This is a genomic window from Arthrobacter sp. P1_D12, from assembly GCF_056406175.1.
The window spans coordinates 1-55,514 of record NZ_JBFUAR010000008.1; the positions used below are offsets into that span (position 1 = coordinate 1).

Annotated in this window: 53 protein-coding genes and 1 pseudogene (1 of these 54 running past the window's edge); 32 read left to right on the plus strand and 22 right to left on the minus strand. The window is 67.0% G+C overall.

Features of this window, described 5'->3' with window-relative positions; all coding sequences use genetic code 11:
* From AC1DZV_RS07500 to AC1DZV_RS07525, 6 genes and pseudogenes are all read right to left on the minus strand, one after another.
* A pseudogene (locus AC1DZV_RS07500) lies at positions 1-317 on the minus strand (pyridoxal 5'-phosphate synthase lyase subunit PdxS); the annotation flags it as partial.
* Positions 318-525: 208 nt separating this feature from the next.
* Positions 526-1,164: a phosphatidylinositol phosphate synthase gene (pgsA, locus tag AC1DZV_RS07505; protein WP_243177342.1), complete on the minus strand. Its 639-nt coding sequence runs from the start codon at positions 1,162-1,164 to the stop codon at positions 526-528.
* The gene (locus AC1DZV_RS07510; protein WP_476849327.1) at positions 1,157-1,777 is read right to left on the minus strand and encodes an HIT family protein; all 621 of its coding nucleotides are present in this window, start codon (positions 1,775-1,777) and stop codon (positions 1,157-1,159) included. Before AC1DZV_RS07510 ends, pgsA begins: the two co-directional genes overlap by 8 nt.
* Before the next feature lie 19 nt (positions 1,778-1,796).
* Positions 1,797-3,806, minus strand: a complete 2,010-nt coding sequence (gene thrS / locus AC1DZV_RS07515; RefSeq protein ID WP_476953346.1) for a threonine--tRNA ligase — start codon at positions 3,804-3,806, stop codon at positions 1,797-1,799.
* A gap of 129 nt (positions 3,807-3,935) precedes the next feature.
* Complete coding sequence (locus AC1DZV_RS07520; RefSeq protein ID WP_476953347.1) at positions 3,936-7,448, minus strand: DNA polymerase III subunit alpha; 3,513 nt, start codon at positions 7,446-7,448, stop codon at positions 3,936-3,938.
* The gene (locus AC1DZV_RS07525) at positions 7,445-7,780 is read right to left on the minus strand and encodes a DUF6504 family protein (RefSeq protein ID WP_476953348.1); all 336 of its coding nucleotides are present in this window, start codon (positions 7,778-7,780) and stop codon (positions 7,445-7,447) included. The genes AC1DZV_RS07520 and AC1DZV_RS07525 overlap by 4 nt, the downstream gene beginning before the upstream one ends.
* Before the next feature lie 246 nt (positions 7,781-8,026).
* Here AC1DZV_RS07525 and AC1DZV_RS07530 point away from each other — a divergent pair, with 246 nt between their 5' ends.
* On the plus strand, positions 8,027-8,413 hold the full coding sequence (locus AC1DZV_RS07530) for a hypothetical protein (RefSeq protein WP_018773194.1): 387 nt from the start codon (positions 8,027-8,029) through the stop codon (positions 8,411-8,413).
* 7 nt (positions 8,414-8,420) lie between these two features.
* On the opposite strand, the gene AC1DZV_RS07535 is transcribed toward AC1DZV_RS07530, so the two are convergent.
* The gene (locus AC1DZV_RS07535; RefSeq protein WP_028277548.1) at positions 8,421-8,747 is read right to left on the minus strand and encodes a chorismate mutase; all 327 of its coding nucleotides are present in this window, start codon (positions 8,745-8,747) and stop codon (positions 8,421-8,423) included.
* Between the two features lie 14 nt (positions 8,748-8,761).
* On the opposite strand from AC1DZV_RS07535, the gene AC1DZV_RS07540 reads away from it, so the two are divergent.
* Complete coding sequence (locus AC1DZV_RS07540; protein ID WP_476949380.1) at positions 8,762-9,184, plus strand: VOC family protein; 423 nt, start codon at positions 8,762-8,764, stop codon at positions 9,182-9,184.
* Between the two features lie 70 nt (positions 9,185-9,254).
* Here the strand turns inward: AC1DZV_RS07540 and AC1DZV_RS07545 are convergent, their stop codons facing one another.
* The gene (locus AC1DZV_RS07545; protein ID WP_476953349.1) at positions 9,255-10,001 is read right to left on the minus strand and encodes an SOS response-associated peptidase; all 747 of its coding nucleotides are present in this window, start codon (positions 9,999-10,001) and stop codon (positions 9,255-9,257) included.
* Between the two features lie 287 nt (positions 10,002-10,288).
* On the opposite strand from AC1DZV_RS07545, the gene AC1DZV_RS07550 reads away from it, so the two are divergent.
* The 6 genes from AC1DZV_RS07550 to AC1DZV_RS07575 all read left to right on the plus strand — a co-directional run bounded on the left by AC1DZV_RS07550 (position 10,289) and on the right by AC1DZV_RS07575 (position 16,041).
* On the plus strand, positions 10,289-10,546 hold the full coding sequence (locus tag AC1DZV_RS07550; protein ID WP_011692168.1) for a mycoredoxin: 258 nt from the start codon (positions 10,289-10,291) through the stop codon (positions 10,544-10,546).
* A gap of 72 nt (positions 10,547-10,618) precedes the next feature.
* A complete protein-coding gene (locus tag AC1DZV_RS07555; protein ID WP_476849334.1) occupies positions 10,619-11,704 on the plus strand; it encodes an S-(hydroxymethyl)mycothiol dehydrogenase in 1,086 nt (361 codons plus the stop codon).
* Positions 11,701-12,363 carry an MBL fold metallo-hydrolase gene (locus tag AC1DZV_RS07560; RefSeq protein ID WP_476949378.1) on the plus strand — a complete coding sequence of 221 codons (663 nt, stop codon included), beginning with the start codon at positions 11,701-11,703 and terminating at the stop codon, positions 12,361-12,363. The genes AC1DZV_RS07555 and AC1DZV_RS07560 overlap by 4 nt, the downstream gene beginning before the upstream one ends.
* A gap of 39 nt (positions 12,364-12,402) precedes the next feature.
* On the plus strand, positions 12,403-12,858 hold the full coding sequence (locus tag AC1DZV_RS07565; RefSeq protein ID WP_476953410.1) for a DinB family protein: 456 nt from the start codon (positions 12,403-12,405) through the stop codon (positions 12,856-12,858).
* A 925-nt stretch (positions 12,859-13,783) separates the two neighbouring features.
* Positions 13,784-14,542 (plus strand): VOC family protein, encoded by a 759-nt coding sequence (locus AC1DZV_RS07570; protein WP_476953350.1) that lies wholly within the window; start codon positions 13,784-13,786, stop codon positions 14,540-14,542.
* Between the two features lie 56 nt (positions 14,543-14,598).
* Positions 14,599-16,041, plus strand: coding sequence for an AAA family ATPase (locus AC1DZV_RS07575; RefSeq protein WP_476953351.1), 1,443 nt, complete (start codon positions 14,599-14,601; stop codon positions 16,039-16,041).
* Between the two features lie 28 nt (positions 16,042-16,069).
* On the opposite strand, the gene AC1DZV_RS07580 is transcribed toward AC1DZV_RS07575, so the two are convergent.
* Positions 16,070-16,858, minus strand: a complete 789-nt coding sequence (locus AC1DZV_RS07580) for a GNAT family N-acetyltransferase (RefSeq protein ID WP_476953352.1) — start codon at positions 16,856-16,858, stop codon at positions 16,070-16,072.
* A gap of 173 nt (positions 16,859-17,031) precedes the next feature.
* Between AC1DZV_RS07580 and AC1DZV_RS07585 the strand changes: the two genes are divergently transcribed.
* Both AC1DZV_RS07585 and AC1DZV_RS07590 read left to right on the plus strand, forming a co-directional pair.
* Positions 17,032-18,663 carry an FAD-dependent oxidoreductase gene (locus tag AC1DZV_RS07585; protein WP_476953353.1) on the plus strand — a complete coding sequence of 544 codons (1,632 nt, stop codon included), beginning with the start codon at positions 17,032-17,034 and terminating at the stop codon, positions 18,661-18,663.
* Positions 18,664-18,717: 54 nt separating this feature from the next.
* On the plus strand, positions 18,718-20,058 hold the full coding sequence (locus AC1DZV_RS07590) for a cytochrome P450 (RefSeq protein ID WP_476953354.1): 1,341 nt from the start codon (positions 18,718-18,720) through the stop codon (positions 20,056-20,058).
* A 99-nt stretch (positions 20,059-20,157) separates the two neighbouring features.
* On the opposite strand, the gene AC1DZV_RS07595 is transcribed toward AC1DZV_RS07590, so the two are convergent.
* Entirely contained in the window at positions 20,158-20,469 is a 312-nt protein-coding gene (locus AC1DZV_RS07595) for a hypothetical protein (protein ID WP_476953355.1), read from the minus strand.
* A gap of 209 nt (positions 20,470-20,678) precedes the next feature.
* Entirely contained in the window at positions 20,679-23,234 is a 2,556-nt protein-coding gene (locus tag AC1DZV_RS07600; protein WP_476953356.1) for an AMP-binding protein, read from the minus strand.
* A 214-nt stretch (positions 23,235-23,448) separates the two neighbouring features.
* Here AC1DZV_RS07600 and efeO point away from each other — a divergent pair, with 214 nt between their 5' ends.
* From efeO to AC1DZV_RS07620, 4 genes are all read left to right on the plus strand, one after another.
* Positions 23,449-24,369, plus strand: coding sequence for an iron uptake system protein EfeO (gene efeO / locus AC1DZV_RS07605; RefSeq protein ID WP_476953357.1), 921 nt, complete (start codon positions 23,449-23,451; stop codon positions 24,367-24,369).
* Positions 24,366-25,778 (plus strand): iron uptake transporter deferrochelatase/peroxidase subunit, encoded by a 1,413-nt coding sequence (gene efeB / locus AC1DZV_RS07610; RefSeq protein ID WP_476953358.1) that lies wholly within the window; start codon positions 24,366-24,368, stop codon positions 25,776-25,778. The genes efeO and efeB overlap by 4 nt, the downstream gene beginning before the upstream one ends.
* A gap of 156 nt (positions 25,779-25,934) precedes the next feature.
* Positions 25,935-26,273: an ArsR/SmtB family transcription factor gene (locus AC1DZV_RS07615; protein WP_476953359.1), complete on the plus strand. Its 339-nt coding sequence runs from the start codon at positions 25,935-25,937 to the stop codon at positions 26,271-26,273.
* Positions 26,273-26,722 (plus strand): SRPBCC family protein, encoded by a 450-nt coding sequence (locus AC1DZV_RS07620; protein WP_476949367.1) that lies wholly within the window; start codon positions 26,273-26,275, stop codon positions 26,720-26,722. Before AC1DZV_RS07615 ends, AC1DZV_RS07620 begins: the two co-directional genes overlap by 1 nt.
* Positions 26,723-26,812: 90 nt before the next feature.
* On the opposite strand, the gene AC1DZV_RS07625 is transcribed toward AC1DZV_RS07620, so the two are convergent.
* Both AC1DZV_RS07625 and AC1DZV_RS07630 read right to left on the minus strand, forming a co-directional pair.
* Positions 26,813-27,352 (minus strand): N-acetyltransferase family protein, encoded by a 540-nt coding sequence (locus AC1DZV_RS07625; RefSeq protein ID WP_476953360.1) that lies wholly within the window; start codon positions 27,350-27,352, stop codon positions 26,813-26,815.
* Between the two features lie 23 nt (positions 27,353-27,375).
* The gene (locus AC1DZV_RS07630; RefSeq protein WP_476953361.1) at positions 27,376-27,636 is read right to left on the minus strand and encodes a hypothetical protein; all 261 of its coding nucleotides are present in this window, start codon (positions 27,634-27,636) and stop codon (positions 27,376-27,378) included.
* 181 nt (positions 27,637-27,817) lie between these two features.
* Here AC1DZV_RS07630 and AC1DZV_RS07635 point away from each other — a divergent pair, with 181 nt between their 5' ends.
* From AC1DZV_RS07635 to AC1DZV_RS07645, 3 genes are all read left to right on the plus strand, one after another.
* Positions 27,818-28,075, plus strand: a complete 258-nt coding sequence (locus AC1DZV_RS07635) for a hypothetical protein (protein ID WP_476949364.1) — start codon at positions 27,818-27,820, stop codon at positions 28,073-28,075.
* 256 nt (positions 28,076-28,331) lie between these two features.
* The gene (locus tag AC1DZV_RS07640) at positions 28,332-28,661 is read left to right on the plus strand and encodes a GNAT family N-acetyltransferase (RefSeq protein WP_476953411.1); all 330 of its coding nucleotides are present in this window, start codon (positions 28,332-28,334) and stop codon (positions 28,659-28,661) included.
* A gap of 173 nt (positions 28,662-28,834) precedes the next feature.
* Positions 28,835-29,380, plus strand: coding sequence for a hypothetical protein (locus tag AC1DZV_RS07645; protein WP_476953362.1), 546 nt, complete (start codon positions 28,835-28,837; stop codon positions 29,378-29,380).
* A gap of 5 nt (positions 29,381-29,385) precedes the next feature.
* Here the strand turns inward: AC1DZV_RS07645 and AC1DZV_RS07650 are convergent, their stop codons facing one another.
* On the minus strand, positions 29,386-30,705 hold the full coding sequence (locus AC1DZV_RS07650; protein ID WP_476953363.1) for a carboxylesterase family protein: 1,320 nt from the start codon (positions 30,703-30,705) through the stop codon (positions 29,386-29,388).
* 12 nt (positions 30,706-30,717) lie between these two features.
* The gene (locus tag AC1DZV_RS07655) at positions 30,718-31,425 is read right to left on the minus strand and encodes a FadR/GntR family transcriptional regulator (RefSeq protein WP_459384976.1); all 708 of its coding nucleotides are present in this window, start codon (positions 31,423-31,425) and stop codon (positions 30,718-30,720) included.
* A 123-nt stretch (positions 31,426-31,548) separates the two neighbouring features.
* Between AC1DZV_RS07655 and AC1DZV_RS07660 the strand changes: the two genes are divergently transcribed.
* The 3 genes from AC1DZV_RS07660 (at position 31,549) to AC1DZV_RS07670 (ending at position 35,901) form a co-directional block, all read left to right on the plus strand.
* Positions 31,549-32,958 carry an SLC13 family permease gene (locus AC1DZV_RS07660; protein WP_476953364.1) on the plus strand — a complete coding sequence of 470 codons (1,410 nt, stop codon included), beginning with the start codon at positions 31,549-31,551 and terminating at the stop codon, positions 32,956-32,958.
* An 82-nt stretch (positions 32,959-33,040) separates the two neighbouring features.
* Positions 33,041-34,306, plus strand: coding sequence for a CaiB/BaiF CoA transferase family protein (locus tag AC1DZV_RS07665; protein WP_476953365.1), 1,266 nt, complete (start codon positions 33,041-33,043; stop codon positions 34,304-34,306).
* Positions 34,300-35,901, plus strand: a complete 1,602-nt coding sequence (locus AC1DZV_RS07670) for a carboxyl transferase domain-containing protein (protein ID WP_476953366.1) — start codon at positions 34,300-34,302, stop codon at positions 35,899-35,901. The genes AC1DZV_RS07665 and AC1DZV_RS07670 overlap by 7 nt, the downstream gene beginning before the upstream one ends.
* On the opposite strand, the gene AC1DZV_RS07675 is transcribed toward AC1DZV_RS07670, so the two are convergent.
* Positions 35,874-36,620 (minus strand): lipoate--protein ligase family protein, encoded by a 747-nt coding sequence (locus tag AC1DZV_RS07675; protein WP_476949357.1) that lies wholly within the window; start codon positions 36,618-36,620, stop codon positions 35,874-35,876. The genes AC1DZV_RS07670 and AC1DZV_RS07675 overlap by 28 nt on opposite strands.
* 16 nt (positions 36,621-36,636) lie before the next feature.
* Between AC1DZV_RS07675 and AC1DZV_RS07680 the strand changes: the two genes are divergently transcribed.
* Complete coding sequence (locus AC1DZV_RS07680; protein WP_476949356.1) at positions 36,637-37,026, plus strand: DUF2177 family protein; 390 nt, start codon at positions 36,637-36,639, stop codon at positions 37,024-37,026.
* Here the strand turns inward: AC1DZV_RS07680 and AC1DZV_RS07685 are convergent.
* The gene (locus tag AC1DZV_RS07685) at positions 37,023-37,826 is read right to left on the minus strand and encodes a thioesterase family protein (RefSeq protein ID WP_476953367.1); all 804 of its coding nucleotides are present in this window, start codon (positions 37,824-37,826) and stop codon (positions 37,023-37,025) included. The genes AC1DZV_RS07680 and AC1DZV_RS07685 overlap by 4 nt on opposite strands.
* A gap of 194 nt (positions 37,827-38,020) precedes the next feature.
* Here AC1DZV_RS07685 and AC1DZV_RS07690 point away from each other — a divergent pair, with 194 nt between their 5' ends.
* Positions 38,021-38,731: an endonuclease/exonuclease/phosphatase family protein gene (locus tag AC1DZV_RS07690; RefSeq protein WP_043435430.1), complete on the plus strand. Its 711-nt coding sequence runs from the start codon at positions 38,021-38,023 to the stop codon at positions 38,729-38,731.
* A gap of 61 nt (positions 38,732-38,792) precedes the next feature.
* On the opposite strand, the gene AC1DZV_RS07695 is transcribed toward AC1DZV_RS07690, so the two are convergent.
* Positions 38,793-39,908 (minus strand): alkaline phosphatase family protein, encoded by a 1,116-nt coding sequence (locus tag AC1DZV_RS07695; protein WP_476949355.1) that lies wholly within the window; start codon positions 39,906-39,908, stop codon positions 38,793-38,795.
* A gap of 151 nt (positions 39,909-40,059) precedes the next feature.
* Between AC1DZV_RS07695 and AC1DZV_RS07700 the strand changes: the two genes are divergently transcribed.
* A complete protein-coding gene (locus AC1DZV_RS07700; RefSeq protein WP_476953368.1) occupies positions 40,060-41,100 on the plus strand; it encodes an isopenicillin N synthase family dioxygenase in 1,041 nt (346 codons plus the stop codon).
* A gap of 69 nt (positions 41,101-41,169) precedes the next feature.
* Here the strand turns inward: AC1DZV_RS07700 and AC1DZV_RS07705 are convergent, their stop codons facing one another.
* Positions 41,170-41,637 carry an SRPBCC family protein gene (locus AC1DZV_RS07705; RefSeq protein WP_476953369.1) on the minus strand — a complete coding sequence of 156 codons (468 nt, stop codon included), beginning with the start codon at positions 41,635-41,637 and terminating at the stop codon, positions 41,170-41,172.
* A 98-nt stretch (positions 41,638-41,735) separates the two neighbouring features.
* A complete protein-coding gene (locus AC1DZV_RS07710) occupies positions 41,736-41,888 on the minus strand; it encodes a hypothetical protein (RefSeq protein ID WP_476953370.1) in 153 nt (50 codons plus the stop codon).
* 177 nt (positions 41,889-42,065) lie between these two features.
* Here AC1DZV_RS07710 and AC1DZV_RS07715 point away from each other — a divergent pair, with 177 nt between their 5' ends.
* Positions 42,066-43,517: a DUF5129 domain-containing protein gene (locus tag AC1DZV_RS07715; protein WP_476953371.1), complete on the plus strand. Its 1,452-nt coding sequence runs from the start codon at positions 42,066-42,068 to the stop codon at positions 43,515-43,517.
* Between the two features lie 15 nt (positions 43,518-43,532).
* Here AC1DZV_RS07715 and AC1DZV_RS07720 read toward each other — a convergent pair whose 3' ends face one another.
* Positions 43,533-43,727 (minus strand): DUF1918 domain-containing protein, encoded by a 195-nt coding sequence (locus AC1DZV_RS07720; RefSeq protein WP_043435423.1) that lies wholly within the window; start codon positions 43,725-43,727, stop codon positions 43,533-43,535.
* A gap of 293 nt (positions 43,728-44,020) precedes the next feature.
* Here AC1DZV_RS07720 and AC1DZV_RS07725 point away from each other — a divergent pair, with 293 nt between their 5' ends.
* The 3 genes from AC1DZV_RS07725 to AC1DZV_RS07735 are packed head-to-tail and all read left to right on the plus strand — an operon-like array spanning position 44,021 to position 50,821.
* Positions 44,021-47,215, plus strand: coding sequence for an efflux RND transporter permease subunit (locus tag AC1DZV_RS07725; protein WP_476953372.1), 3,195 nt, complete (start codon positions 44,021-44,023; stop codon positions 47,213-47,215).
* A complete protein-coding gene (locus AC1DZV_RS07730; RefSeq protein ID WP_476953373.1) occupies positions 47,212-47,679 on the plus strand; it encodes a hypothetical protein in 468 nt (155 codons plus the stop codon). Before AC1DZV_RS07725 ends, AC1DZV_RS07730 begins: the two co-directional genes overlap by 4 nt.
* 1 nt (position 47,680) lies before the next feature.
* The gene (locus AC1DZV_RS07735) at positions 47,681-50,821 is read left to right on the plus strand and encodes an efflux RND transporter permease subunit (RefSeq protein ID WP_476953374.1); all 3,141 of its coding nucleotides are present in this window, start codon (positions 47,681-47,683) and stop codon (positions 50,819-50,821) included.
* 27 nt (positions 50,822-50,848) lie between these two features.
* Here AC1DZV_RS07735 and AC1DZV_RS07740 read toward each other — a convergent pair whose 3' ends face one another.
* Positions 50,849-51,934, minus strand: coding sequence for a serine hydrolase (locus AC1DZV_RS07740; protein ID WP_476953375.1), 1,086 nt, complete (start codon positions 51,932-51,934; stop codon positions 50,849-50,851).
* A gap of 150 nt (positions 51,935-52,084) precedes the next feature.
* On the opposite strand from AC1DZV_RS07740, the gene AC1DZV_RS07745 reads away from it, so the two are divergent.
* The 5 genes from AC1DZV_RS07745 to AC1DZV_RS07765 all read left to right on the plus strand — a co-directional run.
* A complete protein-coding gene (locus AC1DZV_RS07745) occupies positions 52,085-52,642 on the plus strand; it encodes a dihydrofolate reductase family protein (protein WP_476953376.1) in 558 nt (185 codons plus the stop codon).
* 137 nt (positions 52,643-52,779) lie between these two features.
* A complete protein-coding gene (locus tag AC1DZV_RS07750) occupies positions 52,780-53,589 on the plus strand; it encodes a phosphatase PAP2 family protein (RefSeq protein ID WP_476953377.1) in 810 nt (269 codons plus the stop codon).
* Between the two features lie 2 nt (positions 53,590-53,591).
* Positions 53,592-54,335 carry a DedA family protein gene (locus AC1DZV_RS07755; RefSeq protein WP_476953412.1) on the plus strand — a complete coding sequence of 248 codons (744 nt, stop codon included), beginning with the start codon at positions 53,592-53,594 and terminating at the stop codon, positions 54,333-54,335.
* 5 nt (positions 54,336-54,340) lie between these two features.
* On the plus strand, positions 54,341-55,018 hold the full coding sequence (locus AC1DZV_RS07760) for a response regulator transcription factor (protein ID WP_243177304.1): 678 nt from the start codon (positions 54,341-54,343) through the stop codon (positions 55,016-55,018).
* A protein-coding gene (locus tag AC1DZV_RS07765) for a sensor histidine kinase (protein ID WP_476949343.1) crosses the window boundary here: on the plus strand, positions 55,011-55,514 show its 5' portion. Its footprint extends 504 nt past the window's final position; the window shows 504 of its 1,008 coding nt (coding positions 1-504); its start codon is at positions 55,011-55,013; its stop codon lies off the right edge, out of view. Before AC1DZV_RS07760 ends, AC1DZV_RS07765 begins: the two co-directional genes overlap by 8 nt.

Sequence of the window (55,514 nt, forward strand, 5' to 3'; positions counted from 1 at the left end):
ATCCTGGCCTTGGCCATGACGGGCATCCTGGCCTTGGCCATGACGGGCACGGACACGGACGCGATGATCTTGTCGATCATGTCGGGATCGGACATGCGGGACACGCCGCCCTGGGCGCGGATATCGGCCGGAACGCGTTCCAGCGCCATCACGGCCACGGCACCGGCGTCTTCGGCGATGCGGGCCTGCTCGGCGTTGACGACGTCCATGATGACGCCGCCCTTGAGCATCTCAGCCATGCCGCGCTTGACGCGGCTGCTGCCCGTGACGTTCTTCGCGGACGCGCCGGCTTCGCTGCTTACATCAGGTGTAGACACAAAAACCCCTATGGGTAGATAGATGACCTCGCCGGGGCGCGGACGGCACGTTCATGCCGCGTCTCGCACACACCGGATTACCGGATCCATTGGCCGGTAAAGCTAATACTATCCCCCGGCCGGGGCGCGGCAGAATTCGGGTTACAGCAGTCGAATCTCGCGCGGGGACTGGGATTCGGCGCGGCCGCCGGGGTGCCGTGTGGCGCCGTCAGGCGGGACGTTCCGTGGCGGTACCTTCGGGTTCCGCCAGCGACTGGCGGTGCACCGTCACGATGCGCTGGATCACCGTCACCAGGCTCGCTGTCGCGAGCAGGCACAGCGTCACGAAGAGCACCACCGGGGTCAGGCCCAGTCCGGTGAGCCCCGTGACCACCAGCACGGACACGAGGCGCTCGGCGCGCTCGGCGATGCCCACGTTGGCGTGGAAGCCCAGGGCCTCGGCCTTGGCCCGCGCATAGGAGACCACCATGCCGAGCACCAGGCAGAGAATGGCGGCGACGGCGATGGCCGGGTTGGCGCCGCCGGTGAAGAACCAGACGGCGACGCCGGCGAACAGGGCGCCGTCGGCCACGCGGTCAAGGGTGGAGTCCAGGAAATTGCCCCACCGGCCGCCGCGCTGCTGCATCCGGGCCATGATGCCGTCAATAACGTCGGAGAAAATGAACGCCGTGATGAACACGGTCCCCCAGAAGAGCTGCCCGAGCGGGTAAAACACGAGAGCGCCGATCACGACGCCGAGCGTGCCGACCACGGTCACGGCGTCGGGAGAGACCCCGATCCTCAGCAGCCAGCGGGCAACCGGGGAAAACAGGGCGGTGAAGAAGCCCCGGGCGTGCCTGTTAAGCATCCTTCTCCCCGGCTGTGTCCTGCGGCGCGGGCATTTCCTGCGGCCATGCGTCGGCGACCTGCTGACGGACCTCACCGAGGGTCTGCGTGACCGCCTTGGTCTGGGCAATGATGGGGAAGAAATTTCCGTCACCGCCCCAGCGCGGCACCACGTGCTGGTGCAGGTGGCCGGCGATGCCCGCCCCGCCGGTGACGCCCTGGTTCATGCCCAGGTTGAAACCGGAAGGGTTGGCGACTTTGCGCAGCACCCGCATGGCCGTCTGGGTCAGTTCGGCAAATTCCGCCGTTTCCTCGACCGTGAGGTCCGTGTAGTCCGGGATGTGCCGGTAGGGGCAGACCAGCAGGTGGCCCGGGTTGTACGGAAAGAGGTTCAGCACCACGTAGCTCGTCCTTCCCCGGTAGACGATCAGGGAGTCCTCATCGCCCCGCTCGGGCGCGGCGCAGAACGGGCAGTCGTCCGGGTTCTTGAACTGGTGCTGGCCGCCCTTAATGTACGCCATCCGGTGCGGGGTCCACAGGCGCTGGAAAGCGTCCGGGACCCCGGCCAGGCTGAAGTCGTCCGTCACGGCGTGGTCGCCCGGATACTCCGGCCCGGCCCCTGTGGTTTCCTGCACGCGCTGCCCTTCCGTCTTCCTAGCTGGTCCGGTTTCGGACAGCGTCGACGATCCGCTGCACGGCCTCGGACACGGGCACGCCGTTGTTCTGGCTGCCGTCGCGGAAGCGGAAGGACACGGCACCGGCCTCGGCGTCGTCCCCGCCGGCGATCAGCACGAACGGGATCTTGTCCTTGCTGGCCGTGCGGATCTTCTTCGGGAAACGGTCCGAGGAGATGTCCACCTCGGCGCGGATACCGGCCGCTTTGAGCTGGTCCACGACGTCGAACATGTAGTCGTTGAATGCCTCCGCCACCGGGATTCCCACCACCTGGACCGGTGCCAGCCAGGCGGGGAAGGCACCGGCGTAGTGCTCGGTGAGCACGCCCATGAAGCGCTCCACCGAGCCGAACAAGGCGCGGTGGATCATCACGGGCCGCTGCCGGGTGCCGTCGGCGGCCTGGAACTCGAGTTCGAACCGCTCGGGCAGGTTGAAGTCCAGCTGGATGGTGGACATCTGCCAGGTCCGGCCGAGCGCATCCTTGGCCTGGACGGAAATCTTGGGGCCGTAGAATGCGGCTCCGCCCGGATCCGGGATGAGCTCGAGCCCGGAGGCTTCGGCCACCTCGGCGAGGGTGCGGGTGGCTTCGTCCCATGTGGCGTCGTCGCCGACAAACTTGTCCTCGTTCTTGGTGGAGAGCTCGAGGTAGAAGTCGTCCAGGCCGTAGTCCTTGAGCAGGCCCAGGACGAAGTTCAGCGTGCTGGTGAGCTCATCCTTCATCTGCTCGCGGGTGCAGTAGATGTGGGCGTCGTCCTGGGTCATGCCCCGGACGCGGGTCAGGCCGTGCACCACGCCGGACTTCTCGTAGCGGTAGACCGAGCCGAACTCGAAGAGCCGCAGCGGCAGTTCGCGGTAGGAGCGGCCGCGGGACCGGAAGATCAGGTTGTGCATGGGGCAGTTCATCGGCTTGAGGTAGTAGTCCTGGCCGGGCTTGCGCACGGTGCCGTCCTCGTTCAGTTCCGCGTCGATGTGCATCGCCGGGAACATGCCCTCGCGGTACCAGTCCAGGTGGCCGGAGACCTCGTAGAGGTGGCCCTTGGTGATGTGCGGGGTGTAGACGAAGTCGTAGCCGGCATCGACGTGGCGCTGGCGGGAGTAGTCCTCCATGGCCTTGCGGATAATGCCGCCCTTGGGGTGGAAGACCGGCAGACCGGAGCCGAGCTCGTCCGGGAAGGAGAACAGGTCCAGTTCCGCGCCGAGCTTGCGGTGGTCGCGGCGCTCGGCCTCGGCAATGCGCTCCTGGTAGGCCTTGAGCGCGTCCTTGGTGGGCCAGGCGGTGCCGTAGATGCGCTGCAGCTGCTGGTTGTTCTGGTTGCCCAGCCAGTAGGCGGCCGAGGAACGGGTCAGGGCAAAGGCGTTGGAGATCAGCTTGGTGTTCGGCAGGTGCGGGCCGCGGCACAGATCGCACCAGATGCTGTCGCCGCTCTTGCGGTCCACGTTGTCGTAAATGGTGATGTCGCCGGCGCCGACCTCAACGTTGACGCCTTCTCCGGCCTCGGCGGCGTCATTCTTCCTGCCCAGCAGTTCGAGCTTGTAGGGCTCGTCCTTCATCGCTTCGCGGGCCTCGTCCTCGGACACCACGCGGCGCACGAACTTCTGGTTCTGGTTGATGATCTTCTGCATCATCTTTTCGAGCTGGCGGAGGTCTTCCGGGGTGAACGGTTCCGCGACGTCGAAGTCGAAGTAGAAGCCGTCCGTGATGTAGGGGCCGATGCCGAGCTTGGCGTCGGGGCGCAGCTGCTGCACGGCCTGGGCCATGACGTGGGCCGTGGAGTGGCGCAGGACGTTGAGCCCGTCCGGGGAATCAATGGTGACGGCCTCGACATTGGCGTCCTCGGGAAGGGGCTGGTCCAGGTCCTTCAACTCGCCGTTAACGCGGGCCACAACGACGTCGCGGCGCTCAAAGAAGAGTTCCGCGCCGGTGGTCCCGGTAGTCACCTTGGTCTCTTCGCCGTCGACGAGAAGGGTGATCTGCTGGGCATCTGACACGGGTGTCTCCTATTCAAAGTTAAGGCTTCGTAGCTTGTGGCGTACGGGGACCACAGCCAGCCTCGTCCATGCTATCGGTTTCTCCAGAGGCCAACCAACGCGCCACGAGCGAGCCGCACCGCCGTCCGGTCAGCCGCCCAGCCCGGTGATGGCGAGGTTCCTGCTGATCCCGTCCAGGGGGCTGGGCAGGGGGCCGGACAGGTAAGGCTCCTGCCGGCCGGCGGCGCCGGGAGCCGATGCCGGGAACGGGAGGGTCTCCGGGCGGCTGAGGTCCCAGGCCATGGAGGCGCTGATGCTGATCCCCCGCGGCCCGGTCCGGCGGGTGGTGCCGCGGATCAGGAGCAGGCGGGTGCCGAACAGCAAGGGTCCGGACTGCTCCTGTGCCTCGTGGAAGAACACCGAATCCACGCAGCCCGTGCCGTCGTCGACGCTGATGAACACCACCCGCCGGCCACCCCTCATGGGCGGGGTCTGGGTGGCCACCCGGACCCCGGCAACCAGCACCTCCGTGCCATTGCGCAGTCCCAGCAGCTTGTCCGCGGTGGTGACGCCCAGCCGGTCCAGCAGCGGGCGGTGGCTGGTCATGAGGTGCTCGCTGACGTCCACGGCCATCAGGTCCAGTTCCGCCCGGACGTTGTCCACCATGCTGGGCGCGGGCAGTGCCGCCTTGAGGTTCGTCAGCTCCACGTCCCCCAGCGGCAACGCCAGCTGGCCCTCATTGACTTCCACGCCCTTCCGGAAGGGGCGGGCCTGGAGTTTCTGCAGGTGCTGGACCAGGTCCGCCCGGTTTGCGTCTCCCCCGGACGCCCGGTGCAGCGAATCGAAGGCGCCCAGCTGGGCCAGGCGCTGGATGCTGGGCCGGCTGAGCCGCGACCTCGCCCGCAGGTCCGCCAGCGAGTCGTAGGGCTGGCCGGCCACAATCCGTTTCAGCTCGGCGCCGGAGAGCCCGAAGATGCCGTTCAGGCTCAGCCGGATGCCCAGCCTGCCCCGGTCCGGCCCGGATTCCACCCGCTCCACCCGGTACTCGGCCTGGCTCCGGTTGATGTCGAGGGGAAGGATGGGGATCCCCAGCCGGCGGGCCTCGGCCACGAGCAGGCGTTTGGGGTACATTCCGGGGTCGTGTTCCCAGAGCCCGGCGAGGAACGCCTCCGGGTGGTGTGCCTTCAGCCAGGCAGACTGGTAGGTGGGCACGGCGAAGGCGGCTCCGTGGGCCTTGCAGAACCCGAAGCTGCCAAAGGCCTTGAGCGTGCCCCAGACCTTGTCCACCACCTCGGGACTGTAGTTCCGGGCACGCGCCTCCTTCCGGAAGAACTCCTCCACCCTGGCTTCAAGCACGTCATTGCCGAGGGCACGGCGGAATTCGTCGGCCCGCGCCAGCCCGCACCCGGTCATGACGTCGAAGGTCTTGAGGATTTGTTCGTGGAAGACCGTGACCCCGTGGGTCTCTTTCAGGACAGGCTTGAGGTCGGGATGCGGGTAGACCTCGGGGGCGAAGCCGTGCCGGTGCTCCAGGAAGGGCCGGACCATGTCGGATTTCATCGGCCCCGGGCGGAACAGCGAGATGTCAATGATGAGATCGTTGAATTCCCGGGGGGCCAACTTGCCGATCAGTTCGCGCTGGCCCGGGGATTCGATCTGGAAGCAGCCCAGGGTGTGGGTGCTCCTGATCAGCTCATAGGTGGGCTCGTCATCGAGCGGGACCGCGTTGAGGTCGATGTGCCCGTCCCCTGAGATGTAATCCGGGCCCGTCCCGTCCGGGCCGGCCGGATGCGCGCCGGCGGCCACCACCTCGGCCTTGGAGGGATGCAGACGGATCACTTCCCGGACGGCGAAGGCCATCGCGCTCTGCATCCGGACGCCAAGGACGTCGAGTTTCAGCATGCCCATGGGGTCCATGTCGTGCTTGTCGAACTGGCTCATGGGCAGGCCCAGGCCGCTGGGCTGCACGGGGGTGCGGTCCAGCAGGGTGGCGTCGCCGAGGATGACGCCGCAGGGGTGCATGGAGATGTGGCGGGGCAGCCGGTCCAGCCGCTCCGTGAGGTCCACCAGCAGGTCCAGCTGCTGGTTCTCGGAGAAGCCGCGTTGCTCCACCCGGTCCGCGAATTCCTTCAGCTCGGGTTTCTCCACAAGGGCTTCGCGGAAGTGCCGGGCCGAGAACCGCCACAGCTGCTTGGCGATTTCCCCGACCTCGCCGTCGTCCATGCCCAGGGCCAGGCCGGCGTCGCGCACGGCACCGCGAGCGCGGTAACCGTTCTGCATGCTCATCAGCGTGACGCGCTCGGCGCCGAAGCGCTCAAAGATCTTCCGGTAGACGTTGTGCCGTTCGGCGCTTTCGACGTCGATGTCGATGTCCGGCAGCGTGGCACGGTCGCGGGAGAGGAAGCGTTCAAAGATGAGGTCGTGCTGGAGCGGGTTCACCTGGCTGATGTCGATCAGGTAGTTGACCAGGCTGGAGGCGCCCGAACCGCGCGCGGCGGCCCGGACGCCCAGGGCCAGGATCATCCGGGAGACCTCTGCGACGGTCAGGAAGTACGAGGCGAAGCCCAGCGAGTCGATGATCCGGAGCTCGTGCTCCAGCCTGGTCCGCAGCTGCTGTTCCCGCTGCCCGGAAATGCCCGGGAAGCGGCGGCCGATGCCGGCCTCACACCGCAGGGTCAGTTCGGCGAGCGCGTCGCCGTCGATCCCGATCACGGATGCCTCCGGGACCACGGGCTGTTTCCAGCCCATGTCGGCTTCCGGATCCATGCGGCAGCGGTCCGCGAGCGCCTCTGTCTGGGCCAGGAGCCGTTTGAGGTCCGCTGTGCCGTAGCCGGCGGCGTGGATGATCTCCTTGCCCAGCTGCAGCATCCGGGCCGCCGATTTGAGCCAGCCCTGCCCGTTGGGCTGCAGCAGCGGGGCGGCGGAGAGCTCGGGGAGGGATTTCAGCGTCCGGGCCGAGTCCAGCACATCGGCGGTGGCCGCGCCGTCCTCAGCCACGTACCGCACGGCGTTGCTCAGCACGGCGGGCACCCCGTGTTCTGCGGCGAGTTTGAGCATGCGCACCGCGTGGGCGGTGCTCAGCGGTTCCCCGGGCGGGCTGAGCTGGGACACAACCTCTGCCGCCAGCGTTCCGGGGGGCATGGCGTCCAGCCAGCGTTTGAACAGGGTGCGGGGCCGCAGGTAGCGCCGGCCGCCCATGGCCCGGCCGACGTCGGAGTCCGGGCCGATCAGCACTGTCAGGACCGGCTTCAGGGTGTCCGGGTGCAGGGTGCGGGAGGCCAGTTCCGCACGGGTGACGGCCACCGGCACTATTCCCTGCGCCTTGCCCGTGGTGCGGGCGTGGGCGTCGGAGATCAGCCGGCACAGCGCCCGGTAGCCGGCACCGTTGTTGTGTCCGTGCGCCAGCACGAGGACGCGGCCACCGAGCTGGGTGCGATGGTCGCCGTCGTCGTCAAAGACCGCAAGGTCCACCCCGACGATTGCATCCAGCCCGGCTGCCATGCACGCCTTCAGGTGCTTGACGGTTCCGTACAAGCCGTCGCGGTCCGTGCAGGCCAGCGCGGTGGCACCGTCAGCGGCGGCCGCGGCGGCAAGTTCATCCGGCCAGGAGACGCCATAGTGGGCGCTGAACGCGGTGGAGACGTGCAGATGGGTGAAGGTCATGCTGATTCGGGCTTCCGGAGGGGGTGCAGGGCGTCGTGGATCTTCAGGAGCCGCCACCGGCCGCTGCCGACATGCCGGGTCAGGTCAAGGGTGAGCGAGGAATCCGCGGCGTGATCCCCGGCCGCACGCACCTGGACCCGCCAGATCTCATGATCCACCAGGCCCGGCCCGCTTCCCAGTGGCGCCCGGCGTTCCTCGGCCCACCACTGGCGGCGTTCGTACCAGCGGACGGGGTCAGCGCAGACCGTGTAGCGCCGGCCGGCCCAGTCGAGGCGCAGGGGCTGGCCGGAGGGCGTGCAGACGACATCCACGGACTCGCTGAAAATACCCACGTTGCCTCCCGACCCAGTCCGGGCTGGAGCCGGCCCAGTCCCCGCTTCGACTTCCTACGTCCATTCCGCTTCCGGCGCCTTCTGTGTCAACGCCCTCTACTTCAATGCCCTCTGTTTCAACGCCTTCTACTTCAACGCTCTGTATTTATTCGAACATATCTTCGAATAAATACAGTCTACGTCGCGGAGCCGACAAAACCCAGATCGGGGGTGGACGGACGATTGCACAGGTAGCAGGATTGAGCCATGAGCTCCCATATCGCACTCCTGAAGCACGTAAAGATCGCCGCCAAGAATTCAACCTTGGTGGCGACCTTCGATATAGACGGAAATATCCCGGGGCAAGGCGCCTACGTGGTGGGCCTGCTGGCGGCCGGGCCGGACTACTCCCATCAGCGCAGACTGGGCATTGAGTTCATGAACGGTGAGGCCGTGTCCTTCTACTACTTCAACCATGACGGCACGGAAGAGAACTTCGACCTCAAAGGCGTGGAACACTCAGGAAACACCATCACGGGAAACTTCCCCATCGCGACTGTGCTTGGCCTGCCCAAGGGCCATCTCATGACGGCCTTCAGCGATTGTGACGGCCGGGACTACCAGGCCAACGTGCCTGTCGAAGAAGCCCTCTAGGCACCTTCTAGGAGCTGGACTTGTACACTTCCAGCTCGAGCGTGATGAAGGCATCGATCATCGCCCGGTAGGTCTTCTCGACAAGCTCGACGTCGATGTCCTTCTTTTCCGCCGTGGCGCGGACGTGTTCGATGACCCGCTCCACACGCCCGGGCGCGCGGACCTCGGCGCTGTCCGCCTTGAGGGTCCCGGCGATCCGGATCAGCCGTTCCCGGCGCCCGATCAAGGACACGATCTGCTCGTCCACCTCGTCAACAGCCACCCGCACGGCGGCGAGCTGTTCGCGGTCGGCCTGGGCGGCCTTGTCGTCTGCGTGATTTGTGGGCATGTGCATGACAGTATCGAAAGATGCAGCCACGAGTCGACTTCATATCGCTAGGTGTCCGCAGTGTTGACGCCTCACGCCGCTTCTACGTCGATGGCCTCGGATGGCCGGTCCACCGGGAAGTCCCCGGGGAGGTGCTCTTCATCCAGGTCAACCACGGCCTCATCCTCTCGCTCTGGGACGCGGGTCAAATGCAGTCCGAGGCGGCCACCGATCCCCCTGCCGGCATTGCGTGCATCACGCTCAGCCACAACCTGGCCGGCACGGCGGACGTCGACCGGGTGATGGCCGAAGCCGGGACCGCGGGAGCCCGCATCGTTGCGGTACCGAAGACCCAGCCCTGGGGCGGCTACACCGGCTACTTCGCCGATCCCGACGGCTACCGCTGGGAGGTCGCGTTCAACCCCGACTGGTCGGTCGACGGCGGCGGCAAAGTCACGCTCTGACCTCAGGTGACCACTACCGCCCCGTGCCTTGGCAGCCGGCGGGCAGCCGCCAGACAGGGCAGCGCACCCGCTAGAACAGGTTCCCCACCGGCTGGATGAGTTCCGGTGAGTCATTCCTGACGTTCCCGACGGCGGTGCCGACGGCGTCGATCGTCCAGCCTTCCGCGACGTCGTGCGCCCCGGCCCGGACCAGATCCACGAGCCCGGCCGCATCATCGGCCTGGGGGTCCAGCCACGTCTGCATGGTCTCGCGGTTCATGGGCAGCGGAACCCTGTCATGCAGCGCGGTCAGCTCGGCCAGCATTCCCCCGGCGTAGCCCTCCGGCGGCGAGTCGGTGGTCATGATCGAGGTCGAGAGCATCCAGCGCTCCGGGTCGCCCTCTTCCTTGGACGGGTCCCGCCACCATTCATAGAGTCCCGCGAAGACAAGGGGGCGTCCGTCCTTGGGATGGACGTAGTAGGGCTGCTTGGTGCGGCCCTCACCCTTCCACTCGTAGTAGCCGTCAGCCGGGACGGCGCAGCGACGGGCGCGGGTCGCTTTCCGGAAGGCGGGCTTCTCCAGCACGGTCTCGCTGCGGGCATTGATCATCTTGGACCCGATGCCCGGGTCCTTGGCCCAGGACGGCACTAAACCCCAGCGCGCAATGTGCAGTTGGCGGACCGGTTCTCCCTCCACCAGCCGTTCGAGCAGAATCGGCACATCCGCCGTCGGGGCCACGTTCCACGACGGCGGAATCGCGATCTCATCTTCCAGCCCGGCATCGAATTCGGCCAGCAGGTCTCCGACGGCCCGGGCCATCACGTAGCGTCCACACATGGCACCAGCATGCCACCGCACCCATCCCATGTCATCCGCCCGGCCGCCGTCACGCACTCTTCGGGAAGACCATCCTGGGCCCGCCGAGGTCGCCGGAAACCTGCGAACTCGCCGGAACTTTCCGGCGACTTCGCATCTTTACCGCGAATTCGCGTCCGACGGCATAGGTGGCAGCGCTCTCTGCGGGAATAGCGGGCTGCGGGGTACGGTTGTTGGCAGTAACGTACGACTTCAGTGGGCGCCCGGCCCGACATGCCGGACCCAACCACTTACTTGAGGAGAACTTCGTGGACTTCACCCCCGAATCCGGCACCATCACCATGTTTTCGACCACGTGGTGCGGCTACTGCAACCGGCTGAAGAAGCAGCTGGACGCGCAGGGCATCGGGTACACCGAGATCAACATCGAGGAAGTCGAAGGCACGGCCGATCTCGTCGAGCAGCTCAACGGAGGCAACCGCACCGTCCCCACCGTGCTGTTCCCGGACGGCACCGCCGCCACCAACCCCTCCGCAGCTGAGGTCAAGAGCCGGCTCGCCGCCTAGGCCCTTCCTGCATCCAAGGACACCACCAAACCACGACGGCGCGGCCTCCCAAGGAGCAAAGGAGCTTGTTTCATGGTCCATAAAGTCAAAGCCGCAGTAGTCCGGTCCAAGAATGCCGACGTCACCCTGGAGACGATCCTGGTGCCGGACCCCGGCCCCGGCGAGGCCCTCGTGGACATCCTCACCTGCGGTGTCTGCCACACCGATCTGCACTACAAGCAGGGTGCCATCAACGACGACTTCCCCTTCCTGCTCGGCCATGAGGCCACCGGCGTTGTCAGTGCCGTGGGACCGGACGTCACCGAGGTCGCCCCCGGGGACCGCGTGGTGCTGAACTGGCGGGCCGTCTGCGGCGAGTGCCGCGCCTGCCGCCGGGGCCAGCCGCAGTACTGCTTCAATACCCACAACGCCACCCAGAAAATGACGCTGGAGGACGGCACCGAGCTGACGGCCGCGCTGGGCATCGGTGCCTTCGCTGAAAAGACCCTCGTAGCGGCCGGCCAGTGCACCAAGGTGGACGACGACGCCGATCCCGCGGCCGTCGGTTTGCTCGGCTGCGGCGTCATGGCAGGCATCGGCGCGGCGATCAACACCGGAAACGTCCAGCGCGGCGATTCGGTCGCCGTGATCGGCTGCGGCGGAGTCGGCACGGCGGCCGTCGCCGGCGCGGCGCTCGCCGGCGCCACCACCGTGATCGCCGTCGACATCGATGCCAAAAAGCTCCAGCGCGCCAAGGATCTCGGCGCCACCCACACGGTGGACTCCTCCGCCGTCGACCCCGTCGAAGCGATCCGCGAACTGACCGGCGGTTTCGGCGCCGATGTGGTGATCGACGCCGTCGGCCGCCCGGAAACGTATAAGCAGGCCTTCTACGCCCGGGACCTCGCCGGCACGGTGGTCCTGGTGGGTGTGCCGAGCCCCGAGATGACCCTGGAACTGCCGCTGCTGGATGTGTTCGGCCGCGGCGGCTCGCTGAAGTCCTCCTGGTACGGCGACTGCCTGCCTTCGCGCGACTTCCCCACGCTCATCAGCCTCTACCGGCAGGGCAAGCTGGACCTGGACGCCTTCGTGACGGAGCGGATCACGATTGACCAGATCGAGGAAGCCTTCACGAAGATGCACGCCGGCGCCGTGCTGCGCTCGGTGGTGGAGCTGTGAACGCCGGCCCAGTGAGCATCCGGATCGACCGGCTGGTGACCTCCGGGACGTTTTCCCTCGATGGCGGCACCTGGGATGTTGAGAACAACGTCTGGATCCTCGGGGACGACGCCGAATGCGTCATCATCGACCCGGCCCACGATCCCGCTGCCGTGGCCGCGGCCGTCTCGGGCAGGAAGGTCACGGCAATCCTGCTCACGCACGGCCACGATGACCACATCAGCGCCGTGGGCGAGGTCCGGACGCTCGTGAACGCGCCCGTGTACCTGCACCGGGACGACTGGATGTTGTGGGAGCGGGTGTTCCCCGGCACCGAGCCGGACCACGCCATTGCCGACGGCAACACGTTCGGCGTCGCAGGGGCAAGGCTCGTGGCACTGCACACCCCCGGCCACTCGCCCGGGTCCGTGTGCTTCCTTCTCGAAAGCGAAGGCACCGTGCTTAGCGAACAAACAGTGTTCAGCGGGGACACGCTGTTCCAGGGTGGCCCCGGGGCGACGGGCCGTTCCTTCAGCGATTTCCCGACCATCATCGAGTCCATCCGAACCCGGCTCCTGCCGCTTCCGGCCGACACGACGGTCCGGACCGGCCACGGGGATCCCACAACGATCGGCGCCGAAGCACCGCACCTTGAGGAATGGATCGCCCGCGGCCACTGACCGCGTCCGCGGAAAGGCCCGGTCCGCTGCTTCCGGACCCTGCGTACCCAGTTCGATGCATTCCTCGATGAGCATCGTGCGGACCTGCACGCCTGTCTGGACGGGCTCACCGAAGAGGAGTCCCGGGCCTCGCTGGTGCCGTCGCGGACCACCCTCCTCGGGCTGGTCAAGCACGCCGCCTTCGTGGAGAAGGTCTGGTTTGACGAGGCCATCACGTGCCGGCCCCGGGCGGAGATCGGCATTCCGGCCACCCCCGACGAATCGTTCATCCTGGCGGATGACGACACCATCGCGGGCCTCCAGGCAGCCTACCTCCAGGCCTGCGAGGACTCACGCCGTCGGGCCGCTTCGCTCGGCCTTGACGACCTTGTCAGAGGAAACCGGCGCGGCCCGCTGCCGCTGCGGTGGGTCTACCTGCACATGCTCAGGGAACTCGCCCAGCACTGCGGCCACGCGGATATTCTGCGCGAGCAGATCCTCGCTGCGCGCACTTGACGGAACGGCCGCCCGGATCAAGGTTCTAAACCAGAAGAGCGGCATTGAACAATGGATGCTGGTGAGCGCGGATGCGGCCACCCCCGATTGGTTTTAACAGGGCCGCATCCGCGCTGGTCTAGGGAAGCCCGGGTTCAGGCTCTGGTCCCGCGTGCCGGCGGCGTAATCGCGCCCCGATCAGCTCAGACACCACAGCGGGGGCGCGCAAGGAACCAGGCCGGCCGGATGTCGTGCCCCATCTAAAGCCGAACGCCGTGAACGGGATTACGGCACTTCCGGGGACAACGACTCTGGTGGCCATGAGATAAGAACTCCCGCAACGAAGTTTGCAGCCTCTGCCTGACCAAATTCAGAATAGCAATTGCATTTGCCGTACAAAAGGAAAAGAGAGTAACAATTAATATGCGGCTTTTCCGGTCGGTGTCCCCCGTGGTCCGCCGCTCACCGTCTCCAGGGCCCACGGTTTTTGTCAGAACCACCCGTCCAGACAGATGTGGCATGCGGACGAGGTCAACCGGCCGTTGCGCTGGCCGTCATTTCGTGGACGGGGCGTATTCCGGGTAGTAGCGCTGGATCTCTTGAACGGTCTTGCCGGCCCTCACCATTCGCTCAACGGACATCATGCTCCGGACTTCCTCGTCCGAGGACCGGGTGCTGTTCCACGGTCCGATCGTTCGGTAGCAGAAGTCATTCGGATCGTTCAGCCTGGCGGGTTTTCATTCCTTTATTCATGGTTCCGCAATTGGCCAGAAATATGTTGGCGAGCCTACCGCACGGGTGCCAGGTTTCCCGAGCGACGGTGATTTCCCCTCGGTCGTGGAGGTTCGGCAGTTTGCCTCGCCGGAATCGCAGTTGGGTCTTGCTCCACTCCGCGGTCTTGGGAAACAATGTTCGCGGCGTAACGGGCCCCGGAGAAAGGGTTTCAATGACAGCGCGGGATACCTCCTCAGTCGGTGCTCCGTGCTGGGTCGACACCTGGCAGCCCGACCCCAAGGAGGCCAAGGACTTCTACGGTCCGCTCTTCGGCTGGACTTTCGACGACCCCGTTCCGATGCCGCCCGGGCTCGACGGCTTCTACTACGCTGCGCGCCTCCGCGGTCAACTGGTTGCCGGAATCGGACAGGCGCCGCCGCAATCGCCGCCGGGGTGGATCACCCACGTGCGTGTCGTAAACGTCGGGGAAGCCTTGGTTCGTGCCGAGCGGGCGGGGGGCAAGCGCCTGGCGCCGTTTGGTGCCGGCCCGGATGACCGTATTGCTGTGCTCGCCGATGCCACCGGCATCCCGTTCTGCCTGCGGCGGGCAGGAGTGAACGACGGCGCCCAGCTGGCCAATGAGCCGAATTCCTGGGCCATGAGCTCGCTGCACACCACAGATCTCGGGCGGGCCCAGGCGTTTTACGGTGCAATGTTCGACTGGGAACTCGAACCCGTCCCGGACGCCCCCTTCTCGCGGTGGCTCCGTTCCGGCCGGGTAGTGGCGGTGGTGGCAGCCACGGATGGCGTCGCGGTCCCGCCGCATTGGAGCGTCAATTTCGCAGTCCGCGACGCGGACGCCATTGCCCGGCAGGCCGTAACACTGGGTGGCAGCCTCCTGATGGCGCCAATGGACTCGCCGGGATTTCGCAGCGCCGTGATCAGGGACCCCCAGGGCGGCACCATCGCGGTCAGCGCAACCACCGGCTGACGCATGCTGGAGAGCATGAGCGCCACACCGTTTTGCGGCGCTGGTAGGGTCAGCCCATGGATGAAATTTTGGGGAAGTTCATCGACGATTTCGCGCGGCTCGTGGAGCTTACGCAGTCCGGGCAGCGTCGGGGGCAACCGGGAACCCAGCTGCTGACTACGCTCACCGAGCATTTGGCGGCCCGGGCCGAATCAGTGTCGGTAGTGGTTGAGGAGATTCCGCCGCACCGTTTCGTGGACGCAGACATCCTCATGGAAGAGCTCGCCGCAGAGGATCCTGAGTTCCGGCTCGTGGGCATCGGCGGTGGCGACCAACGCCACCATCACTCGCTGAGCGACATGCTGCAGCAGTCCCAGCTATATCCGCAGTTCCCCCTGTCCCAGCCGGACTACGCCAACCTCGCTGTCGGGCCGGACGAACAACGGCAGGCCGTGGCACTGGGGCTCTGGCTATTCAGCCATGGAGGCAGTCCCATCGCCGTGCTGCAGCGGGACGCCAACCCCCGGTATGGCCGGCAGTCAGCGTCCCTTGAGGTTTTGGCCGACGCTACAGATAAGGCCGCACGCTTCCTCTCGGAGTTCCGCAATCGGATGCAGCACCGCAGCGTGCTCAAGGGACAGGTCATTTCCCTGGTGATGGGAGAGTATGGTCCCAGCGCGGCCGGGGTGACGTTCCATGCACGGCCCGTCCTTGCCGCGTCGGATGTCATCCTGCCGGATGGCCTGCTGGAGAAAGTGTCGGACCACGCCTTAGGTATCGCCGAGCACCGTGAGTCTCTGATCAGGTACGGCCAACACCTCAAACGCGGCGTCCTGCTCTATGGCAAGCCGGGGACGGGCAAGACCCATACGGTGCGTTATTTGTTGAGCCGGAGCGTAGGTGTCACAGCAATCCTTCTTTCGGGAGGATCGCTCGCCAGGATCTCAGAAGCCGCCACCATGGCCAGGGCGCTCCAGCCCTCCATCGTGGTCCTTGAGGACTGCGACCTCATCGCCGAGGACCGCAGCTTCGGGCACGGACCCCAGCCGCTGCTATTCGAGGTGCTGGACGCCATGGACGGTTTGGCCAGCGACGCCGACGTCGCGTTCGTCCTCACCACCAACCGCGTGGACATGTTGGAACGCGCCCTGGCACAGCGTCCCGGCCGTGTGGACCTGGCGGTGGATATTCCTATGCCTGCCCAGGCGGAGCGGGTTGCGCTGATCAAACTGTATGCCCGCGGTATTCCCCTCAGCCCGAACGCGATTGAAAACGCCGCCGCCCGCACCGAAGGAACCACCGCCTCGTTCGCACGCGAACTCGTCCGCCGCGCGGTCGTTGCCGGCGCATTGGAAGGCGTGCCGGTGGCGGACCATCATCTTCAGAAGGCTGTGCATGACCTGATGGCCGACAGCGCCGCGCTCACCCGAAGCCTCCTCGGCAGCGGCGCCGGAGGCGACTCTGAGGGCATGGGCGGACCGTTCCCCGGACCGCCGGCGGCCTTCCATCCCGGGGGCTAGGACGCACCGCGCCAGTGCGCTTGTGCCCTCAGCGCCGCCACCGGTACGGGGTGGTCGTTGAGACTCGCAGCAATCCATAGCGTTCCAGGATCGGTCGCGAATATTCAGTCGAGTCACTGTGGATGAGTTTCTTCCCGAGCGCCAGCGCGGCCCGGGCCCGGGCGGCGGTGAGGGCACGGTAGATACCCTGACCACGCCATTCTGGCCGCGTCGCCCCGCCCCAGATGCCCGCGAATTCCGTACCCGGCACCGGCTCGAGGCGGCCCGCGCTCACGATCAGTCCTTCGTGTTCGGCTACCCACAGTTCCATGCCGTCATCGCGCGCCATGCGTTGCACGATTGCGTCGGCGTTGCCGTCGGAGTCGTCAACGCCGAAAACCTCGTCCTGCAACGCGCTCATGGCGCGGATGTCCCGTTCTGCGCTCACCGGCCGCAGGCTGACGCCGGGCGGGAGCTGGACGTCCACCGTCAAGGCGTTTGCCGGTCCGATCATGATCGACTCGGTCTCATTAGGCTCAAATCCGTTGTCGAGCAGTGCCGCGTGGAGTCCGGGCGCATGATCATGACCACGGGTTTTCCACTCGACCCGCACGATTGCGGGATCGCTGCGGTAAAACGCGAGCGCTTCGGCCACCCACTGCGCGATCGTCAGGGCGTTGGCCCCATCGAGGTTCTGATAGGTCACGAAGCCCCTGCCGCCTGCGAAGGTCACCAGCCGCAGCGGACCCAGCCGTTCCACGCCGCTGGCACTGGGCGTCTCTGCAGCTGTCCGGAGTTGCTGGTCGTACGCCACAAGAAGTTCTTCAGAAAGAGTCATCGGCGTCCACCCTACAGCCACACCGGACACCGGACAGGACATAGGACACGCGGCGCTCAAGTTCCCTCGCCGAGAGCCTCCGCAGCTTCGTCGTACCCGGCCGCAGGCCTCTTCCGCGGCCAGCCCGCGAGACTTAGACTCGATTGGCTTGAGCAAACAGGGAGAAGTTCGGCATGAGGCTCGTCGTCGATCTCACTAAGTGTCAGGGTTACGCACAATGCGCCTTCCTCGCCCCGGAGGTCTTCACGATCCAGGGGGACGAGGCACTCACCTACGACCCGGACCCGGACGAGGCCCAGCGCACGAGGATCCGGCGGGCCGCCGCGGCCTGTCCCGTCCAGGCCATCCGACTCGACCAGCTTGAGGAGCCGCACAGGCCGCGGCCTCCCGTAAAAGCCCCGGGAACGGCCGCTGCCGCCGGGGGCAACGGGGGCACGTTCCTTCGATCCGGCAGGATTGTCATCGTGGGCACGTCACTGACCGGGCTGCGCGCGGCGGAGCGGCTGCGCGAGGAAGGGTTCACGGGCTCGCTGACTCTCATTGGTGAGGAAACGCACGAGCCGTATGACCGGCCGCCGCTGTCGAAACAGGTCCTGGCCGGGTCGGTGCGGTCCGATGACACGTCGCTGCCGCGCCGCCGGGGAATCGACGCCGACTGGCGCCTGGGCGTCGCGGCCACGGGTCTGGATCTCGCCGCCAGGCAGGTGCATCTCGCCGACGGCGGCCGGATCGGATTCGACAAGTTGTTGATCGCCACTGGCGTGCGGGCCCGGTCCTGGCCAAACGCGGCGGAGGCGGCCCTGGCAGGCGTGCTGACCTTGCGGACCCGGGAGGACGCGGCAACGCTTCGGCAGCTCCTGGCCGCGCGCCCCCGCCGGGTCCTGGTCATTGGCGCCGGGTTCATCGGCTGCGAAGTCGCTTCGGTGTGCCGCGAACTTGGCCTGCCGGTCACCGTGGCGGAGGCGGGCCCGGCACCGCTCGGCGCGGCGCTCGGCAGCGTGATCGGTGCAATTGCCGGAGAGCTGCAGATCGAGAACAGCGTGGATCTGCGCTGCGGCGTCAGGGTCCTTTCACTGGAAGGCGATGCCGGCGGACAGCTGCGCCGCGCCCGCCTCTCCGATGGCACAACACTTGACGTGGACATCGCCGTCGCCGCGCTCGGGACCGTTCGTAACGGTGACTGGCTCGCCGGCTCCGGATTGGCGAGCGGCGTGTGGGGTGTCGCGTGCGACGCCGGCTGCCGGGCTTTCGACGTCAACGGGCTGGTCACCGATGACGTCTTCGTCGCCGGCGACGTATCCCGCGCCCCGCAGCCGATGTTCGGCTACCAGTTCCTCGCCGTCGAGCACTGGGGCAACGCGATCTCCCAGGCCGAGGTTGCAGCGCACAACATGGTCAGCGGCGAAACGGAACGGTGGCCGCACCTGGCTGTGCCCAAATTCTGGTCCGTCCAGTTCGGCACCGAAATCAAGAGCGTGGGCGTGCCCTCGGTCGCCGATGAGGTCGCCATCGTGCAAGGATCGGTCGGATCCCGGCGGTTCCTGGCCGTTTACGGCTACAAGGGCCGCATCGTGGCTGCAGTGGCGTTCAACCAGAACAAATGGCTTGACTTCTATGAACCGCTGATTGACCAGGCGGCGTCCTTCCCGCCGTCGTTCCACCATATTGACGAGCCGGACGATGCCCAGCCCGTGCCGGCCGGGTTCCAGCCCGCCGCCAACCCCACCCAGGATGCGACCGTCGTCGTGACCGGTCACTATCCCAATGAGCGTCGCGCCAGATTGACTGACCGCCGCCTCCCGTAAAGCGCCGCACCGGAGACCGGCAGCGACCGGCCCACGACCCAAGGAGCCTTCGCCATGGCCGAGCCCAGCACCTGGGAGCAGATCCTCGACTACACCAACCGGGCTAACCCCTACCCGTTCTACGACGAACTCCGCAAGACCCCCGTGAGACGACTTCCGGACGGAAGCTATCTCGTGAGCACCTACGCGGAGATCGCCGCCCTGTTGCACGATCCACGGGTCAGCTCCGACATAACCCGCAACCCGGCTGCCGCCGCGGCGGGCGCCACCATTGGTGAGGACGGGGACGGCGCCGGCATGACGCCGACTTTCCTCAGCATGGATCCCCCCGATCACGACAAGTTCCGGCGGATCACCATGCGGCACTTCGGGCCGCCCACGACGCCTGGCAGGGTGGCCGGGATGGAGGCGCGGATGGCGGAAATTGTCACCGATCTGGTCGACAACATGGCGGACCGCAGCCGGATCGACGTCGTCGATGATCTGGCGTATCCCCTGCCCGTCACGGTGATCTGCGAACTTCTCGGTGTGCCCCCTGGCGATGAACAGCGCTTCCGGGTCTGGGTGGACCTGGCCCTGCAGTCCACCGATCCCGGACTCGATCCCGAAACCCAGCAAAAGAAGAGGATTGAGGCCGGCACGGAACTGCGCGCGTTCATGCAAGAGCTGGTCGATGCCCACCGGCAGGCCCCGGGGACTGACCTGCTTTCAGCGATGGCCACCGATGATGGCCCGGAGGGCCGCATGCCGGACGAACAACTGGTGAGCACCGGGCTCCTCCTGCTCATCGCCGGACATGAAACCACAGTAAACCTCATCTCCAACGGCGTCCTGACGTTGCTCCGCCACCCGGCCGAGCTCCACAGGCTGCGCGCTGACCCCGGCCTGGCCATCCCGATGGTCGAGGAGCTGCTCCGCTACGAGCCGCCCGTGCATTTCGTCCCGTTCCGCACCGCCCTCGACGACATCGACATCGCCGGCACCACCATCCCGGCAGGCGCCTCCCTCACCCTGGTCCTTGCTGCGGGCAACCGCGACCCCGCCCACGTCGCTGACCCCGGGCTCTTCATCCCTGACCGGGCCAACAACCAGCACCTCGGTTTTGGCGGCGGCGTTCATCTTTGCTTCGGTGCGCCCCTGGCCCGGCTGGAAGCGCAGATCGCACTCACCGAATTCGCCACCAGGCTGGAGAACCCGCGGCTGGTCTCGGACCCACCGCCGTACCGGCCGAGCCCGTTCCTGCGCGGCCCCTCCCACCTCCCGGTAGACATCGACGGCGTCCTCGCCCCTGGCCGGGCAGCCGACGGGCTAGCTGCACGCGGCGGCGATCAACTGCCGCGCCAGGGCGAGGCCCTGCCTGGCCGGGCCTTCATCCCCCAGCACGGCGGCCGTTGACAGCGTGCCGTTGAGGACCAGCAGGAGCTGCTCTGCCAAGATCCTCACCCGGGACCTCAGCGGGTAAGCCCCTGCCGACCGTCGCCCGGAAAATGCACTTCAGCGGGTGACGGTCAGCGGCTTCATCGGCATCACGCAGGACACCTGTTCGAGGCGGACGTCGCCAGCGCCCGCCACGCGGTTGTTCCTGCCGGTGTCATCGCACCAGTCAATGTTGTAGGGCACCGCGGTTACGGCGGCATCCCCCGCGGCTGTCCGGGCGGGCACGACAAACGTGTAGGTGAACCCGCCGGCGTCGTTCATGGCGCTGGTGGTATTCACGACTTCCACCCCGGTTGCGTCGGTGACGCTCACCTGGATGCGCGCGTTGTTGCCGTAACGGGGGTTGCAGCCAGCGTCCGGGGCTGCCACCGTCACGCTTTGCCCCGGTGCGGCCGTCGTCGGGGTCAGCGAATAGGCGGGCGGAAAGCATGGCGGCTCCCCGCCCGTGGAGGACGAGCACCCCGATATCAAGGCAGTCAGTACCAATGCGCCAACCGTGGCACGGATCGCGGAGCGCCGCCCGCTGTCTTGCAGACAAGAAACCATGCCGTCAGTGTCGCTGGTACAGCAGTCGGCGCCTACTGTTGTGCTGAATTCGTACCCGGATCGTTGCCGGCGCCTGCCCGCCGTCGGCCAACTACACTGACCACCCGCAGGCAGAGCGCCCAGTAGGCTACCCCCGCGGCCAGCGAGCCTGCCACGGCCAAGGCGGGGCTGATCCCGGCCAGCGGCGGATAGACCACCCAGTGGACAAGGTATGCGTAGAGGGAGGCGCTGGCGAGTACCACCAGGAGGCGGCGGAGGACCTGCGGCACCGGAATGCTGGGGAGCCAGATGAGCAGCAGGATCCCGGCGAGGAGCGTGGCCTCCCGGCCGGGGTTCTCGAAGAATCCTGGAACGGTCAGGACTGCAATGACCGAGACCAGGCCACGCTGTGCGACGGTCCGGGACCGTGCGATAGCCCAGCCCAATGCGAAGAGCCAGAGCGCGGGCGCCGTGTGCGGCACGCCCGGGTTGACCAGCTCATACCGGGTCAGGAGCCCCACGCCGGTCAGCGCCAGCGGAAAGAGCAGGGGGAAGCGCCGCTCGGCCCGGTCCGCCCACGGAATGGCCAGAAGCGCCGTCGCCGCGAGAAGCAGGTAGACGAGAATTTCGATGAACCAGAAGTGCCACTGGGTGCTCACCCCCTCCGGCCCGAGGAAGGCGTTGAGCAGCACGATATTGGCGGGCGCGTAGTTGTCGGTGATCAGGAAGGCCACCGCGATGAACGCCATGCTCGGCACGATGATTCTTGCCACGCTGGACAGCTGCCTCCGCAGCCGCGGGATCCGCTTCCCGGAAAGCTGGAAGCGTGCGAAGTTGTAGCCTGCCACCGCCATGAGCACGTGGGCCGCACCCTGCCAGCTGAACAGCCCAACGTGCGTGCTGACGATCAGGACGATCCCGACGGCCCGCAGCACGATGCTCGTTTCCACGGGCGCAAAGAAGCGTCGACGCGTCCGGCCCGGTGCAGTTCGCGGCGGCACCAGGGCCCGGACCGGGGTCACGTGCCAATCCGGCGGGAGATGGCCCAGCGCCTGTTCCAGCCGTACCGATGCGGCCACGTAGGACAGTGAGTCCCCGCCCAGGGACACGAACGTGTCGCTGTCCGCGATGTCGGCGCACTCCAGCACGTCCTGGAAAATCTTCCGAACGCTGTCCGGAGCATTATTGTCCGGCGCGGCGGTTTCCGTCGCGGGGGCGGGTGCTGGCCCTGGTTTCGGCGCGGACAGGGCCAGGACGCCCCTGTAGTCGAGCTTGCCCGTGGCCAGGCGCGGGAGATGTTCGACGGCGTGGACCTCGAGGGCGGCTCGCGGCAGCCCCATGCCCTGGGCGAGGACCTTGCCCAGCAGGTGCGCGTCGTGGTCGCCTTCAACGGCGACGACGACGCCGTCGTCCGTCCCGGCGCTGGCCGCCTGCACACCGAGGTCCGCCAGGAGCCGCTCCACCTGCCCCAGGTCAACGCGCAGCCCGACGATCTTGACGAACCGGCTGCGCCGGCCCACCACTTCGTAGACGCCCGCCGGGTGCCGCCGGGCAAGGTCGCCGGTGCGGAGTTCCGTAACGGTCCGGCCCGCGGCGAGGTCCGCCGGGCATTCGGCATAGCCAAGCATGACGTTGGCGCCGCTGTAGACAAGTTCGCCGTGCTCCAGCCCCGGCACGGGGTCGATCCGGAACGAGCCGCCGGGCACCGGGATACCCACCGCGCCCGGCACCTCGGCCGCCAGTTCAGGAGGCAGGTATGCCATCCGTGCCGTCGCTTCGGTCTGGCCGTACATCACGAAAAATTCCCAGCCGCTGCGGCGGCCGAGTTCGGCGTATTTCCGCACCGATTCCGGCCCCAGCCGGCCCCCGGCCTGGGTGACGTAGCGCAGGCCGGGCAGATCCATGTCCGCAAACCCGACCCGTTCCAGCAGTTCAAAGGTATATGGAACGGCCGCGAAGGACGTGGCTCCCCGGCGTCGGAAGAGCTCCCAGAAGCACGGATCAACCACGGAAAGGCCGGTCAGGACCAGCCCGGCGCCCCGGAGCAGGTGGCTGTTGATCACGGACAACCCGTAACAGTAGGACATCGGCAAAGTCGTCACGGCCCGGTCGTCGGGCCCGATGTTCAGGTACTGGGCAATCGACTCGGCGTTGGCCTGCAGGTTCGCATGCGAGAGCCGCACGAGCTTGGGCGAGCCCGTGGATCCGGACGTGCTGAGCAGGAGCGCGAGGTCCGGGTGAAGCTCATGGCGGGTGCCGGTCCGGCGTTCGTCCAGCAGGAGCTGACCGTTGCCGGATTGGACAACGACGTCGGGGTCGTAGGCCGCAACGAGGGATTCCAGGGCGGCCGGCTTGTCCTCCGGCAGGAGGATCAGCGGGTGGCCGCCGGCCAGGCCCGCCAGATAGACCACCAGAGAGTCGACGTCGTTGGCTGCGGCGAGCGCCACGAGGCGCCGCGKGGCGCCAAGCCGGCGGGCGAAGGCATCGACCCGCTCCGCCAGCTCCCGGTACGTCATTGCCAGGGTGTCAGTAAGGATGGCTGGGCTGTCCCCGTAGCTCGCAAGATCGGCGGCAAAGGGCACCCGCATGAAGTCAAGCTGCGTGGTCACCCGGACGATGTTATTAGATTAGGCTTACCTAATCCAAATTAGGGTACGAAAGGTTTGCGTAATCGCCGCGAATCGGTATCCTCTTTACTTAGGTGTACCTAAGTCGGGTCTGCCTCGGCGATGTTGCCAGGACAGCCCACACGGTCCCGCACCCCTGCCTCCGCTCCCCCACACCGCACCGCACCGCTCCACCCCACCGATCCAAGGAAACACCATGCCCAGCATCCCCCTGCCCAAAAACGCCCCCCGGTTCCGGAAGACGCTTGCCCTGTTGGCCGCGGCAACCACCGTTCCGCTGGCCCTGGCCGGCTGCATGGGCACCCCAAAGGACCCGGGCGCCGCCGGACCCATCCAGGTCACGAGCAGTCCCGCCGTCGACGCCCACCTTCAGGGCCTGCTGGACACCGGCACCCGGCAATACTCCGCTTTCGTCGTGGATCAGACCGATCAGCTGGTTACCGGCACGAGGGCATTCGCGGCGGCTTACGCCGCCGGCGATGCGACGAAGGCCCGCGGGCTCTATGCCGCCACGCGCACGCACTGGGAGCGCATCGAGCCGGTCGCCGAGTCGTTCGGGGACCTGGACCCCAAGCTCGATGCCCGTGAAGCCGACCTCGAACCCGGCCAGGAATGGACCGGCTGGCACCGGGCCGAGAAGGACCTGTTCCCGCCGGCCGGCTACACGCCCCTCGCACCGGCGGAGCGTGCCGCCATCGCCACGCAGCTTGTTGCCGACACCGAGGACCTGGCCCAGCGGACCCGCACTGTGGAACTCTCCGCGGACAAGATCGGCAACGGCGCCAAGGAGCTCCTGGACGAGGTGGCCACCGGCAAAGTTACCGGGGAAGAAGAAATCTGGTCCCACACCGATCTCTGGGACTTCCAGGCCAACATTGACGGAGCCCGGACCGCCTTCGAGAGCCTGTTGCCTGCGCTGCAGCAGAAGGACCCGGACTTGGCCGAAGCGCTCGAGGCCAAGTTCGCTGCCTTGCAGGCCGGGCTCAAGCAGCATTCCACCGGCGCAGGCTTCGCCTACTACAACGACCTCAGCCAGGACCAGGTGCAGCAGCTCGCCTCCCTGGTTGATGCCCTGGGCGAGCCCCTGGCCAAGCTCACTTCGGCAGTAGCCCCGTGACCGGCCGCCCCTTCGGCGCCAACCCCCGCCGGGCCCCCGACGGCGGTGCCCCCGAATCAGCTTGCGCACCGGAACCAGCCAAGGCGCCGGGAGCCGCCGCCATGCCCGCGCCGCCGGCAGCCCCCGGTTCGGGAAAGGGCGGGCTGTCCCGCCGCGGGCTCCTGTCCCTGGCAGGAGCCGGCGGCGCGGGCGCCGTCGCCGGTCTGGCGGCTGGCTTCCTCAGCCACGACGCCGTCGAGGCCGCGGCAGTCCCAGTGGCAGAGCCCGGCGACATCATCGCCTTCCACGGTGACCGGCAGGCCGGCATCGTCACGCCGGCCCAGGACCGCCTTCACATTGCAGCCTTCGACCTCATCACGGAGGACCGTGCAGAGCTCACCCGGCTCCTGAAAGACTGGACGGCCGCCGCCGCGGCGATGACCGAGGGTCGCAGCACGGGCGGCAGCGGCGCCGTCGATGGCCCCTACGACGCCCCGCCCGAGGACACGGGTGAGGCCCTGGACCTCGGGGCCGGCAGACTCACCCTCACCTTCGGGTTTGGCCCCGGCCTGTTCGAGAAGGACGGCAAAGCCCGCTTCGGACTCGAGGGGCGCCGCCCGGACGCCCTGATCGACCTGCCACACTTCCCAGGCGACGACCTCCAGCCGGGACGCACCGGCGGCGACATCGTAGTGCAGGCCTGCGCCGACGACCCCCAGGTGGCCGTCCACGCGATCCGCAACCTTGCCCGCATCGGCTTCGGGCTGACGCGCGTCCGCTGGTCCCAACTCGGCTTCGGGCGGACGTCCTCCACGTCGAGGTCACAGGCCACCCCGCGGAACCTCTTCGGCTTCAAGGACGGCACCAACAACCTCAAGGCCGAGGACACCGCTTTGCTCGAGGAGCATGTGTGGGCAGGCCAGGGAACGCGCCCGGAAGAGGGCTGGATGGCCGGCGGCACGTACGTCGTGGCGCGTCGGATCCGGATGCACATCGAAATCTGGGACCGCACCTCACTGCGGGAACAGGAAGCGCTGATCGGGCGCACCAAGGGCGCAGGGGCCCCGCTCTCCGGCGGCGAGGAATTCACCGCCCCCGACTTCCAGATCCAGGGTCACGGCGGGGAACCACTGATCCCGCTGGACGCCCACGTCAGGCTCGCGCACTCGAGCCAGAACGACGGCGTCAAGATGCTCCGGCGCGGCTACAACTACACCGACGGCTCGGACGGCTTGGGGCACCTCGACGCCGGACTGTTCTTCATCGCGTTCGTCACGGACCCCAGGACCCACTATGTGCCCATGCAGCTGGCCATGGCGAAGGAGGACACGCTGGCCCTGGAATACCTCAAGCACACCGGCTCGGGCCTGTTCGCGGTTCCGCCTGGCATCCGGGCGGGAGGCTTCATCGGCGAAGGTCTCTTCGCATGATGGCGGCAGTCACCGGTGCGGCATGCCGCCGGGCCCAGCCGAACCCGGCGAACTCCACGGCCCCGATCTTCCGGACCCCAGCACCAGCGGACCCGGCAGGCTGACAGGCAGCCAGAAAACTTGACCCGTAGGAAATATCCTACCTATTATTGGTCCGTGCCCGTCAGAACGAAGGATTCTCCCGCTGACCTTCTCTTCGGAGCGTTGGCTAACCCCACCAGGCGGGACATTCTGACGCTCCTCCTGGAGGGGCCACGAACCGSTGGCGAGATTGCCGAACGATATGACATGGCGCGACCAAGCGTGTCCGAGCATTTGAGGGTGCTGCTCGATCGGAACCTCGTCTCGGAGGAGCGGAGGGGACGGACAATTCGATATTTACTGACACCCGAGCCTCTTGCCGACGTTGCCTCGTGGCTGTCGCCTTTCGAGAAGTTCTGGCGCGCCCGCCTAAAAGACCTGAACCATACTCTCGAAAACCTGAAGGACACCTGATGTCATTGACGTTGACGGCCATAGAGCTCGACGAATTTCTCCCCCACCCGCCCGCAAAGGTGTGGAGGGCGCTCACGGAACCGGCCCTGATCGCGGCGTGGCTGATGGAAAACGACTTTGAACCCGTCGTTGGGCACCGCTACACCATGCGCGGGACTCCTGTCCCGGCCGTAGGCTTCAGCGGTCTTGTCGCCAGCGAAGTTCTTGAAATTGACCCCGAACGGCTCCTGCGGATCTCCTGGCGGGACGCAGAAGCGGGCAACGACCTGAACAGCACAGTCACGTGGACCCTGGTCCCCGAGGGGGCAGGGACACGACTGTTCCTCATCCACGAAGGATTCGACCCGGAAGAGCCGAGCCATGTGATCGCTCACCGCATTATGGGTGGCGGCTGGCGCGGACAGATCCTCAAGAAGCTGACGGAAACGTTGGCCCAGATCGGGGAGTAAGGACCAGATCGGGGAGTAAGGACTCGTCAGGTTGAGGCGCTGGCTCTGAACACGGCGCTGGACGGGAGCCTGACGCCGGGGAGTCCTCGGTTAGCGCCCGGCGGGGAGGATCCGGCTGTGGCGCTTCTCGGCCACCGCCGGATCGAATCTCGTATCTTCCAGAGCCCCTCCGTCGTCGAGCCAACGGCGGTTGGTGTAGAAGCTGATAGCCCGATCGTTGCCCTTCTCCACCCAGAGAAATGCCCGGTCATAGCCGAGTTCGATCAACTGTTGTTCCGCGGCCGCGGCCGCGAACAGGACGGAACCTACGCCCTGCGCCCACCAGTCCGGATGCACGTTGATCGCGTGGAGCTGACCGGTTCCCGGGTCCGGGTCGCCGGCAGCAGGGCCGAGGATGGCGAACCCGGCAACCGCATCGGCGCTTTGGACGACGAGGTGAATGGTCCCTTGCCTGGGTTCGAGGATGTTTCGACGCCAGGCGGATGCCGCGCGGTCGACGTCGAGACCGTCCAGGTACTCATCGGTCATGACGCCGCGGTAAGTGGCCCGCCAGGCCGCGATGTGGATCTCGGCCAGCCGTGTGGCGTCGTGCACTGTTGCGGCCCTGACACTGATGTCCGGTGTGGTCATGGTCCGGAATCTATCAACTGCGGTCACCGGTGCCGGGCGGCGCGCGCGAGGCGGCGGGCAAGGTAGCCGATGACGAGGATGCTGGCTGCGGCGAGGAGCCACGTGCCCGCGGATCCAAGGGCCGGGCCGCTCGTGCAGGTGCTGGCGGCGCCGGATTCCGCCGTGTAGTCGATGCACTCGCCTGTCCGAAAGCCGAGAAGCAAGGCGTCGACGGCGATCACTAACAGGATGGCCCAAGCCCAAGGCCACGTCTTGGGCGGCCGGGGCTGGGACGCTTCCTCCACGATTCCTCCTCCGCAATCGCAACGGCAGCTCCGGCCGGTCGAGCACTTGGCTGACATCACACTAGGGCCGATTCCGTCAGCGCGGTACCCTGCATTAACACCGTGTCGGCCTCCACCGGCCACGTCGACCGCTGCGGACCGGGCCGGCCGAACGGAACCGTTTTCTGGAAAGGTCCACGCAATGTCAGAATCTGATCTTTCGGCACTCCGGGAGCGGGCTGCCCGCGGTGACAACGACGCCATCGGCGAGCTCATCGAGCTGGCCGCGGAGCGGGAAGACTTCGACGAGCTGCGGCGCCTCTCCGACGGCGGCAGCCGCGACGCTGAGGATCAGCTGGTTGAACTCGCAGCTGAGAAGGAAGATCTGGATGAGCTTCGGCGTCTGGCATCTGCGGGCAATACGGACGCGGCCGAAGTTCTGGCCGAGCTCACTGAGTAAGCACTCCCGTATTGCGGCCGGGTCACCGCAGCTGAAATTGACTATGTCAATAGTCGCTGCAGCCTCTATGCTGCGCTGAGTCGCAAACGCGGCATCAACTCTGGGGGTTTGAAATTGGACCTTAGTCTGCTTGTTGCGGCTCTTTACTGGGCCTTTCCGGTGGCGGCGGTATTCGTCCTGGCGCGAACCGTATTCCGGCTGAACACGTATCTGAAGCTGCGGATCGCACAGCTTCCATAGCCGTTTCGCCCGGTTCCTGGCCGACGCCTCATGGTGCCTCCCGGTGGCTCCGGCACGCACCCGGCTGCTCGGCTATGGCCTCGCTCAGGATTTCGGGCCAGGCCTGCGGGCTGACTTCACGACGGGCCGGGTCCATGACGTCTTTGTAGACCCCGACACGCGTCTGGCCGGCACCGGCCGGGCCCTCATGAACTTCATCTTCGACTGGTCACGGGCCAGGCCACAGCCAATGATCCTGGACTGGCAGGCAAGTCCCTCCGCCATCGGCTTTTACGAGGCACTTGGCTTCACCCCCGATCGTGTGGGCGACTTTCCCGAGTTTCCGGGTTTCACCCTTGACCACTGATCCGGACACGGCGTGCGCTACATTTCTCTCAACCCGGCGACGGCCGGGGCGATGGAGGGGGACCATTGAAAGCGTCAAAAGAGAACGTGCACTCGCCGCAGACGGACTGCCGAGCGTCCCATCAGCGGTCCGCTCGGCAAGCCCGGACGCACCGCTCGGCGTCGGGCCGGCCCGTGGCCGCAACCGTATGGACCGGTGCTGCCGGCACACTGTACTGGCTGGCGGCCAGCGGAGAAACCAGGGCCGTGATGGACGCCGCACCCTGGCTGGTTCTGGTGTCCTGGTTCGTCTATGCAGCCCAGTGGCGGCCGTGCCTCCGCGTTGAGGGCGACGGCTTTGAGCTGGTCAACGGGCTCCGCGACCACTGGATACCCTTCGATACGGTCGAAGACATCGAGGTCGGCTATGCCCTCGCTGTCAGGGCCGCCGGCAAGAAGTACGTGAGCTGGGGCGCTCCCACCCCGCCCGGCAGTTTCAGTTCCGGCTTTGAGCATGTCAGCGATCTGAAGAGCCGGCCGCACAGCATGCTCCCAAGCAATGAGCGCATCCGACAGCCGGAGGTGACCGCCGGCCGGGACGAGTTCGCCAAGGCATGGCATGACGCCCGCGCCGCCGGACTCCACTCCTCCGGCGGAACGGTGACCACAACGTGGAACCGCTCATTGATCGCCGTCGGCATCGCGGCGCTCCTGTGGGTAGTCGCTGCGGTCCTGTTCTAGCCGAATCAGACCGAGCGGTACCGGAGCGAGCCGGGAATCTCTCCCCGGGATCCGAGGCCTTCCCCGTAGGCGAACTGTGCCCACAGCGCCCGCATCGCCCGGCCGTGGGCATTGATCTCGTCCCACGTCGCCCCGGCCAGGAGTCCGGCACCTTCCCACGTCCGTTGGTGGCCGAACAGCAGGGGCAGGTCGACTGTGTGCGCGGCGCCGTAGAGATTTCCCGGTGCGCGCCAGGACAGCACGTAGCTGTGGGCCCGGCCGCCCGCACGTACATGCCGCCTGGCAAACCGTCTGGCCGCTTTGCCGTACACGAGTTCCGTAACCACCCATGTGACCGCCTTGAGCACTGCGCTGCCGACCACGGGAATCCTCGCCACCCGGCCCAGGAGCGGGCTGCGCGGCAGAAACAGCCGGGCTTCCTCCGCTGTGTAGCCGATCAGGATGTCGATCGCCGGGGCAGCGGCATTCCAGGCCCGGTCAAGCCCGGATTCCTCGGGCAGGGGTGAATGCCCGTACTGGATCCCGAACGGCATGGCAGCCATCAGACCGAACCTCCTCGCCGCCCGCGCCACGTCCTCTTCAATAGCGACGACGTCCATCGGCGGAGTCGCGGCGGTAACCGCCTCCGCGGCCACCCCCATGGCGGCGGTCATCCTTTCCCGCCCCCGGGTAATGCCCAGCGGCGCACTTTGAATGATGGCGCGCTGGAAGAGCGACGCCGCGTCAGGGGTCGCCATGAGGTGCGCGACGGCGTCGCCGCCCGCGGATTGCCCGAACGCGGTGACGCGGCCCGGATCGCCGCCAAAGGATCCGATGTTGCGCTGCACCCACCGGAAGGCCTCGATCTGGTCCAGCAGGCCGAGGTTGGCGGGACGGCCGGTTCTCGTGGACAAATATCCGAAGAGGCCCAGCCGGTAGGTCACCGAAACGACGATCACCCGGGTTTCGGCAACCAGCGCTGCCGGGTCGAAGATCGCCAGATCCCCGGAACCGGACGTGTAGGACCCGCCGTGCAACCACACCATTACTGGCAGCCGTTCACCGTCGTGGAGATCGGCAGGCAGGGTGATGGTCAGGCGCTGGCAATCCTCGCTGCCCGGAAGTTCGCCGTAGCGGGTGCCGAGCACGTCATCCAGGAAGGGCACCGCCGCCTGCGGGCACGCCGGAGACAGTGATGTCGCCGCGAACGTCTCGGACCAGTCGGGTGCCGGCGCGGGCGGCTGAAAGCGTTCCGCGGTGGCGTAGGGAATGCCGGCGGCACGCACGACGGCGCCGTCGCGCCATCCGGTGATCGGGCCACACGGCGGATCGAAGGAATGGTTCACGTTTATTCCGGTCTAGCTGTTCTTCAGGAGGGCAACGTCGGAGACAAGATCAATGTGCTCCAGCATCGCCGCCGCGGCGGCCGCCGAGTCCCGGGACCTGATCGCGTCGGCGATCTTGCGGTGGGAGGCGAGCGACTGCTCCGGCCGGCCGGGCTGTCCGAGCGATTCGAGGCGCGTTTCCAGGACCATGCCGGCAATGAAGGTCATGAGCTGGGCGAGGACTGCCGAGTGGGCCGCGGCGGTGACGGCCTGGTGGAACAGCTCGTCGCCGCGTGCGCCGCGGTCTCCCGAGGCGACTTCTGCCGCCATGGCTTCGAGGGCGTGATCGATTGCGTCCATGTCCTGCTCCGTGCGGCGGGCCGCGGCCAGTTCGGCCAGCTTGACCTCCAGCGTGCTCCGCGCCTCAACGATCTCGGGCAGACGGCTCCGGTGTTCGCGGAGGCCTTTGATCACGGATGGAACGTTCGGCCGGTAGACCAGCACCGCTCCGGTGCCGTGCTGGACGTCGATCACGCCAAGCACTTCGAGGGCCACCAGGGCCTGCGCCAGGGTGGCACGCGAAACACCCAACCGCTCGGCAAGTTCCCGTTCGGCCGGCAATGTGTCCCCGGGGCCCAGCTCGGCGGACTCGATGAAGTCCATGATCTGCTCCACCAGCTGCTCGTAAAGCCGGGGCCGCGAAACGCGGGAAATCTGATGCGTTGCCGCCTGCTTTGCCATGCGCGTCCTTCCAGCCTGTCCTGACCCCTAAGACTACCGGAGAACTATTGACAAAGACACCTAGTGTCTAGGAGGCTAGGCCACTAAGCCAGTAACGACCCACTTCGATCCGGAGGAACAACGATGTCCGCTCCCGTCCTGTCCATCATCATCCTGGCGGTGATGTTCCTTCTGGCCACGGTGCTGCCGCTCAACATGGGTGCCTTGGCCTTCGTCGGCGCCTTCCTGCTGGGCTCCGTGGTGCTGGGGATGTCCACCAACGAGATCCTGGCCAACTTCCCCGGTGGCCTGTTCCTGACCATCGTCGGGGTTACCTACCTGTTCGCCATCGCGCAAAACAACGGCACCATCGACCTGCTGGTCCGGGGCGCCGTTCGGCTGGTCGGCAGCAAGGTCGCCCTGATCCCGTGGGTCATGTTCGCCATCACCGCGGTGATTACCGCCGTCGGCGCCCTCTCCCCGGCCGCCGTGGCCATCATCGCGCCGATCGCCCTCAGCTTCGCCGCCAAACACAAAATCAATCCGCTCATGATGGGCATGATGGTGATCCACGGCGCGCAGGCCGGCGGCTTCTCCCCCATCGCCGTTTATGGCGTCACCGTCAACAGCATCATTGCCAGGACGGAGCTGGACGCCAACCCGATGGCGATCTTCCTGGCGAGTTTCCTCTTCAACCTGGCCATCGCGCTGGTGCTGTTTGTCGTCCTCGGCGGCGGCAAACTGCTGTCCACCCCGGGCGGGCGGCTGGTGGAACAGGCCGCAGAAAAGCGCCTGTCCGTCAGCGTGGGTGCCCGCGCCGCCGGCGTCACGCTGCAGGGATCCGGATCCGACATCTCCGCCGCCGGCGTCGCCGCCAAGGGCACCTCAGGCTCCGGTACATCCTCGGCTGCCGGGCCCGTCCCGGCCGGCGCACCTGCGGCAGGCGGCGCCCGTGCATCCATGCCCCAGCTCATCACCATCCTTGGCCTGATCGCCCTGGCCGTCATCTCGCTCGGATTCAAGGTGGACGTCGGCTTTGTTTCAATCACCATCGCGATCGTCCTCGCCCTCGTGTCTCCCGCCGCGCAGAAGGGCGCCGTCAACAAGATCAGCTGGTCCACGGTCCTGCTCATCTGCGGCATGCTCACGTTCGTGGGCGTCCTCGAAGAAGCCGGCACCATCGCATTCGTGTCCGGCGGAGTGGCGGATCTCGGCATGCCCCTGCTCGCCGCCCTGCTGATCTGCTACATCGGTGCCATCGTCTCGGCCTTCGCCTCCTCCACTGCCATCCTTGCGGCCCTCATTCCACTGGCGGTGCCGTTCCTGGCCACCGGCGAGGTCGGCGCCGTCGGCGTGATCGCCGCACTGGCCGTGGCCTCCACGATCGTGGATGTGTCCCCGTTCTCCACCAACGGCGCCCTGGTCCTGGCCAACGCGCCCGAGGACGTGGACAAGGACAGGTTCTACAAGCAGATCCTGGCTTACAGCGGCATCGTCGTCGCCGTCGGACCGGCCGTCGCCTGGCTGGTCATGGTAGTCCCGGGCTGGATGTGAACGCTGGATGTAGCCGACAAATCAACCAACCGCGTAAGCCCACCGCGCGCCCGCCACGACCGACCAGAGAAGGAACACGACCATGAGCACCGAACCCATGCCCGACGCCGAAGCCCCCCTCACCGGCTATCTCGTAGTGGACCTGAGCCGCGCGCTCGCCGGCCCGCATGCCGGGATGATGCTGGCTGACCTCGGCGCGCGGGTGATCAAGGTCGAGAACCCCGGCACCGGCGACGACACCCGCGGCTGGGGACCGCCATTCGTGGGCCCCGAGGATGATCCGCAGGCCACGTATTTCCTGTCCTGCAACCGCAACAAGGAATCCATAGCCCTGGACTTGAAGAGCGACGACGGGCGGGCAGTGCTGCGTGAGCTGCTGGAACGCGCCGACGTGGTCATCGAGAACTTCCGTCCCGGCGTCCTGGACCGGCTCGGATTCTCCGCCGCGCAGATGCACGCCCTGAATCCAGCGCTGGTGGTCCTCTCCATCACAGGATTCGGGCACGACGGGCCCGAATCGCAGCGCAGCGGCTACGACCAGATCCTCCAGGGCGAGGCCGGGCTGATGTCCCTGACCGGATCCGGGCCGGACGATCCGCAGCGGGTCGGGGTCCCCATCGCCGACCTCCTCTCCGGCATCTACGGGGCTTTCGGCACCCTCGCGGCGCTGCTCCAGCGTGAGCGGACCGGCCAGGGCCAGATCGTCCGCACCTCTTTGCTCGCGGCCCTGATCGGGGTCCACGCCTTCCAGGGCACCCGGGCCACGGTGGCGGGCGAAGTGCCGAAGGCCCAGGGCAACCACCACCCGTCCATTGCCCCCTACGGACTGTTCCACTGCCGGCAGGGCAGGGTGCAGATCAGCGTGGGAAGCGAAAAGCTCTGGAAAACGTTCGCCTCGACGTTCGGGATCGACGCCGCGCGGCCGGAGTTCGCCACCAATGCGGACCGCGTGCGCAACCGCGAGAAAGTCATCGAAGAAGTGGAGAGGGTGTTCTGCGATTTCGAGGCGGAGCCGCTGCTGACCAAACTCAATGACGCCGGCATCCCGGCCGGCAAGGTCAGAAGCCTGGACGAAGTCTACGAATGGGAACAGGTCCACTCGCAGGGTCTGGTGATCGACGTCGAGCACAAAATCCTCGGCACCGTGAGCCTGCCCGGCCCGCCGCTGCGGTTCTTCAGCGCCGCCGGCACCAACGAAACCACGTTGACGTCCCACGCCGCACCGCCGCTGCTGGACCAGGACGGGGAGCAGATCCGGCGGTGGCTGGGGCTGACAGCCGGCACCCCAGCCGGCGCCCGAACAGGCGCGGCCACAGTCACCGGCCAGGAAGGTCCCCGGGCATGCTGACCCGGCAGAAGGTCCGGCACCTGGACGCCACCGAGCTCATCGCCGCGGTCCTCGATCCCGGGTCCTACCGCAGCTGGGACGCGCCCGTGCTGGACCCCGATCCCGGCCCCGAGTACCGGCAGGAACTGGCCGCCGCCCGGGCCAGGACCGGCGTGGACGAATCCGTCCTGACCGGTGAAGCCCTGATCCGGGGCCGCCGCGTGGCCGTCATCGTCAGCGAGTTCCGGTTCCTCGCCGGCTCCATCGGCCAGGCCGCCGCGGAACGGATCGTCACCGCCGTCGAACGGGCCACCCGCGAGGGCCTGCCCCTCCTCGCCGGTCCGGCGTCGGGCGGGACCCGCATGCAGGAAGGGACCGTCGCGTTCCTCTCCATGGTCAAGATCAGCGCCGCCGTCCGCACCCACCGCAAGGCCGGGCTGCCCTACCTGGTCTACCTGCGTCATCCCACCACGGGAGGCGTCATGGCCTCGTGGGGGTCCCTCGGCCATATCACCGCCGCCGAGCCCGGCGCCCTGCTCGGCTTCCTCGGGCCCCGGGTCTACGAGGCCCTCCACGCCACCCCGTTCCCGGAGAACGTCCAGACGGCCGAGAACCTTTTCGACAAAGGGCTGATTGACGCGGTGGTCCCGCCCTCGCAGCTGTCCGACGTCGTCGACCGCGCCTTGGGCATCCTGGTCACCGGCCCCCGCCCGCCGGTCGCCGCGCCCGCCACACTGTCCGTGAAGCCGTCCGGCGCCGGTGCCTGGGAGTCGATCGGCATTTCCCGCGACCCCCGCCGGCCGGATGTCCGGCAGCTGCTGGCGCACGGGGCCCGGGACGTGCTGCCGCTCAACGGCACCGGCCAGGGCGAAAAGGACCCCGGCCTTCAGCTGGCCCTGGCCCGTTTCGGCAGGGAATCCTGCGTCGTGATCGGCCACACCCGGCCGCGGGCCGACGGGCCGACGGCGGCTTTGGGACAGACGGCGATGGGGCCGGCGTCCCTCCGGGAGGCCCGGCGCGGCATGCGCCTAGCGGAGGAACTCGGGCTGCCGCTGGTCACCATCATCGACACCGCCGGCGCCGCCCTGTCCCAGGAAGCCGAGGAAGGCGGCCTGGCCGGCGAGATCGCCCGCTCCCTGCACGACCTCATCGGGACCAACGCGCCCACGGTGTCCGTGCTGCTCGGGCAGGGGGCCGGCGGCGGGGCACTGGCCCTCCTGCCCGCGGACCGCACCATCGCCGCGCAGCACGCCTGGCTGTCGCCGCTGCCACCCGAAGGCGCGAGCGCGATCGTCCATCGGAGCACCGGCTTCGCCGCGGCCATGTCCGAGGCCCAGGGCGTCAACGTCGCGTCGCTGCACGCCAACGGACTTGTGGATCACATCGTGGACGAATGCCCCAACGCCGCCGACGAGGCCCTGGCCTTCTGCAGCCGCCTCGGCCGCGCCATTGAGTACGAACTCGCCACGCTCTCCACCGCAGGAGTCAACGAACTGCTCCCCCTGCGCCTGGCGAAGTACCGCAACCTGGGCAGCGTTCTTGCACCGGTGGAGGGACGCCGCCCGGCGGTGTCACCGCTGGATGAGGCTCAGAGCAGGCTCGAGAACTCCGCGTAGCTGAGCGGGGCGTAGCGTCCGTAGGCGGCGATCACCGCGGCCTCGACCGCATCAACGTCGAGGCCCGGCACCAGGTCATCGGCCGCGCCGGCCGTCGCCGGGTCCCATTCGAGGCCGAGGGCGGCGTAACTGGCCTCCAGGACCGCGCGGATCGGGGCGGAGTCCGCCACCACGATCACGGAACTGAAGAGCCAGCCGCCGGCGACCACCCGCTGGGCGGTGCCGACCAGCTTGATCCGGCGTTCAGGGACCTCCGGGTCGCTGCCGTGCACGCTGAACTCCCCGGGGCAGTACTCCCCCGGGATCTCGCCGACGCCGGCATCCACGCCGGCGTCGCGCAGCGCCCCGGCGAGCAGTTCGCCGAACCGCGAAAACCTCCCCTTGGCCCCGGCAATCGCGTCCGCATCGGGTTCCAGGTGGTCGATGACGAGGGTTCGCTCGTGGTACGCCGCCGCGCGGCCTCCGGCCTTGCGGACCAGCGGCTCGAAGCCCAGCTGCCGGCAGGCGTTGGCGGCGGCCTCGAAGCCGGGCAGGTGCGTGTCGCGCTGGCCGAAGGCGACCGTCGGAACCGGCCGGTACAGCCGCAAGGTGGGACCGAGTGAACCGGTCTTGACCTTCTGGAGGAGCCCGAGCGCGAAGTCGAGGTCGGCCGCGGCGCCAAGTGATTCCTGCTGCCGCACCACCGTCAGTGTCCGGGACCCGGCTGGCGCCTGCGGCATGTTGTTATGCTCCCTTATGGTCATTCTGCAATTCCTCGTCGTAGCAGCCGCATTCGCCATCATTGACGCCATCTGGCTCAAGACGATGAACCCGTTCTACCGCCGCCAGATCGGTAACCTGATGGCCGACAAGCCCAATCTAGGTTACGCGGTGGTTTTCTACGTGATCTACATTGCCGGGATCGTGTTCTTTGCCCTGACGCCAGCGCTCGACGGCGGCAGCTGGCTCAGCGCTGTGGGCTACGGTGCCGCGCTGGGCGTGTTTGGCTACGCCACCTACGATCTGACAAATGCCGCCACGCTCAAGACGTGGCCGTGGCAGCTGATCGTTGTGGACATCCTCTGGGGTGCCGTGTTGACGGCGCTGGCCACATTGGCCGGCTGGCTCGTCTTCCACTCGAACTAGGACCTGCGCAGCGTCAGGATCTGTTCCGCGCGTCCGAACGGGCCTGTGAGGTCATGCAGCACCGTGGAGGTGAGCCCGATCCCGTCCGTACCGAACGTGACTTCATTGTCCAGCCCCAGCCACTCCCCCTCCGGCTGCCGGTACATGTGGATCTGCAGGTCCAGGTTGGGGAAGGCGTAGCTGCCCTTGCCCGGCGGGACCCGGGCGGCAATGCCGTTCGCCGTGTCCACGAGGCCGACCAGCCGGGCGAGGTCGCCGCTGTCCGCCCGGTCTGTCAGCGGGTAGTCGGTGCGGAGCCAGACGGTTCCCGAGCCCGCCCGGTGGCCCTCGGCGATCCGCATGTGCAGTGAGGCGATGTAGCCGCCGGGCCAGACGGCCGCGGCGTCGTACGGCTCGCAGTCCTCCGGCGCCGGAATCCTGGGATCCTCGAAGGCCGCGATGGCGGACGTGTCAGAGGTGATCATCCGCCAGGCCGTGGCGCGAATGGCCGTGCGCCCGCCGGAAACGAGCTCGGCCTGCACCAGTTCGATGGTCCGGCCCGGGCGCAGGGTGGAGGTCACGATCTCGAATTCACCGCCGGGGATCAGCCCGAGGATTTCGTAGCTGAGCCGCGCCATGCGCATATCTTCGCGGGGCTCATGCCGGGCCAGGCGGTCGGCCATAATGCCGGACGCGGGGGCCATGTGCTGCTCGTGTTCGTTCCAAGCGCCTTGGGCGTGGATGGTGGAGCGGAACCGACCGTCCCCCAGGACCTCGTAGTAGAAATCGCCCTCGGCAAGTTCCGGTACTGCAGCAGTCAACGTCCGCCCTTTCGCATGGCTGGTGATTCCAGAACACACTATCCTGCTGCGCTTTCAGTGTTCCCGGCCGCTGTGTTTCCGGCTCCGATCCGGCGCGGACCCAAGACGCGCGTTGCGCTTGTTCCCAACCGATCCGCTCGGACTGGGTAGACTCGGGTGAGGTTTTAACGACTATTCACCGAAGAGGTGCTCCCCTGCTTAGAGTCATCAGCTACAACCTCCGCAAGCACGCGGCCAGCGGCGAGCTGGTCGATCTGGCACGTGATTTCGAGATTGATGCTTTGTGCCTCCAGGAGTGCGATACGGACGATCTGCCGGAGACCATCGGGGATCTGCACCTGGCCGATTCCACCAAGGGCAACCGGCTGGGCCTGGCGATCTATTACCGCATGAGCCGTTTCACGGCCTACGAGACCAAGACCTTCGCCCTAAAGAAGTCCATGCACGACCGTGTCCTCTCCCCCGCGCACGAGCGGCTCATCGGCACTCGTGTGACCGACAACGAGACCGACCACGAACTCGTCATCGCGTCCTTCCACGCGGCCCCGCTGACGGCATCGAACTCTCTGCGGCGGAACCAGATCCATGCCGCCCACGCCGAGCTGCTCAGCATGGGTGGCGGGCTGATGTCACTGATGGTGGGCGACTTCAACTATCCGTTCTTCACCAAGTCCCTGACCGAGAAGATGAAGGACGCCGGCTACGACCTCACGATGAGTGACCGCCGGACCTATACCCGGTACAAGGTCTTCAAGGGCCATTTTGATTTTGCCACCTCCCAGGGGTTGGAGATCGAAAGCGTGGAGACGCTGCCCCGCGGCGCCTCGGACCACCTGCCCATCCTGATCTCGGCCGAATACGGCCAGGAGGCACCCCCCAACGGTTCGGGACCCGCGGAGCATTAGCGGCCGCTCCTGCCGGGTCGGTGCTGACCGCCGGCGCTGCCGCTAGGAGATCGGTGACGCGCTAGGACCCCGCATTGAAGACGTCCCCGCCGAAACTGTCCAGGCCCGGCGCCCCGGCGTATCCGAGGCGCGGGAGCGAGAAGGCGTCTTCGATGCTGGCCAGGAGGCTGAAGTGGTTGTACGGCCGGTCCGACGTCGTGCCGCCCTTGGTGAGCGGCGAGAGGACCAGTGCACCAATCCTGCCGCCGGCCGTCCCTCCGGGCAGCAGCCCTGAGGGCCCAACTGTCTTGCCCTCGGACTCGTCGAAGGTGATCACCAGCATCCCGTCCTGCCGGAAAGCCGGGGAGTCCAGGATGGCCGGGACCTGCTGGCTCAGCCAAGTGTCGGCGGTGGCCAGTCCGCCTGCGCTGCCGTCGACGCAGGGGTTGTCGTGGCCGTCATTGCAAAGGTTGGGTGAGATGTAGGACAGGTTGGGGGTGGTGGCTACGGACTGGAGGTCACCGCGGAGTTCGCTGAAGTCCACCACGTTGCTCTGGCAGTCCGGTGACGAGGTGATGGCCTGGAAATACACGAACGGGTTGTGCCGCGTTGCGTACTGGTCACCCACCTTGGCGCCCTGGCTCGTGTCCTGCCCGCCGAGTTCGGGATGACGGCACGGGGTGCCCATGTCTTCCATGTAGCCCTTCCAGGTCTTGCCTGCGGCACTGAGCTGCCCGGCGACCGTGGGGACCGAGGCCGGATAGACGCAGCCGGCGCCCTCCGCCAGGCCGAGCGCGCCCGTCCCCGTCAGCTCAAACGCGGCGTAGGTGGGGCAGTCCTCCCTCGTCATGGCATTGGACGGCTGACCGGAGATCTGGGCCAGGTAGTTCGGGTTCGAATTGTGGGCGATCCCGTAGTATTTGGAAAGCAGGACGCCCTGGCTGCGGAGCGTCTGCGACAGATAGGGGGCCTCCGAGCCTGCGCCCCACACCTTGTTGTAGCCCTTGTTCTCGAGATTGATGACGAACACGTGCCCGGGCTTCGGCGCCGCCCCCGTGGTGGCGGTGCCCCCGGCAGTGGGACCCGGATTGCCGCCCGGCGGCCCCGGCTCGCACGCCGCCGCCGAGGCCACCAGGACTGCTGCAACAAGCAGCCGCGCGGCGATTCGTCGATGATTTTTCGTGGCAGTCCGGTTCATGGATTCCGGCTTTCTGATTGACCTGTCAGCGTGGCCTTGGCGGCTTCAGTGTCTGCACTCTTTCACACTGCGGTCAAGAAAACCCGCGAGGACCCTGCACAGTTGCTGGGAATGAGTTCAGTAGTGAAAGCCGTGGTGGTAGTTTGCACTCATGGGCGCACCATCGGATTCCATTCCGCTCCTCGACCTGAGTACTGCCAGGGGGCGGGACGGCACGTTTGACCCGGCGTTTATCGATGCACTGCGCGACGCCACGCACCGGGTGGGCTTCTTCCAGCTGACCGGTTACGGAGCCTCTGACGCCGTGGTGAATGAGCTCTTCGACGTCACGCGGCGCTTCTTCGAGCTTCCGCTTGAATCACGGCTGGAACTGGACAACCGGCTCTCGCCCCATTTCCGGGGTTACACGCGGCTGGGCCACGAAATCACCCAGGGGCGGCCCGACGCGCGGGAGCAGCTGGATTTTGGACCGGAGCGCCCCGCCGTCGGGGACTACCCGCCGGATCAGCCGTACTGGCTGGTCCAAGGGCCGAACCTGCTGCCGGACCGGGCGCTGCCCGAGCTGCGCACCGTGTGCATGGCCTGGGCGGAACGGATGTCCGGCGTCGGGGCCGAATTGCTCAGCGCCATCGCCGTGTCGCTGGAACTGCCCGAAGGATACTTCGATGAACCCTTCCGGGACTCACCGGCGTGGATGGCCAAGTTGGTCCACTACGTCGGCGGCGTCGTCGCTGATGCCGGTCCGCAGGGTGTCGGCGCGCACGCGGACTACGGCTTCGTCACCTTGTTGCTCCAGGACCAGGTCGGCGGCCTGCAGGTACTGCCGCCGGGCACGGACAGCTGGATTCCGGTCGAACCCATTCCGGGGGCCCTGGTCATTAATCTGGGCGAAATGCTCGAAGTCGCGACCCAGGGTTACCTGGCTGCCACCATCCATCGCGTCGAGGCGCCCCCGGCCGGCGTCGACCGCTACACGGTCCCTTTCTTCTTCTCGCCCCGGCTTGACGCCGTCATTGAGCCAGTGCCCCTGCCTCCCGCACTCGCGGCCCGGTCCCGGGGGGTCACCGATGATCCGGACAATCCGATGCTCGCGTCCTACGGCGCAAACGTGCTCAAGGGCTGGCTGCGGGCCCACCCCGAGGTCGCCCGGATTCATCACCCGGAATTGGTCCGGACCACCGGGCAGACCTGAACGGCAGCAATGCACCGGCCAACGTGCCGGGAATGACGAGCCGCCGGGCCGGCCCGGCGGCGTCGCCGCTCAGGCCTGTCGCTGTTTCACGGCGCCGGCCAGCGAGGCCAGGCCCTTTTCGAAGTCGGCGCCGACCATTTTGTCCATGTTCATGAACAGGGCGAACACTTTGCCGATGCCCTTGTTCTCTCCGGTCATCGTCCAGGTGACCTGAGTGCCGTCACCGGAGGGCGTGAACGTGAAGGTGGTGGGGTTGACCGCTTTGAAGGGCTTGGTGAATTCCAGACGGATCTTGATGTTGCGCGGCTCGGCCGTGTCCACGATTTCCATGGTGCCGGAGCCGGCCTTGCGGTTTCCGCTCCAGGTGTACTTGGCACCGACGCCGGAGTTGCTGCCGGAGTAGCTCCGTTCCATGGCCGGATCAACGGCCTCCCAAGGGGACCATTTGGTCCATTCGTGGAAGCTGTTGACCAGCGGAAAGATGTCCTGCGCCGGGGCTGGAATGACTGCGCTGCGGGTAACTTCATAAGTAGACATGCGGCAATCCTAGGCGGTGACCGGCCCAACCGGACGCGTGCCAGCCATGGTGCATCCCTGATTTCTCTGTTGTTGTGGCCGGCCGGGGAGCTGGGCGCTCATTGCTTCGCCTCGCCGGTGCACACTGCCAGCGGCCAGGGCACGGTGTCGATCAGCCAGCCGTTGCCCGCCCGAACGAGGTCGAACGCGTCCTCCACCTGGTATTCGGCGCCGCCGTTGGGGCCGTCCGGCTCGGACACAGTGATGAGCACCCTCACGTCCGCGGATTCCGGCCGCTCGGTGGTGGACGGGATCCTCCGGCAGTCCTTCAGGCGGCGGCCTCATGGCGGAAGTATGGACGCCGGACCAGCGCACGGTCACGATGTCTTTCGTCCCCTTTCCGCGGCGTCCGCGTCGACGCAGCCGAAGCCAGCCACTACGCTCGGAAAATGGGAATCATGCGCAAAGCCCTCGCCGCTGCTGTTGTGCTGATGGCCGGCCTTCTCGGCGGTGCCCCGGCCGCGCTCGCCACGACGCCGACCGCCGTCGTCATTGAAGACCGCGCCGGGGTGTTGGACCAGCGGACGCTGTTGCCGGCGGTACAGGCCACCGACTTTTATGAGCCCACCAAAGTTGCGGTGTACACCTATAACGGCACTGCCGCCGACAATCTGAACGAAGAAGTCCTGCGGTTCGCCCGCACCGAACATCCCGAATGGATCAGTGCTGACGGGCAGAAGTGGGCAGACGGACTGTTCATCTTCGCCCTGGATCCGGTGGGCCGGCATGTGGGGACGTACATGGGTGAGGACCGGAAGGTCTCGCCCGAACAGCGCGAGGACATCCAGAACGCCGCCAAAGAGCTGCTTCGCGATGCGCAGTGGACCGAGGGCACCATTGCCGGGATCCGCCGCGGCGCCGAACTCATCAATCAGCCGTGGTACCGTTCCACAGCCTTCCTCGTCACAGCCTGGGCGGCGGTGGCCGCCGCGGTCTGCGCAGCCGCGGCCTGGCTGATCGTGCGGTGGCGGACCCGGGTCTCCAGCCGGAAGGAACTGGCCCGGGGCGACGCCAGCTACGCCAATGTCAGCATGGACCTGCAGGTGACCGAGCTCAACGCCAGCACCATTCCCGAGTCCTCCCGGTACGGGAGCACGGTGCTGGAAAAACACCGCACGTTCGTGAACCGCTACGGTACGGCCACCGAACTTTCCAACCAGGTACACGCCCTTGGCAGCCGGGACCTGAGCCGGCGGCCCAACCTCAAACTGGTCCGGCGTTACGCCGATGCCGCGGCCGAACTCGATGCCCTGGACGACGTGATCGCCGATACCAATGCCCTGCTCAACCGGGGCTCGTCCTGGCCTGCCGCCTGGGACCGCCAGCTCGCGCCGTTCCGCAACGATCTGGACGGCGTGGAAGACCTGCTCAGCCAGCGCCGCGCCGAGGGAACCTCAGCGACGGCGGTGGCACTGCGGTCCTTCCGCGATGAAAGCCGGCGTGACATGGAGCGTTGGTCGACGGAACTGGCGGACGGCTCCATCACACCCGAAACGGCGCTGGACCGGTTGCGTGACGCCCGGACCCACCTCTCGGAGCTGTTGAAAAATCACGCCGACACCCTGATCCAGGCCTTTGCCCGCAATGAGAAGGAAGCCGGGCTCATGCGCGAGGAAATGGACAGCGCGCAGGCGGGAACGAAGGCAAGATACGGCCGCACGTACGAGCCGAGCATCCTCGGAACGGTGTACCCGTCCTACTACTTCTTCTCGGTCCCGAGCTTCAACACCGGCTTCAGCAGCGGCGTCAGCAGCGTCAGCAGCGCGCGCGGCGGCGGCCCCACCGGGTACGGGTCCAGCGGCGGAAGCTTTTCCGGGTCCGGAAGTTCGTCGAGTTTCTAGGGCGCGCTAACGGACTTAGGGTCCGCTCGCGGCCTTTTCGACGGCGAAATCTCCACCGGGGAACATGATCGTCTCGTGGCCGTCGTCGAACCGGACCAGGTACGGCGGCGCACCGTCGGCACCCTTCACTTCAAGGATCAGACCGTGCCGGTCCGTGGACTCGACCGTCGTCCCCCGGATGATGATGCGGTCCCCTGCGGTTGCCTTCATGGCGATCACCTGTATCCCTATTGACGCCTGTGTGCCCGAAGATCATTATGGCTCTTATCGGCTGGGGGGCGCTATGGCCTGAGGTTGAGGAGCCGCGCCGTGAACCGTAAATGTGCAGTTGGCCAAGCAGGAAAAGCAGTCAGCATCCTTTTCCCGGTGATCGGTTTCGCGGCAGGACCGCTCCACGACCCGCTCCGTCCCTCCGCCCATCCCGACGGCCCGGGCTGCCGACGACGCCGACGCTTCAACGACCTTGACGTGCACACTCCTGCAGGGCGTGCGGGGTGCCGGCCATGATGCGGGCAATTGTGCGCTGGACGCTGCAGTTCAGGCTCCTGGTCCTGGCAGCAGCCGCGGGAATCCTGGCCTTCGGGCTCACCAGCCTGCCGAGCATGTCCGTGGACGCCTTCCCGGAATTTGCCCCGCCCCAGGTGGAGATCCAGACCGAAGCCCTGGGACTGTCGGCCGCCGAGGTTGAGCAGCTCATCACCTCACCCATGGAAGCCGACCTGCTGAACGGCGTCGCCTGGGTGGAGGCCATCAGGTCCAAATCCGTCCCTGGCCTGTCCTCGATCCAGATGGTTTTCAAGCCGGGGACCGACCTCCTCCGCGCACGCCAGCTGGTCTCGGAACGGCTGACCCAGGCACGCGCACTGCCCAACGTTTCGGCGGCGCCCGTGCTGATGCAACCGCTGTCCTCGACCAGCCGGGTCATGATGATCCGGCTGACCTCCAAGGACATGTCGGCCATCGACATGTCCGTCCTGGCCCGCTGGACCATGAAACCCGGGCTCCTGGCCGTGCCAGGCGTCGCCAACGTGGCGATCTGGGGCCAGCGCGACCAGCAGCTCCAAGTCCTGGTGGACCCGGCGCAGCTCGAAGCCAAGGGCGTCACGCTGGATGAAATCATCAAGACGACCGGCAACTCTGTGTGGGTCTCGCCGCTGAGCTACCTGGAGGCGTCCACACCCGGCACCGGCGGCTTCTTCGAGACGGGACACCAGCGGATCGGTGTCCAGCATGTCCTGCCGATCACCACGCCGGAGGATCTGGGCCAGGTCCCCGTCCAGGGTGCGTCAGGCAATCTCCTGCTCAAAGACGTGGCCACGGTGTCAACAGACCACCAGCCGCTGATCGGCGATGCCCTGCTGAGCAAGGAAGCCGAGTTGTTGCTGGTGATCGAGAAGTTCCCGGAGACCAACACGATGGACGTGACCCGGGGCGTTGACGAGGCCCTGCACGCACTCCAGCCCGGGCTGCCCGGGGTCGCGATAGATACCAGCGTCTACCGGCAGGCGTCCTTTATCGACGAGGAAATAGGGACGCTCGGCGCCGCCCTGCTCGTGACGCTGCTGCTCATTGTCGCCCTTTTTGGGGCCTTCTTCCGCTCCTGGCGTACCGCCTTGATCAGCCTGATCACCATCCCGGTGTCGCTGACCTCGGCGGCGCTGGTGCTCGACTGGCGCGGCACCGGGATGAACACCATGGTCATGGCCGGCCTGGTGCTGGCACTGGCGGTCATCGTCGGAGATGTCGCGGAAGACCTCAGCGGCATCGCCCGGGCACGAAGGGCCGAGGCCAGGTCCCGCCGCGAAACGGCCGACGGCGGGACGGAGTCCACGCCGGCACAGGATGGGCAGCCACGTGATTCGGTGATCCCGGGCGCCCTGCGGGCAGCCCGTACGCCAATGCTCTACTCACTGCTGATCATGGCTTTGGCCCTCACGCCCGCACTGTTCATCCCGGGTGAGAACGGCGCCCTGTTCGGACCCTTGGTGCAGAGCTACCTGATCGCCCTGCTTGTCTCGATGATCGTCGCCCTCACCGTCACGGCCGCCCTCGCGTTCGTCCTCCCCGCGGGTTCCAAGGCCCCGGAGAGGCGGTCCCTCAGGCGGCTTGAAGGCGCCTACGGCGGCTATGTGAAGCGTCTGGCAGGGAAAACCCGGTGGGTGTTCGCCGCCGCCGCCGTTGTGGCGCTCGCCGGGCTGGCACTCGCACCGCAGCTGGCCGGGACCCATCCCGTGGTGCCCGTCCTGGCGGACAAGACCCTGGTGGTGCACTGGAGCGCGATCGCCGGAACCTCGGACCAGGAAATGAGCCGGATCACCGAGGCGGCAGCCGACGAACTGCGCACGTTGCCGGGCGTGGCCAACGTTGGCGGACACATCGGGCGCGCAATCACCTCCGATCAGGTCGGCGACGTCAGCTCCGGCGAGCTGTGGGTGACCGTGGCCCCCGACGCGTCCTACTCCGACACGGCCGCCGCCGTCGACCGCGTGATCGCCGGGTATGCGGGCCTGACCAGCAAGGTCTCCACCTATCCGCAGGAACGCATCGATCAGATCCGGGAAGAAGCCGACAGCGGCTTTGCCGTCAGGGTCTTCGGACTCGACCCGGCAATCCTGCGGCAGAAGGCGGCGGAGGTCCAAACAATCCTGGAGCACACGGCCGGGGTCGCTAATCCCCACGTCGACCTGCCCGCCGAACAGCCCATCGCCGAAGTCAAGGTGAACCTCGCCGCGGCCCAAAAGGCCGGCGTCGTCCCCGGCGACGTCCGGCGCGCGGCAGCCGCCCTCCTGCAGGGCATTGAAGTCGGCAACCTGTACGAAGAGCAGAAAGTCTTCTCGGTCATCGTCAAGGGCGCCGCGGCCACCCGCAGCAGCCTGGACAGCGTCCGCAACCTGATCATCGACACCCCCAACGGCGGGCACGCCCGCCTCGGCGACGTCGCACAGGTGACCATGGTCGGGAACGAGTCCGTGATCCTGCACGATGACACCTCGCGCCGCATTGACGTGAAGGCTGACATCCAGGGTCGCCCGCTGGGCGACATCCAGCGTGACATCAACGCGGCCCTGCAGCAGATGCAGTTCCCGATGTCCTACCACGCCGAGATCCTCACCCAGTACGCCCAGCAGCAAAGCAATTACCAGTGGCTCTGGCTGCTCGCGGCGGTCGCCGCAGCCGGCATCCTGGTGCTGCTGCAAACGGCGACGGGGAGTTGGCGGCTCGCCGCCCAGCTCTTCCTGGGCCTGATCCTGGCACTGTCCGGCGGCGTGCTGGCTGCCCAGGCCACCGGGGGCGTCAACGCCCTGGTCGCCCTGGTCGCCTTCGCCGCAGTCCTGGGTATCGCCGTCCGCGGCGCCCTCCTGCTGGCAAGCCACGTACGGGACCTGCGGGCAACCGATGCTGAAGCGCCCTGGCCCGCGCTGGTGGTCCGCGGAAGCAGGGAGAGGCTGGGACCCGTCCTGATGTCCACCGTGATTACGGCGCTGGTGCCGTTGCCCCTGGTCCTGCTGGGCGGCGTCGTCGGAGCGGAAATTATCCTGCCGCTTGCCGTGATCATCTGGGGCGGCCTGCTGACAACTTCCTTCTTCACCCTGTTTGTCGTGCCCGCTGTGCTGCTTCGGTTCGAGCCGCAGCAGGCACCCGGCGCGCCGGCCGGCCAGGGCACCGCTGCACCAACTGAAAGCCGGGATCCGTCATGAACTCCACACCTTCGCCGCGGGGCAACAAGGTCGCGGTTTTCCTGACTGCGCTGATCGTGACGGCGTTCACGGCGCTCTCCGCTACAGGTTGCGCCCAGGCACCGGAGGCCGCACCGTCCGAAGGCGAACCGGCGGCGATCGCCGAAGTCCCGGGCACGGATCTTCACCGGCTCACCCTCACCGACCACGCCGTGGAAAGGGTTGGGATTGCGACGGCGGTGATTGCAGTGGATCCCAAGACCGGGAAGCTCACTGCCCCCTACGGGGCCATCCTGTACGACAGCTCGGGCAAGGCGTGGGTCTACACCAACCCTGAGCCCCGGGTCTATGTCCGCCAAGCGATCACGGTCCAGCGCATCAACGGCGACGTTGCCGTCCTGACGGACGGGCCGCCGGCAGGGACCGTCGTCGTTACGACAGGTGCCGAGGAACTTCTCGGGACCGAATTCGATACGGCCGAGTGACATGCGCTGGCTCATCGGGATCAGCCTCCGTTTCAAGACGGTTGTGGTCGCCCTCGCGTGCGCCGTGATGCTGCTCGGTTCCCTGCAGTTGGGCGCCGCATCCGTGGATGTCTTCCCGGAATTCGCCCCGCCGCGCGTCGAAATCCAGACCGCATGCCTCGGGTTGACCGCCCAGGAAGTCGAAGAGCTCGTCAGTGTGCCGATCGAGGCCGCCGTGAGCGGCATGCCGGGCCTGGACGAGATACGGTCCAAGTCCGTGCCCCAGCTGTCCTCGATCGTGCTGCTCTTCCATCAGGGCACGGACCTGCTCAACGCCCGTCAGCTCGTCTCGGAACGGATGGCGTCGGTGACTGCGGCGCTGCCGACGTGGGCGGCCCCGCCGGTGATGCTGCAGCCGCTGTCCGCGACCAGCCGCGTGATGAAGATCGGGATGACGTCGTCGGAACATTCGCTCATCGAAATGTCGATGCTGTCCTACTGGACCATCCGGGCCCGTCTGCTGCGGGTCCCCGGGGTGGCCAACGTGGCCATCTGGGGCGAGCGGCTCCAGATGCTGCAGGTCCAGGTGGAGCCTGACAAGCTCAAGGCCCAGAACGTCTCCCTCAACCAGGTCATGGAAGTCACCGCCGGCGCCCTCGACGCCGGGCTGCTGAAGTATTCGCCGGGACGCTTCATCGGCACCGGCGGCTTCATTGACAGTCCGACCCAGAGGATGGGCATCCGCCACGTCCAGCCGATCCAGACGCCCGCGGATCTGGCCCAGGTGACGATCCGGGAAAAGGACGGCGTGGCACTGCACCTGGGCGACGTTGCCCAGGTTGTCGAGGACCATCAGCCGCTGATTGGTGACGCAGTGATCAACAACGGTCACGGGCTCATGCTGATCGTCGAGAAGCTGCCCTGGGGCAACACACTGGACGTGACCAAAGGCGTGGAGGAGGCCCTCCACGAGCTGCAGCCGGGCCTGAGCGGTATCAACATCGACACCACGATCTTCCGGCCCGCCAGCTTCGTCGAGGAGGCGATCTCCAACCTCAGCATCGCGCTGCTGCTGGGCTGCCTCCTGGTGGTCATGATCCTCGTCGCGTTCCTCTTCCAGTGGCGCACGGCCCTGATCAGCATCATCGCCATTCCGTTGTCCCTGCTTACAGCCGCACTGGTGCTTTACTTCACGTCCAGCTCCATCAACACGATGGTCCTTGCGGGGCTGGTCATTGCGGTGGGCGTCGTGGTCGATGACGCGATCATCGACGTCGAGAACATCATGCGCCGCCTGCGGCAGCGACGCGCCCGGGGCAGCGACGAATCTGCGGCATCGGTGGTCTTGAAAGCCTCCCTGGAGATGCGTAGCCCGATCGTTTACGCGACCCTGATCATTGTGGTCGCCGCCGTACCGATCTTCTTCCTGGACGGTCTGACCGGCGTCTTCTTCCGGCCGCTGGCCGTCTCCTACACCCTGGCTGTCCTGGCCTCGATGTTCGTGGCGCTGACAGTGACGCCGGCTCTTGCCCTGATTCTGCTGGGCAACGCCAAACTCGAAGAACGCGATGCGCCGCTGGTCCGTGTGCTCAAACGCGGCTACCACGCCGCCCTGTCCAAGGCCATGAACCGGCCCCGGTTCGGCTACGCGGGCTTTGGCGTGCTGGCGGTGGTGGGCCTGGTCCTCGCTCCCCTGATGGGTTCTTCCCTGTTCCCCACGTTCAAGGAACGGGACTTCCTGATGCACTGGATCTCCGAACCGGGAACGTCTGCTGCCGAAGAATTCAGGATTTCCCAGCGCGGCTGTGAGGAATTCCTCAAGGTTCCAGGCGTCCTGAACTGCGGCACGCACATCGGGCAGGCATTCGCCGCGGACGAGATCGTCGGTGTCAATGCCGGCGAACACTGGATCAGCATCGACCGCCACGCCGACTACGACGCGACGGTGGCCGCCGTGGAGGAAGTGGTCAGCGGCTACCCGGGGCTGCACCGTGACGTCCAGACTTATCTGAAGGAGCGGATTGAGGAGGTCATCACCGGCGCCAGCGAACCCATCCTGGTCCGGGTCTACGGAGACGACCTCAATGTGCTCCGGGAACAGGCGCAACGGGTCAAGACCGTCATGGACTCGATCGAGGGCACCGAGGACCCGCATGTATCCCTCGAGGTGGAGGTCCCCCAGATTGCCGTGACGGTTGACCTGGCCGCGGCGCAGAAGTACGGCCTCAAACCGGGCGATGTCCGGCGCGCGGCCGCGACACTCGTGGCAGGCGAGGAGGTCGGCGACGTCTTCCGGGACGGCCGGGCCTACGACGTCCAGGTCTGGAGCACCCCGGCCACCCGCTCCTCCGTCACCAGCATCGAGGATCTGCCCATCGATACGCCCAGCGGAGCGCGGGTTCGCCTCGCCGACGTCGCGGACGTCAGCCTGCAGGCGACGCCGAACCAGATCGACCGCACCAACGGATCCCGCCGCGTCGAGGTGGGATCCTTCCTGGCCAACGGAGCGGACATGGGAACAGTGGTCGGTGAGTTGAAATCACGGCTGGAGAGCCTGGAGCTCCCCACCGGCTACAGCGTGCAGCTGCTCGGCGAATACACCGAACGCGAGGCGGCAACCAACCGCTTGATGATCTACTCCGCGGCGGCACTTGTCCTGATCCTCCTGCTGCTGCAGGCGTCCTTCCGCAGCTGGCGGCTGGCCGTCCTGTCGCTGCTGACGCTGCCGGTCGCCCTGGTGGGCGGGGTCATTGCCGCCTACATGACCGGCGGCGTCCTGTCCCTCGGGTCCCTCGTTGGCTTCCTCACGGTGATGGGGATCGCCGCACGCAACGGCATCCTGCTGATCAACCACTGCCAGCATCTGGAAACCTATGAAGGCCAAACTTTCGGCCGGGACCTGGTGATGCGCGGGGCGGCGGAGCGGCTCTCGCCCATCCTCATGACCACCCTGGCCACCGGGCTTGCACTGGTACCCCTGGTTGTCATGGGCAACATCCCGGGCCATGAAATTGAACACCCCATGGCCGTGGTTATCCTGGGCGGCCTGGTCACCTCCACCCTGCTCAATCTGTTCATCGTGCCCTCGCTCTATCTCCGGTTCGCCAAGTCCAGGAAGACCAGGGAGAAGGAACGCGCTGCCGCCGGGCCGGTGTCCGTCTAACAGCGGCCGGCCTCAGAACCTCAAACATCAGAACAGGGCGGCGGTCACGGTCCGGGTGAGCTGCTGAATGATCTGGGTGCGGGGGCCCATATCGGAGTAATTCCTGCCGCGGGTGTACACGACGAACACGAAGGCCCGGCCGTCCTTGTCCAGGACGGCCGCGTCATGCAGGTTTCCGAACAGCAGCCCATACTTGTGGTGAACCCCTACCCCGGGCGGAACCGCCGGCGGGATCAGTGTCTCAAAGTTGGTGTTCTGCATATAGGACAAGAGCTGGGCGGTGTTGCGGGCATCGAGCAGCTGTCCCGTGTAGAGCAACTGGAGGGTCCTGGCCATTTCTGCGGGCGTCAGCAGGTTGACCGTGCGGTCGTAGGATATCCCGATCGAGGCGGCGTAATCCGTGATGCCCCGCGCGCCGACCGCCCGCAGGATCAGCGCCCACGAGTCGTTGTTGCTCTGCTGGACCATCCGGCGGATCTGGGTGCCGGCCGTCGAGTTGCCCATGGGGGCGGTCAGCGAGGCGCGGCCGGTCTCAACGAGGTGGTAATACGCCGACGCGGCCAGAATTTTTGCCGTGCTGGCGGCAACAAACTTGTCCTGGATCCCGTAGCCGTGGACCACGCCGTCGGAGACATCGATCAAGGACACCCCCAGGGCATAGGCACTGTTGGCCGCGATGATCCCGTTGATCTGGCTGTCCAGTTCCGGGTCAATGGCCGGGACCGCGACGGCAGGCACGGCGGGGACCTCAGCGGGCTTCCCCGCGGCCGCCGAGACGGCGCCGGCCGCGGGCGAAGCAGTTGCGGGCAGGTCAGATGCCGGCGGAACGGTCCGGCCGGCATCCGTGACCGGCGCCGTCGGCGTCGCTGCAGCGGCCGGCGAGTCAACGGGTAGCGCCGCCTGGACGCCTGCATAGACGCCGGCAGCCACAAGGGCCAGTGCGACGGCGGCCGCCGTCAGATACTGTCGCCGGGCCCTCCCCTCACGCCGGGCGAGGGACCGCGGACCGGGCCGGGAACCGTCGTTGACCCGGTGCCCGCCGGAGCGGTAGTGGCGCGGCGCCGGCTTCGGGACCGGCCCCGTGCTGTTGTTCGAATCGTTCGCAGGCATCATTCTTCCCCGAAGGTGACTGACCGCGGTGGGGCCATAGACTTCCAGCATTCTTCCCCCTGGCGGCTTCCCGCGCAAGGGCACGGCTCCGGGAAAAAGTGGGTCTGCCATCCGAAGCAGCGGCGTACGCTGGTGAAAACGTAAGGAGCGGCGATGCGCAAAATCATCCTGGCCATGCAGGTGTCCCTCGACGGATTCTTCGAGGGCCCGGACCGGGACATCAGCTGGCACATGGTCGACGACGAGCTGCACCGCCATTTCAACCAGCAGCTCAGCACCATGGGTGCCTTCCTCGACGGCCGCGTCACGTACGAGCTGATGGAAGGGTTCTGGCCCACCGCGGACCGGGACCCGGCCGCCGGCGCAGTGACGGCCGAGTTCGCCCGGATTTGGCGGCACATGCCCAAGATCGTGTATTCCCGGACGCTGACATCTGCGGCCTGGAACACCACCGTGGTCCGGGAGGTGGTGCCGGAAGAAGTGCTGGCCCTGAAAGAGCAGCCGGGCGGGGACCTGGCCCTCGGCGGGGCAGAACTGGCCGACACCTTCCGGCGGCTCGGGCTGATCGACGAATACTGGCTGTACGTCCATCCGGTCCTGATCGGACGGGGCCGGCCCCTGTTCAAGGCTGCGGACAGCAAAGCCCGGCTCCGGCTGCTGGAGACGCGCGCCTTCGGCAACGGGGTGGCGCTATTGCGCTACGCCGCGTAGCCGGCACGGAGCAGCCGGGCTTGCGGCACCCCGCTGCGTCCGGTGCTGCGTCACTTTCTTAAGCGTTTCTTAACGGGCTGGCGGAAGAGTGGGAGTCGTCGCCTGTCCGGGCGCCTTGTCCCGAGCCGGAGGAACCCATGACTGGACCTGCCCCTGTTAAGAGCGATGCGCCGCTGGGCGGTGCTGGAGCACTCGGCCGAAGTGGAGCACCAAGCCGTCCCGACGCCGTGCGCCCCGCCGCGGGTCCCCGGCTGGGGGCCCTCCCCCAGGTCCGCCACTGGTTAGTGCTGGGCGTCCTGCTGTCGGCCGCCGTCGTGGCATTGGGCCTGGCGGCGCAGCTGACACCCGGCTTCAGCGCCGCCGAACTCGGGGTCGATCAGGACCTGAGCCAGCACCACGCCGCCGCCCTGACCGCCGTCGCGATGGCGCTGAATGTCGTGTTTGGCCCGGTGGCGGGCCTCGCGCTGATCGGCGCCGCGGCGCTGTACATCTGGCTGTTCCGCGGCGGCCTGGCCAAGGCGATTGCCTTCGGCCTCGTGGCATCATCCGGCTGGGTGGCAAGTGAATTCTTCAAGCTCCTCGTGGCCCGCCAGCGGCCCAGCCCTGCCCTGCTGTTCGATCCCCTGGCCCCGGAAACGGGTTCCAACAGCTTCCCGAGCGGCCACGTGTCCTTTGCGGTGGCACTGGGATTCGCAGTGTACTTCCTGGCCCGTGGAACCCGCTGGGCCAAGGTCACGGCCGTCGCGGCGGCGGTGATGGCCCTCGTCGTAGCCTGGTCACGGCTGTACATCGGCGTCCACTACCCCACGGATGTCGCGGCGTCGTTCCTGGCCTCGAGCGCAGCCGTGGTCCTGCTCACGGGACTGTGGAACCTTCTCGCGCCACGGATAGCGGCGCGGATCCGGGCCCGTTCGGGCAGCCGGCCGCTGGGCGCCGAGGAGAAATGAGAATGCCCGTCCTGGACGTTTTTGCCTCCCTTCCGGCCGTCCACGCCGCCGGAACATTGTCCCTGCTGGACCCGGCAAGCCTGCTCGCCGGGTTGGGCCCGGCCGCACTGGGTGTGATCGCCGTGATGGTCTTCATCGAATCGGGCGTGCTCTTTCCCTTCCTGCCCGGCGACTCCCTGTTGTTCACCGCAGGACTTCTGCACCAGCAGCTGCAACTGACGTTGCCTGTGCTGATCGGCGTCGTCACTGCGGCCGCGGTCGCCGGGGACCAGGTCGGCTACATGCTCGGACGGAAACTTGGCCGGCGATGGTTCAAGGACGACGCCCGGATCCTGAAGACAGCGCACCTGACCACCACGGAGGACTTCTTCCGCCGCCACGGCGGGGCCGCCGTCGTGCTGGCCCGCTTCGTCCCCATGGTCCGGACGTTTGCTCCGCTGACCGCCGGGACCGCGCGCTATGACTACAAATCCTTCACCCTGTGGAATATCACCGGCGCCGTCGCATGGGCGGCCTCCGTGACGATGCTTGGCACCTGGCTGGGGCATTTTGACATCATCGCCAGGAACATCGACGCCATCGTCGTGGCCATGGTGCTCGTCTCCGTCGTGCCGGGGGTGGTGCAGCTCCTCAAACGCCGCCGGAACTCCCGCGGCGCAGGCGCAGCCGCAGACAAAGCCGCCGGCGACACGGCGGAAGAACCCGGGGCCGGACTGCGGACTGAGGAAATGGCCGCGGAAGAATAGCTGACATGACCTCCGCTGACCTTCCGTCCCTGCTGCTCGTCGAGGACGACGCCGTCCTGGGACCGCTCATCGCCGAGCTCCTGGACCCGGACTACCGGGTCCAGTTGGTCACCAACGGCCGCGACGGCCTCCACCAGGGGCTGACCGGGAGCTGGGACGTCATGGTGGTGGACCGCGGGCTGCCCGCCATGGACGGCATCGCCCTCATCACGGCTTTGCGGTCGAAAGGCATTGCCACGCCCATCCTGATCCTGACCGCGTTGGGCGATGCCGACGAAAAAGTCAGGGGCCTGGACGCCGGCGCCAACGATTACGTGACCAAGCCGTTCGACGCCGGCGAACTGGCAGCACGCCTGCGCGCACTGACGCGGACTTTCACTCCCCCGGCCCCGGCACCGGTGGCGATCGGGGACTGGGAACTGGATCCAACGCAGCGCTCCGTCCGTTCCGTCTACGGGCAAACGGTGTCACTGACCGCAAAGGAAGGCCAGCTGCTGGCAGCCCTTGCCGCGGAACCGGACCGCGTCTTCACCCGGGATGAGCTCCTCGCGGCGTGCTTCCACGCCTCGGAACAGCCCGGCGTGATCGATACCTATGTTCATCACCTGCGCCGGAAGATCTCCAAAGCCGTGATCCGCACGGTGCACGGCCTCGGATACCAGATCGGCGAAGCCCATGAGTGACGGCTGGCCGGCCGGCGGAAATCCGGACCACTCCATCCTGCGCAAGGCTTCCCTCAAGGTCGCGGTGCGGATCAGTGCTGCGTGCGCGGTCATGGTTCTCGGGCTGCTCGCCGCCACGGCGCTGTACCTCACGAACCAACTGGCCCATCCTGAAGTGCCGGGCTCGGCGACGGCCGGGACGGCCTACACCTACCTGGATTCCAAGGATGTCCTCGAAGCCATGATCATCGCCGGGGTAGCGGGGATCCTGCTGGCCGGCATCGTCGGGTGGCTCAGCGCGCGCAGCGCGATTCGTCCCCTCAGTGATGCCCTGGCAAGGGAGCGGCGTTTCGTCCAGGACGCCAGCCACGAATTGCGCACGCCATTGACCATCCTGGACACCAGGATCCAGCTGGCCCAGCGCAACACTGTGCCCGGCTCCAGGCAAAGCCACGACCTGGCCCGGATCCGGGAGGACGCCGCGACGCTGACAGGGATTGTCAACGAACTGCTCCTC

Coding starts and splice junctions, on each gene's coding strand:
- pgsA (WP_243177342.1), bottom strand. CDS start 1,164: ATGCTTAACAGGCACGCCCGGGGCTTCTTCACCGCCCTGTTTTCCCCG.
- AC1DZV_RS07520 (WP_476953347.1), bottom strand. CDS start 7,448: ATGACCTTCACCCATCTGCACGTCTCCACCGCGTTCAGCGCCCACTAT.
- AC1DZV_RS07530 (WP_018773194.1), top strand. CDS start 8,027: ATGAGCTCCCATATCGCACTCCTGAAGCACGTAAAGATCGCCGCCAAG.
- AC1DZV_RS07535 (WP_028277548.1), bottom strand. CDS start 8,747: ATGCACATGCCCACAAATCACGCAGACGACAAGGCCGCCCAGGCCGAC.
- AC1DZV_RS07540 (WP_476949380.1), top strand. CDS start 8,762: ATGCAGCCACGAGTCGACTTCATATCGCTAGGTGTCCGCAGTGTTGAC.
- AC1DZV_RS07545 (WP_476953349.1), bottom strand. CDS start 10,001: ATGTGTGGACGCTACGTGATGGCCCGGGCCGTCGGAGACCTGCTGGCC.
- AC1DZV_RS07555 (WP_476849334.1), top strand. CDS start 10,619: ATGGTCCATAAAGTCAAAGCCGCAGTAGTCCGGTCCAAGAATGCCGAC.
- AC1DZV_RS07570 (WP_476953350.1), top strand. CDS start 13,784: ATGACAGCGCGGGATACCTCCTCAGTCGGTGCTCCGTGCTGGGTCGAC.
- AC1DZV_RS07575 (WP_476953351.1), top strand. CDS start 14,599: ATGGATGAAATTTTGGGGAAGTTCATCGACGATTTCGCGCGGCTCGTG.
- AC1DZV_RS07580 (WP_476953352.1), bottom strand. CDS start 16,858: ATGACTCTTTCTGAAGAACTTCTTGTGGCGTACGACCAGCAACTCCGG.
- AC1DZV_RS07585 (WP_476953353.1), top strand. CDS start 17,032: ATGAGGCTCGTCGTCGATCTCACTAAGTGTCAGGGTTACGCACAATGC.
- AC1DZV_RS07590 (WP_476953354.1), top strand. CDS start 18,718: ATGGCCGAGCCCAGCACCTGGGAGCAGATCCTCGACTACACCAACCGG.
- efeO (WP_476953357.1), top strand. CDS start 23,449: ATGCCCAGCATCCCCCTGCCCAAAAACGCCCCCCGGTTCCGGAAGACG.
- AC1DZV_RS07620 (WP_476949367.1), top strand. CDS start 26,273: ATGTCATTGACGTTGACGGCCATAGAGCTCGACGAATTTCTCCCCCAC.
- AC1DZV_RS07625 (WP_476953360.1), bottom strand. CDS start 27,352: ATGACCACACCGGACATCAGTGTCAGGGCCGCAACAGTGCACGACGCC.
- AC1DZV_RS07635 (WP_476949364.1), top strand. CDS start 27,818: ATGTCAGAATCTGATCTTTCGGCACTCCGGGAGCGGGCTGCCCGCGGT.
- AC1DZV_RS07655 (WP_459384976.1), bottom strand. CDS start 31,425: ATGGCAAAGCAGGCGGCAACGCATCAGATTTCCCGCGTTTCGCGGCCC.
- AC1DZV_RS07660 (WP_476953364.1), top strand. CDS start 31,549: ATGTCCGCTCCCGTCCTGTCCATCATCATCCTGGCGGTGATGTTCCTT.
- AC1DZV_RS07665 (WP_476953365.1), top strand. CDS start 33,041: ATGAGCACCGAACCCATGCCCGACGCCGAAGCCCCCCTCACCGGCTAT.
- AC1DZV_RS07670 (WP_476953366.1), top strand. CDS start 34,300: ATGCTGACCCGGCAGAAGGTCCGGCACCTGGACGCCACCGAGCTCATC.
- AC1DZV_RS07675 (WP_476949357.1), bottom strand. CDS start 36,620: ATGCCGCAGGCGCCAGCCGGGTCCCGGACACTGACGGTGGTGCGGCAG.
- AC1DZV_RS07680 (WP_476949356.1), top strand. CDS start 36,637: ATGGTCATTCTGCAATTCCTCGTCGTAGCAGCCGCATTCGCCATCATT.
- AC1DZV_RS07695 (WP_476949355.1), bottom strand. CDS start 39,908: ATGAACCGGACTGCCACGAAAAATCATCGACGAATCGCCGCGCGGCTG.
- AC1DZV_RS07700 (WP_476953368.1), top strand. CDS start 40,060: ATGGGCGCACCATCGGATTCCATTCCGCTCCTCGACCTGAGTACTGCC.
- AC1DZV_RS07705 (WP_476953369.1), bottom strand. CDS start 41,637: ATGTCTACTTATGAAGTTACCCGCAGCGCAGTCATTCCAGCCCCGGCG.
- AC1DZV_RS07715 (WP_476953371.1), top strand. CDS start 42,066: ATGGGAATCATGCGCAAAGCCCTCGCCGCTGCTGTTGTGCTGATGGCC.
- AC1DZV_RS07720 (WP_043435423.1), bottom strand. CDS start 43,727: ATGAAGGCAACCGCAGGGGACCGCATCATCATCCGGGGGACGACGGTC.
- AC1DZV_RS07725 (WP_476953372.1), top strand. CDS start 44,021: ATGATGCGGGCAATTGTGCGCTGGACGCTGCAGTTCAGGCTCCTGGTC.
- AC1DZV_RS07730 (WP_476953373.1), top strand. CDS start 47,212: ATGAACTCCACACCTTCGCCGCGGGGCAACAAGGTCGCGGTTTTCCTG.
- AC1DZV_RS07735 (WP_476953374.1), top strand. CDS start 47,681: ATGCGCTGGCTCATCGGGATCAGCCTCCGTTTCAAGACGGTTGTGGTC.
- AC1DZV_RS07740 (WP_476953375.1), bottom strand. CDS start 51,934: ATGATGCCTGCGAACGATTCGAACAACAGCACGGGGCCGGTCCCGAAG.
- AC1DZV_RS07745 (WP_476953376.1), top strand. CDS start 52,085: ATGCGCAAAATCATCCTGGCCATGCAGGTGTCCCTCGACGGATTCTTC.
- AC1DZV_RS07750 (WP_476953377.1), top strand. CDS start 52,780: ATGACTGGACCTGCCCCTGTTAAGAGCGATGCGCCGCTGGGCGGTGCT.
- AC1DZV_RS07755 (WP_476953412.1), top strand. CDS start 53,592: ATGCCCGTCCTGGACGTTTTTGCCTCCCTTCCGGCCGTCCACGCCGCC.
- AC1DZV_RS07760 (WP_243177304.1), top strand. CDS start 54,341: ATGACCTCCGCTGACCTTCCGTCCCTGCTGCTCGTCGAGGACGACGCC.